This window comes from Actinacidiphila oryziradicis, from assembly GCF_005047355.1.
GTDB classification, from domain to species: Bacteria; Actinomycetota; Actinomycetes; order Streptomycetales; family Streptomycetaceae; genus Actinacidiphila; species Actinacidiphila oryziradicis.
In genome coordinates, this window is the sequence record NZ_SUMC01000010.1 from 113841 (window position 1) to 170546 (window position 56706).

53 protein-coding genes and 5 pseudogenes (2 of these 58 running past the window's edge) are annotated in these 56706 nt (G+C 69.9%); 35 read left to right on the plus strand and 23 right to left on the minus strand.

Annotation, left to right across the window (positions count from 1 at the left end):
• The 5 genes in view from FCI23_RS13925 to FCI23_RS13945 are tightly spaced (at most 46 nt apart) and all read right to left on the minus strand, a layout consistent with a single transcriptional unit that may run on beyond the window.
• Positions 1-1316 carry the 5' portion of an ABC transporter substrate-binding protein gene (locus FCI23_RS13925; RefSeq protein ID WP_136723887.1) on the minus strand. Its footprint begins 298 nt before the window's first position, so 1316 of the gene's 1614 nt are visible here — the first part of the coding sequence; it begins with the start codon at positions 1314-1316; the stop codon falls past the left edge of the window.
• A complete protein-coding gene (locus FCI23_RS13930; RefSeq protein ID WP_136723889.1) occupies positions 1313-1951 on the minus strand; it encodes a cysteine hydrolase family protein in 639 nt (212 codons plus the stop codon). Before FCI23_RS13930 ends, FCI23_RS13925 begins: the two co-directional genes overlap by 4 nt.
• A gap of 46 nt (positions 1952-1997) precedes the next feature.
• Positions 1998-2993 carry an ABC transporter permease gene (locus FCI23_RS13935; RefSeq protein ID WP_211265320.1) on the minus strand — a complete coding sequence of 332 codons (996 nt, stop codon included), beginning with the start codon at positions 2991-2993 and terminating at the stop codon, positions 1998-2000.
• A gap of 41 nt (positions 2994-3034) precedes the next feature.
• Entirely contained in the window at positions 3035-3907 is an 873-nt protein-coding gene (locus tag FCI23_RS13940; RefSeq protein ID WP_136723891.1) for an ABC transporter permease, read from the minus strand.
• Entirely contained in the window at positions 3908-5929 is a 2022-nt protein-coding gene (locus FCI23_RS13945; RefSeq protein ID WP_136723893.1) for a dipeptide ABC transporter ATP-binding protein, read from the minus strand.
• 1487 nt (positions 5930-7416) lie between these two features.
• Between FCI23_RS13945 and FCI23_RS13955 the strand changes: the two genes are divergently transcribed.
• The 3 genes from FCI23_RS13955 (at position 7417) to aroA (ending at position 10206) form a co-directional block, all read left to right on the plus strand.
• Positions 7417-7626, plus strand: a complete 210-nt coding sequence (locus tag FCI23_RS13955) for a ribonuclease domain-containing protein (protein WP_265737744.1) — start codon at positions 7417-7419, stop codon at positions 7624-7626.
• 78 nt (positions 7627-7704) lie between these two features.
• Positions 7705-8898 carry a cytochrome P450 family protein gene (locus FCI23_RS13960; RefSeq protein WP_136723895.1) on the plus strand — a complete coding sequence of 398 codons (1194 nt, stop codon included), beginning with the start codon at positions 7705-7707 and terminating at the stop codon, positions 8896-8898.
• A 69-nt stretch (positions 8899-8967) separates the two neighbouring features.
• On the plus strand, positions 8968-10206 hold the full coding sequence (gene aroA / locus FCI23_RS13965; RefSeq protein WP_136723897.1) for a 3-phosphoshikimate 1-carboxyvinyltransferase: 1239 nt from the start codon (positions 8968-8970) through the stop codon (positions 10204-10206).
• On the opposite strand, the gene FCI23_RS13970 is transcribed toward aroA, so the two are convergent.
• Complete coding sequence (locus FCI23_RS13970; protein WP_136723899.1) at positions 10175-10891, minus strand: hypothetical protein; 717 nt, start codon at positions 10889-10891, stop codon at positions 10175-10177. The genes aroA and FCI23_RS13970 overlap by 32 nt on opposite strands.
• 222 nt (positions 10892-11113) lie before the next feature.
• Here FCI23_RS13970 and FCI23_RS13975 point away from each other — a divergent pair, with 222 nt between their 5' ends.
• Both FCI23_RS13975 and FCI23_RS13980 read left to right on the plus strand, forming a co-directional pair.
• Positions 11114-11641: a hypothetical protein gene (locus FCI23_RS13975; protein ID WP_136723901.1), complete on the plus strand. Its 528-nt coding sequence runs from the start codon at positions 11114-11116 to the stop codon at positions 11639-11641.
• Positions 11638-12399: a hypothetical protein gene (locus FCI23_RS13980; protein WP_136723902.1), complete on the plus strand. Its 762-nt coding sequence runs from the start codon at positions 11638-11640 to the stop codon at positions 12397-12399. The genes FCI23_RS13975 and FCI23_RS13980 overlap by 4 nt, the downstream gene beginning before the upstream one ends.
• Before the next feature lie 76 nt (positions 12400-12475).
• Here FCI23_RS13980 and FCI23_RS13985 read toward each other — a convergent pair whose 3' ends face one another.
• Positions 12476-13000, minus strand: coding sequence for a hypothetical protein (locus FCI23_RS13985; RefSeq protein ID WP_136723904.1), 525 nt, complete (start codon positions 12998-13000; stop codon positions 12476-12478).
• A 255-nt stretch (positions 13001-13255) separates the two neighbouring features.
• On the opposite strand from FCI23_RS13985, the gene FCI23_RS13990 reads away from it, so the two are divergent.
• On the plus strand, positions 13256-13681 hold the full coding sequence (locus FCI23_RS13990; protein ID WP_136723906.1) for a DUF4259 domain-containing protein: 426 nt from the start codon (positions 13256-13258) through the stop codon (positions 13679-13681).
• A 174-nt stretch (positions 13682-13855) separates the two neighbouring features.
• On the opposite strand, the gene FCI23_RS13995 is transcribed toward FCI23_RS13990, so the two are convergent.
• The 8 genes from FCI23_RS13995 to FCI23_RS14030 all read right to left on the minus strand — a co-directional run bounded on the left by FCI23_RS13995 (position 13856) and on the right by FCI23_RS14030 (position 22018).
• Positions 13856-14722, minus strand: a complete 867-nt coding sequence (locus FCI23_RS13995) for a TIM barrel protein (protein WP_136723908.1) — start codon at positions 14720-14722, stop codon at positions 13856-13858.
• Positions 14719-15777, minus strand: a complete 1059-nt coding sequence (locus tag FCI23_RS14000; RefSeq protein ID WP_136723909.1) for a Gfo/Idh/MocA family protein — start codon at positions 15775-15777, stop codon at positions 14719-14721. The genes FCI23_RS13995 and FCI23_RS14000 overlap by 4 nt, the downstream gene beginning before the upstream one ends.
• Positions 15778-15915: 138 nt before the next feature.
• Positions 15916-16770, minus strand: a complete 855-nt coding sequence (locus tag FCI23_RS14005; protein WP_136723911.1) for a sugar phosphate isomerase/epimerase family protein — start codon at positions 16768-16770, stop codon at positions 15916-15918.
• Between the two features lie 42 nt (positions 16771-16812).
• Positions 16813-17832: a Gfo/Idh/MocA family protein gene (locus tag FCI23_RS14010; protein ID WP_136723913.1), complete on the minus strand. Its 1020-nt coding sequence runs from the start codon at positions 17830-17832 to the stop codon at positions 16813-16815.
• A 128-nt stretch (positions 17833-17960) separates the two neighbouring features.
• Positions 17961-18875 (minus strand): sugar phosphate isomerase/epimerase family protein, encoded by a 915-nt coding sequence (locus FCI23_RS14015; RefSeq protein WP_136723916.1) that lies wholly within the window; start codon positions 18873-18875, stop codon positions 17961-17963.
• 163 nt (positions 18876-19038) lie between these two features.
• On the minus strand, positions 19039-19920 hold the full coding sequence (locus FCI23_RS14020; protein WP_136723918.1) for an ATP-binding cassette domain-containing protein: 882 nt from the start codon (positions 19918-19920) through the stop codon (positions 19039-19041).
• A gap of 5 nt (positions 19921-19925) precedes the next feature.
• On the minus strand, positions 19926-21005 hold the full coding sequence (locus tag FCI23_RS14025; protein ID WP_136723919.1) for an ABC transporter permease: 1080 nt from the start codon (positions 21003-21005) through the stop codon (positions 19926-19928).
• On the minus strand, positions 21005-22018 hold the full coding sequence (locus FCI23_RS14030; protein WP_136723921.1) for a substrate-binding domain-containing protein: 1014 nt from the start codon (positions 22016-22018) through the stop codon (positions 21005-21007). Before FCI23_RS14030 ends, FCI23_RS14025 begins: the two co-directional genes overlap by 1 nt.
• Positions 22019-22348: 330 nt before the next feature.
• On the opposite strand from FCI23_RS14030, the gene iolC reads away from it, so the two are divergent.
• The 8 genes from iolC to FCI23_RS14070 all read left to right on the plus strand — a co-directional run bounded on the left by iolC (position 22349) and on the right by FCI23_RS14070 (position 31689).
• On the plus strand, positions 22349-23347 hold the full coding sequence (iolC, locus tag FCI23_RS14035; protein ID WP_211265324.1) for a 5-dehydro-2-deoxygluconokinase: 999 nt from the start codon (positions 22349-22351) through the stop codon (positions 23345-23347).
• 34 nt (positions 23348-23381) lie between these two features.
• Positions 23382-24260, plus strand: a complete 879-nt coding sequence (locus FCI23_RS14040; protein ID WP_136723925.1) for a Cgl0159 family (beta/alpha)8-fold protein — start codon at positions 23382-23384, stop codon at positions 24258-24260.
• A gap of 15 nt (positions 24261-24275) precedes the next feature.
• A complete protein-coding gene (iolB, locus tag FCI23_RS14045) occupies positions 24276-25205 on the plus strand; it encodes a 5-deoxy-glucuronate isomerase (RefSeq protein WP_136723927.1) in 930 nt (309 codons plus the stop codon).
• The gene (gene iolD, locus FCI23_RS14050; protein ID WP_136723929.1) at positions 25202-27076 is read left to right on the plus strand and encodes a 3D-(3,5/4)-trihydroxycyclohexane-1,2-dione acylhydrolase (decyclizing); all 1875 of its coding nucleotides are present in this window, start codon (positions 25202-25204) and stop codon (positions 27074-27076) included. The genes iolB and iolD overlap by 4 nt, the downstream gene beginning before the upstream one ends.
• A 395-nt stretch (positions 27077-27471) precedes the next feature.
• Positions 27472-28968: a CoA-acylating methylmalonate-semialdehyde dehydrogenase gene (locus FCI23_RS14055; RefSeq protein WP_136724051.1), complete on the plus strand. Its 1497-nt coding sequence runs from the start codon at positions 27472-27474 to the stop codon at positions 28966-28968.
• Positions 28969-29011: 43 nt separating this feature from the next.
• Positions 29012-29812, plus strand: a complete 801-nt coding sequence (locus tag FCI23_RS14060) for a GntR family transcriptional regulator (RefSeq protein WP_136723931.1) — start codon at positions 29012-29014, stop codon at positions 29810-29812.
• A gap of 207 nt (positions 29813-30019) precedes the next feature.
• Positions 30020-31156 (plus strand): ROK family glucokinase, encoded by a 1137-nt coding sequence (locus tag FCI23_RS14065; RefSeq protein ID WP_136723932.1) that lies wholly within the window; start codon positions 30020-30022, stop codon positions 31154-31156.
• A complete protein-coding gene (locus FCI23_RS14070; protein WP_136723935.1) occupies positions 31153-31689 on the plus strand; it encodes a hypothetical protein in 537 nt (178 codons plus the stop codon). The genes FCI23_RS14065 and FCI23_RS14070 overlap by 4 nt, the downstream gene beginning before the upstream one ends.
• Before the next feature lie 95 nt (positions 31690-31784).
• Here the strand turns inward: FCI23_RS14070 and FCI23_RS14075 are convergent, their stop codons facing one another.
• Positions 31785-32087, minus strand: a complete 303-nt coding sequence (locus tag FCI23_RS14075) for an immunity 53 family protein (protein WP_136723937.1) — start codon at positions 32085-32087, stop codon at positions 31785-31787.
• A gap of 70 nt (positions 32088-32157) precedes the next feature.
• Between FCI23_RS14075 and FCI23_RS14080 the strand changes: the two are divergent.
• Positions 32158-33266, plus strand: a pseudogene (locus tag FCI23_RS14080) (IS630 family transposase).
• 136 nt (positions 33267-33402) lie between these two features.
• Here FCI23_RS14080 and FCI23_RS14085 read toward each other — a convergent pair.
• Both FCI23_RS14085 and FCI23_RS59520 read right to left on the minus strand, forming a co-directional pair.
• A pseudogene (locus FCI23_RS14085) lies at positions 33403-33710 on the minus strand (VOC family protein); the annotation flags it as partial.
• Between the two features lie 68 nt (positions 33711-33778).
• Positions 33779-34327, minus strand: coding sequence for a hypothetical protein (locus FCI23_RS59520; RefSeq protein WP_246143693.1), 549 nt, complete (start codon positions 34325-34327; stop codon positions 33779-33781).
• Between the two features lie 1178 nt (positions 34328-35505).
• On the opposite strand from FCI23_RS59520, the pseudogene FCI23_RS63720 reads away from it, so the two are divergent.
• The 5 genes and pseudogenes from FCI23_RS63720 to FCI23_RS63725 all read left to right on the plus strand — a co-directional run.
• Positions 35506-35814: pseudogene (locus FCI23_RS63720) on the plus strand (ISAs1 family transposase); the annotation flags it as partial.
• Between the two features lie 251 nt (positions 35815-36065).
• Positions 36066-36269: a hypothetical protein gene (locus FCI23_RS59530; protein ID WP_246143695.1), complete on the plus strand. Its 204-nt coding sequence runs from the start codon at positions 36066-36068 to the stop codon at positions 36267-36269.
• A 134-nt stretch (positions 36270-36403) separates the two neighbouring features.
• Positions 36404-36568 (plus strand): annotated as a pseudogene (locus FCI23_RS14105) (ATP-dependent Clp protease proteolytic subunit); the annotation flags it as partial.
• 66 nt (positions 36569-36634) lie between these two features.
• On the plus strand, positions 36635-36898 hold the full coding sequence (locus FCI23_RS14110; protein WP_246143696.1) for a hypothetical protein: 264 nt from the start codon (positions 36635-36637) through the stop codon (positions 36896-36898).
• Positions 36899-37300: 402 nt separating this feature from the next.
• Positions 37301-37531 (plus strand): zinc-ribbon domain-containing protein, encoded by a 231-nt coding sequence (locus FCI23_RS63725; protein WP_456318831.1) that lies wholly within the window; start codon positions 37301-37303, stop codon positions 37529-37531.
• A 110-nt stretch (positions 37532-37641) separates the two neighbouring features.
• On the opposite strand, the gene FCI23_RS14120 is transcribed toward FCI23_RS63725, so the two are convergent.
• On the minus strand, positions 37642-37947 hold the full coding sequence (locus FCI23_RS14120) for a helix-turn-helix domain-containing protein (RefSeq protein WP_010983415.1): 306 nt from the start codon (positions 37945-37947) through the stop codon (positions 37642-37644).
• A gap of 64 nt (positions 37948-38011) precedes the next feature.
• On the opposite strand from FCI23_RS14120, the gene map reads away from it, so the two are divergent.
• Positions 38012-38779, plus strand: coding sequence for a type I methionyl aminopeptidase (gene map, locus FCI23_RS14125; protein ID WP_136723941.1), 768 nt, complete (start codon positions 38012-38014; stop codon positions 38777-38779).
• Here map and FCI23_RS14130 read toward each other — a convergent pair.
• The 3 genes from FCI23_RS14130 to FCI23_RS14140 all read right to left on the minus strand — a co-directional run bounded on the left by FCI23_RS14130 (position 38766) and on the right by FCI23_RS14140 (position 40831).
• A complete protein-coding gene (locus tag FCI23_RS14130) occupies positions 38766-38960 on the minus strand; it encodes a zinc finger domain-containing protein (protein ID WP_246143698.1) in 195 nt (64 codons plus the stop codon). The genes map and FCI23_RS14130 overlap by 14 nt on opposite strands.
• A gap of 242 nt (positions 38961-39202) precedes the next feature.
• A complete protein-coding gene (locus FCI23_RS14135; protein WP_136723943.1) occupies positions 39203-40192 on the minus strand; it encodes an aldo/keto reductase in 990 nt (329 codons plus the stop codon).
• Between the two features lie 51 nt (positions 40193-40243).
• Positions 40244-40831: a flavodoxin family protein gene (locus tag FCI23_RS14140; RefSeq protein ID WP_136723944.1), complete on the minus strand. Its 588-nt coding sequence runs from the start codon at positions 40829-40831 to the stop codon at positions 40244-40246.
• Between the two features lie 242 nt (positions 40832-41073).
• Between FCI23_RS14140 and FCI23_RS14145 the strand changes: the two genes are divergently transcribed.
• The 8 genes and pseudogenes from FCI23_RS14145 (at position 41074) to FCI23_RS14170 (ending at position 46824) form a co-directional block, all read left to right on the plus strand.
• Complete coding sequence (locus FCI23_RS14145; RefSeq protein ID WP_136723946.1) at positions 41074-41802, plus strand: TetR/AcrR family transcriptional regulator; 729 nt, start codon at positions 41074-41076, stop codon at positions 41800-41802.
• Between the two features lie 661 nt (positions 41803-42463).
• Positions 42464-43285 (plus strand): alpha/beta fold hydrolase, encoded by an 822-nt coding sequence (locus FCI23_RS14150; RefSeq protein ID WP_136723948.1) that lies wholly within the window; start codon positions 42464-42466, stop codon positions 43283-43285.
• Between the two features lie 330 nt (positions 43286-43615).
• Positions 43616-43755: pseudogene (locus FCI23_RS14155) on the plus strand (transposase); the annotation flags it as partial.
• A 217-nt stretch (positions 43756-43972) separates the two neighbouring features.
• Positions 43973-44260, plus strand: a complete 288-nt coding sequence (locus FCI23_RS59540; protein WP_246143699.1) for a hypothetical protein — start codon at positions 43973-43975, stop codon at positions 44258-44260.
• 11 nt (positions 44261-44271) lie between these two features.
• On the plus strand, positions 44272-44691 hold the full coding sequence (locus FCI23_RS59545) for a site-specific integrase (protein WP_246143700.1): 420 nt from the start codon (positions 44272-44274) through the stop codon (positions 44689-44691).
• 156 nt (positions 44692-44847) lie between these two features.
• A complete protein-coding gene (locus FCI23_RS59550) occupies positions 44848-45045 on the plus strand; it encodes a tyrosine-type recombinase/integrase (protein ID WP_322973833.1) in 198 nt (65 codons plus the stop codon).
• Positions 45042-45338 (plus strand): helix-turn-helix domain-containing protein, encoded by a 297-nt coding sequence (locus FCI23_RS14165; protein WP_136723951.1) that lies wholly within the window; start codon positions 45042-45044, stop codon positions 45336-45338. The genes FCI23_RS59550 and FCI23_RS14165 overlap by 4 nt, the downstream gene beginning before the upstream one ends.
• Before the next feature lie 532 nt (positions 45339-45870).
• The gene (locus FCI23_RS14170) at positions 45871-46824 is read left to right on the plus strand and encodes a Ppx/GppA phosphatase family protein (RefSeq protein WP_136723953.1); all 954 of its coding nucleotides are present in this window, start codon (positions 45871-45873) and stop codon (positions 46822-46824) included.
• A gap of 145 nt (positions 46825-46969) precedes the next feature.
• Here the strand turns inward: FCI23_RS14170 and FCI23_RS14175 are convergent, their stop codons facing one another.
• Positions 46970-47938 carry a hypothetical protein gene (locus FCI23_RS14175; RefSeq protein WP_136723955.1) on the minus strand — a complete coding sequence of 323 codons (969 nt, stop codon included), beginning with the start codon at positions 47936-47938 and terminating at the stop codon, positions 46970-46972.
• A gap of 140 nt (positions 47939-48078) precedes the next feature.
• On the opposite strand from FCI23_RS14175, the gene FCI23_RS14180 reads away from it, so the two are divergent.
• The 6 genes from FCI23_RS14180 to FCI23_RS14205 all read left to right on the plus strand — a co-directional run.
• Positions 48079-48486, plus strand: coding sequence for a hypothetical protein (locus FCI23_RS14180; protein WP_136723957.1), 408 nt, complete (start codon positions 48079-48081; stop codon positions 48484-48486).
• Between the two features lie 125 nt (positions 48487-48611).
• On the plus strand, positions 48612-50246 hold the full coding sequence (locus FCI23_RS14185; RefSeq protein ID WP_136723959.1) for a hypothetical protein: 1635 nt from the start codon (positions 48612-48614) through the stop codon (positions 50244-50246).
• Positions 50247-50253: 7 nt separating this feature from the next.
• On the plus strand, positions 50254-52821 hold the full coding sequence (locus FCI23_RS14190) for a TIR domain-containing protein (RefSeq protein WP_136723961.1): 2568 nt from the start codon (positions 50254-50256) through the stop codon (positions 52819-52821).
• Positions 52814-54472 carry a hypothetical protein gene (locus FCI23_RS14195; protein ID WP_136723963.1) on the plus strand — a complete coding sequence of 553 codons (1659 nt, stop codon included), beginning with the start codon at positions 52814-52816 and terminating at the stop codon, positions 54470-54472. Before FCI23_RS14190 ends, FCI23_RS14195 begins: the two co-directional genes overlap by 8 nt.
• On the plus strand, positions 54465-55013 hold the full coding sequence (locus FCI23_RS14200) for a hypothetical protein (RefSeq protein WP_136723965.1): 549 nt from the start codon (positions 54465-54467) through the stop codon (positions 55011-55013). The genes FCI23_RS14195 and FCI23_RS14200 overlap by 8 nt, the downstream gene beginning before the upstream one ends.
• On the plus strand, positions 55010-56706 hold the 5' portion of the coding sequence (locus FCI23_RS14205; RefSeq protein WP_136723967.1) for a tetratricopeptide repeat protein. Its footprint extends 796 nt past the window's final position; the window shows 1697 of its 2493 coding nt (coding positions 1-1697); its start codon is at positions 55010-55012; its stop codon lies off the right edge, out of view. The genes FCI23_RS14200 and FCI23_RS14205 overlap by 4 nt, the downstream gene beginning before the upstream one ends.

The following is a 56706-nucleotide window of genomic DNA, read 5'->3' on the forward strand; positions in this document are numbered from 1 at the left end:
CAGCCGGTCGTCAGGAGCATGTCCGGCGCGCCCCTGAGGTTCGTGACCCAGCCGAAGATCTGCGAAGTCGGGTAGCTCTGCACCTTCACGGTCACGCCGTAGTTGGCCAGCTGCGCAGAGAGCAGGTTCGCCACCACCTGGTTGTCCGACTGGCCGGAGTCGTAGCCGACGGTCAGCGTGCGCTGGGATGCCGGCAGCGACTGCACGATCTTCTGCAGCGCGGAGGGGCTGTAGGGGATGTTCTGCTTGGCCAGGCCCGGTGCCATCACGTTCGCCGGGTATGCCTGGGTCGATTTGGTCGCCCGGCCGGCGAAGACCTGGTTGTATATCTGGTCGACGTTGACGGCCTGCAGGAGCGCCTGCCGGTTGGCCTGGTTGGTGAGCATCGCGCTGTGCGGGTTGACGTAGAGGAAGTCCGACATCATGGTCGGCAGCGAATAGGACTTCAGGGTTGTGTTCTTGCGGTAGGCCTGCACCGCGGACTGCGGCAGATCGTGCATGACGATCGCCAGGTCGCCCTTGTTCAGCAGCAGCTGCTGGGTGGAGGTGTCGGCCTGCACGGGGATGTCCACGGTGGTGAAGTAGGGCTTGGCGCCCCAGTACTTCGCATACGCCTTGAGCTGGTACTGGGAGCCGGTCTTGGCCTCGGTGAGCTGGTAGGGGCCGGTGCCGAGATCGTTGGTGCGCAGATAGGTCTGGGCATGGTCCTTGCCGGCATGCTGGGTCAGCCCGGTCGGGCTCATCATCTTCGGACCGTACGGCGAGGCCATGTAGTCGGGGAACTGAGCGTTGGGCTGCTTGAGCGTGACGGTCACACTGTAGGGGCCCTGGGCGGTCACCGATTTGACGTCTTGGACCATATAGGCCGGCCCTGAGTTGACCGCGAGCCGGCGGGCGAAAGAGGCCTCGACGGCCGCCGAGGTGAAGGGCGTTCCGTCGTGGAAGGTCACCCCGTGGCGCAGCTGGAAGGTGAAGACACTGTTGTTCTTCGATGCCTTCCAGCTTGTCGCGAGGTTGCTGATGATCTTCGGCTGGGCGGTTCCGGGCTGGTACTGCAGCAGCCCCTGGTAGGTGTTGTTGGTGAGCATCAGCCCCTGCCCGGCGTAGTAGATGTCCGGGTCGGGCGGCTGTCCGGGGTCCTGCAGGAAAGCGAGCTTGAGCACGTGGTCGGTGGGTGCGGCGCCACCCGTCGGTTGCGATGAGCTGGACTGCGATGAGCACGCGCTCGCGAGAAGCATGCCCAGACCGGCGACGATGGCACCGGCCGCCCGGATCCGGGACTTGCGCCTGGCCAATGGTGCGTTGCTGGTCGTCATATCAGTGTCTCCGCTGGGGCCGGGCTCCGCTCGGCGGCCAGCCGAGCGAAGGCATCAAGAATCCGCGTAGTTGTCCGGCGCGCGCCCGCCTGCAAGTACTCCATCGCTTCCAGCGCCGCGTCGTGCCGGGCCTGGTTGGAACCGCCGACGCAGTCCTCGACCACGCGGACGTAGTAGTCGCGCTGGTGCGCGTCGGCGAAGGTGTAATGGACGCACACGTCCGTGTACACACCGATGAGCACCAGCGTGGAGACTCCCAGCCCGCGCAGCAGGATCTCGAAGTCGGTGCCGATGAAGCCGGAGTAGCGGCGCTTGACGATATGGGCCTCACCCGGCGCGGGCCGCAGGGTCGGCCACAACTCGGTCGACTCCTCGCCCTCCACGCAGTGCGGCCCCTCGGCACCGTCCAGCTCACGGCCGAAATCCACGCCGCTGCGCCGGTGCACCTCCTGGAAGAAGACCACTGGCACCTGTGCCTGGCGGGCAGCCGCGACGAGCTGTTCGGCCCGTTGGACGCGCTCCTGCCAGCCGGGCATATGCGTGATGCCGGCGATGTCGGGCGGCATCGAGATACCGCGCTGGATGTCGATGACGATCAGCGCGGGATCGCCGACGAACAGGGGTTGCTGGGGCAAGTGATCTCCTTGCGGTCTGGGGTGTGGTGCCGGGTCGCGCGTCTTGTCAGACATCGATCCGCGGATCCGCGGCGGCCTGCAGCAGGTCCACCACCGTGTTGATCAGGACGTAACCGATTCCCAGCACAAGCGTCACGGCGGCGATGGCCGGGAAGTCCGCGACCGGGATGCTCTGGGTCATGTACTGGCCCATGCCGGGCCAGGAGAAGACCTGCTCGATGACGAGTACACCGCCGAACATCAGACCCGCCTGAAGGCCTGTCATGGAAAGTGCGGGGCCGATCGCGTTGCGGATCACATGCCGGATGAGCACCTGCCGCTCCCGCTGCCCCTTCGCCCGAGCGGTGCGCGCGTAGTCGCTGCGGAGCTCGCTGACCAGACTCGACCGCAGCACCCGTCCGATCGACACGGCGGGGCCGATCGCCAGCGCCAGGGCAGGCAACAGCAGGTGGCTCAGCGCGTCGGTGACGACGTTGAATTGGCCGGCGAGGAGCCCGTCGATGGTCAGCAGGCCGGTGGGGCCGGTTGGCGGATTGGGGATGCTGGTCCGCCCTGTCGCTGGTAGCCACCCCAGGTTCACGAAGAACACCAGGATTCCGCCGATCGCAAGCAGGAACGGTGGCGTTGACGCGCCGACGAACAGGATCAGCCGGAACAGCCAGGCGCCCGGCCACCGCAGGGTCGTGGCGACAGCCAGCAGCACGGCAAGGATGAGCGCGAATATCAATCCGTACAGCGTCAGCTCGGCGGTGGCGGGGAAGGCCGTCCCGAGGTCGGAGCTGAGCGGATTGCGCGTGCGGTAGGAAGTGCCGAGATCGCCATGGAACAGCCCGGCCAGGTAGTGCAAGTACTGCGCGGTTATCGGCTGGTCCAGGCCGAGAACGTGCCGCTCCGCGGCGACTGCCTGGGCCGACGCGCTCTGGCCGAGCATGGCGTGGACCGGGTCGAGCGGCGAGATCTTCTGCAGCCCGAACATCACGGCGGTAAGAGCCAATATGATCACGACCATGGCGCCTAGGCGCTTGCCTGCCAGTTGGAGCACAGGGGACTCCTTGGGTAGTGGGAGTGGTGGGACGGCGTGACCTATCGGTCTTCCATGAGGTTGCGGATGGCGTCGCCCGCCAGATTTCCGACCATGGCCAGCACCAGCACGGCCACACCCGGCATCGTCGGAATCCACCACTGCTGCAGCAAGTACGACAGATTGCGCGCGGCGTCGGCGCCGAGCTCCGGGGTAGGGGCCGGCTGCCCCAGCCCGAGGAACGACAGCGCGGCCAGGGTGAGGATGAGGTTGCCCACATCCAGGCTCGCGGTGACCACGGTCGCGGGCACCGCGCCGGGGGCCAGGTGCCGTAGCGCGACGCGGAACGTTCCCGCACCGGCGAGCCGGGCGGCCTCCACATGTGGCCTGGCGGCCAGCGCGCGGACCTCACCACGGACGATGCGGGCATAGAACGGCCACCACACGATGGAGACAGCGAGCAGCGTGTGGACGAACCCGGGGCCGAGCGCGGCCACGATGGCGATCGCCAGCACCGGAGCGGGCAGTGCCAGGAAGCCGTCGGTGATGCGCATCAGTACGTTGTCCACGATGCCGCCGAAGGTCCCGGCGACCAAGCCGATGATCCCGCCGACGATCACGCCGCCGGCTATCACGAGCAGCGCCGCGAACCAGCTGGCCCGCAGACCGTACAGCACTCGGCTGAGCACGTCGCGGCCGATACCGTCGGTGCCGAGGAGAAATCCGCCCTGACCTGGGGCGAGTTGCGGCTGACCCACCGGTTGCAGGGGGTCATGCGGGGCGAGCACGGGTGCGAGGAGGGCGACCAGCGTGACCACGCCCAGCAGCCCCGCGACCGACCAGTTGGCCCATCGGGCGGCGTTCGCGGGCAGCAGCCGGCCGCTTCGCCGCCGGGCAGCGGGCGGAGCGGCAGGATGAGGTTCGGCCACGGCCATTTAAATCAACTCCGGTTTCAGGCAAGCCACAGCGCGATCGTGCGCCGTGCGCAGCCGCACCGGCCGCAGCCTGAGCTCCGAGTCGGCGCAGGCGTCGTCGGCCAGCGGGCAGCGGGGGTGGAAGGCGCAGCCGGACGGGGGCGCCAGCGGGCTGGCCGGCTCGCCGGTCAACACCATGGGGGCGGCCCCTGCCTCGGGCACCGCGCTGAGCAGCGCCTTGGTGTACGGGTGCGCGGGCTTGCTCACCACGCGCTCGGCCGGCCCCAGCTCGACGATATTGCCGAGGTACATCACCGCGATGCGGTCGCCGACGATGCGGGCAACGGACAGATCATGCGTCACAAAGACCACGGCCATGCCCAGTTGGCGCCGCAGTTGGCCGATGAGGTTGAGTACGCCTGCGGCCAGCGACACGTCCAGTGCGCTGGTCGGCTCGTCGCACAGCAGCACTTGAGGAGGGATCACCGTCGCCCTGGCCAGGGCGACGCGCTGTCGCTGGCCGCCGGAGAGCTGGCGGGAGCGCGCCTGTGCCACCTCGGGGGGTAGCCCGACCTGCGCCAGGGCAGCCGCGACGCGCTCCTGGCGCTCGGCGCGGGACAGGCCCTCGCCGCGTAGCCGTTCATCGATCAGCGCGCCCACGGTCATCCACGGGGTCAGGGACGCGCCGGCATCCTGGAACACCATCTGCGGGCGGGTGCTCCCGCCCAGCGCGACCTCTCCGTGGTCGGCGCGCTCCAGCCCGGCCATGACCCGCAGCAGTGTCGACTTGCCCGAGCCGCTCTCCCCGACGATCGCCACCGACTCGCCGGCCGCCACGTCGAGGTCGATCTCGCGCAGGGCTTGCAGGTCCTTGCGCCGGCCGCGCCCGGCTTTGACCCGGAACGTCCTGCGGATCTGCCGCACCCGCACGGCCGACGCCGCGCCCGGGGCTTCCGCAGCGAACGGTGCGGTGGATTCGGGCTCGGCTGCGTCGGGGTCCGGGCGACGCGCCCGGACCACCTCGGCCGGGAGCACACACGCGCTCAGGTGCCCGGGTATGACCGCTACCGGATCGGGCAGGAGCTGGGTGCAATCGTCGGTGGCCAGGTCGCACCGTGGTTGGAAGGGACATCCGGGTGGCGGTGCGGCCGGGTTCGGGACCTCACCGCGAAGGGTCGTCAGCGTCCCGGTCCTGGGCGAGGTCAGTGACAGGCGGGAGCGCATCAGCCCCAGGCTGTACGGGTGTGCTGCGCTGCGCAGCACGGTGTCGGTCGGGCCGAGCTCGGCCAGTCGGCCCGCGTACATCACGGCGATCCGGTCCGCCACCTGTGCGGCCACGCCCAGGTCATGGGTGATGAGCAGGAAGCTGCACCCGATTTCATCGACCAGGGACCGCAGCAGGGTCAGCACCTGGCTCTGCACCATGACGTCCAGGGCTGTGGTGGGCTCGTCGGCAATCACCAGCGATGGGTTGCCGGCCACAGCCATGGCGATCATGACACGTTGCCGGAGCCCGCCGGACAGCTCGTGCGGGAAACTGGATATCCGCCGTTCGGCGTCGGGTATGCCAACGGCGCGCAGCAGCCGTATGGCCTCCTCGGTCGATCCAGCGGCCTCGATGACCTGCCGGCCGACGCGCATCGTCGGATTCAGCGATGTCATCGGGTCCTGGAATACGGAACCGAGATGCTCCTTCCGTACCCGCCTGCGAACGTCCGCTGAGCCATGCAGCATGTCCTTGTCGGCAACCGCGACCCGGCCGGAGGTGTGCTCCAGCGTGTCCTCGGGCAGCAGGCCCAGCAACGACATGCCAAGCACGCTCTTGCCTGAGCCGGACTCGCCGACCAGACCGAGGATCTCCCCGGGCCGGATGTCCAGGCTGACCCCGCGCACGGCGTGGATCCGCCGATTGCCCCGCCGGAAGGTCACCGCGAGGTTTTCGACCTCGGCGACCGTCCCGGGCCGCGCGGGGGAAGAGGACACGTCCGGATGCGACGGCGCCGCACCGGCCTCCTCTTCACCCGAGCTGACTTGACGCGTCATCCTTTGACTCCCTTGCTCCGCCACTGGCGTCCATAGCGACCGCGATGCCGGGCGCCCATTCCGCTTGCGCGGGTATGGGTGCGGCCCGCGGGTCGAGGGGCTGCCGGGAGACAGCACGACCCGTGGCGTCCGCCCGTCCCGTGGGCAGAATTCCGAACAGCAGCAAGGGACTTTGGGGCCATTCGTCCGGCAGTGCCTTACTCGTCGGTCAGATGGAGATCCAACGGCCGTCGTATTACCGGCCGTGATTGGCCAGATTTCAAACAAGTAAATGAGACGGTCTTACCGCATCGATCGCGTTAACTGTCTGCGGCCTGGCTGGCGATGTGCTCTGCTGCGGCACCCGAGCGGCTTGCCCCAACCCCGGACCGTCTACCGCTTTGCCCAGGACTTACGCCGACGCACCGCCGGCCGGGCAAGCAGGCCGCGAGCGGGGAGCCCCGGTCGTCCGCCACGGGGGAGGCGGACGACCGGGGCCGTCATGTGCCGCATCAGGATGCGGCCCCGCCCCAACCGGCATTCCCCCCACGGGAAACGCCAGACCGGGACAGAAACTCGCTCACGGTTCGGGTCCGGGGCGAAGGACGGTCACTGCCTGAACAGCATGTCCACCTACCACAGCGCCGCCGGGCCCAGAAGTGTCACACCTGGCAGCGGCGATTTCTGAGAAATCGCCACGCTCGATGCCCTCGCCGCGCCCGCGAGGGTGACGCGCTCGTGGGTGTCCCGCTTTGGCAAATGAACGCCGTAGGGCCCCGGGCGGTGTGGCCGCGCCCGGGGCCCTGCGGCGGCTGCCGTCGCATTAGCAGCGGTAGCCGGATGGCGGTAGCCCGATCAGGGACGGACGATCACGGGTAGTTGGCGAGGTAGGCGATGAGGGGCCCACCTCCAACACGACCGGCGAGTGTGACCGGAACGCCACTCTCAGCCCGAACACCGGTCACACCCTGACTGCCTATCTCCAGGGCAACTACGCCTACGTCGGCGTCAGCGACGGAGCGACCGCCAGCACGTGGGCATCCGGCACTGGTTGGACAAAGCTGACGGTGCCGTTCACCACCGACTCCACCGGCAAAGTCACCGTCTACATCCACGGCTGGTACTGGACGCCAGGGACTTGGACGTCCGTGCAGGCAAGCACCTGTACCTGCACGTGTCGCCTGATCTGCTGGGGCGGTTGATCACCGTCTCGTGAGTCGCCAGTCTAGGCAGCAGCTACATTAGCTTTCTCCACCAACTGGGAAGAGCAACGTACCGCAATAGGCTCCGTACTCCGGTCTAACTTCCAAGGTACGGAGCCTCGTTGTGTGCTCTCCTACGCGCGCCGTCGGCGGCCGAAGGGCCACCACACCACCCCGTCCGCAAGCAACCGAAAACGGACACGGCGGAAGCCGCTGGGAAGAGGCAGGCAGCGTAAAATGCCAAGCTGTTGCCGGTAGAGGTCGGCTGCCGCATCGAGTCCGAACAGGACGGAGCTCCGATCGCCTCTGCAACCCGTCCTAGCAGGTCACAACCGGTTCGCCCCCGTGGAGACGCAGGTCAGAAAGGCGCGGTCGAAGTACCACGAGTACACCGTCAAGACACCCGGCTCCTCCACCCGCGGCGCGCGCCGCATCATCACGGGGGAAGCCACCGACGAGGACTACTACACCGCCGACCACTACGCGTCGTTCTCCCCGATCGCCTTCGGCTGCTGAAGCACCGTCAGAGCACCCTTTCGCGGGACGGCGGCCCGGTTCCCCGCCGTCCGCCGTCCCGCGGGTTACGTTGGAGACATGGAAACGGTCGATCTGCGTTCATACGGCGGGCAGTTCACCGCCGACCCGTATCCGGTCTACGCCGAACTGCGGGCGCGGGGGCCGGTGCACCGGGTGCACACCCCGGACGCGGGCGACCTGTGGCTGGTCGTCGGGCATGACGAGGCGCGGGCGGCGCTCGCCGATCCGCGGCTGGCGAAGGACCCGCGGGTCATAAACGGCAACTCCTACGACGAGGAGTTCTTCGGACCGCACATGCTCCTGGCGGACCCGCCCCGGCACACCCGGCTCCGCAGGCTCGTCGCGAGGGAGTTCACCCCGCGCAGGGTGGAGGCGCTGCGGCCGCGGATCCAGGAGATCACCGACGGGCTCGTGGACGCCATGGTGTCCTCGAAGGACGGCGGGGCGGACGGCCGGGCCGACCTCGTCGAAGCGCTCGCCTTCCCGCTGCCGATAACGGTGATCTGTGAGCTGCTCGGCGTACCCGACCTGGACCGCGCGTCCTTCCGGGCCTGGTCGAGCGAGGCCGTGGCCCCCACCGGGGCAGAGGCCGAGCTGGCGGCGTTCACGCAGATGAGCGCGTATCTCGACGAGCTGATCGAGGACAAGCGCCGCTCACCGGGCGACGACCTGATGAGCGGGCTCATCCGCACCACCGGCGAGGACGGCGACCGGCTGTCCACCGCCGAACTGCGCGGCATGGCCTACCTGCTGCTGATCGCGGGCCATGAGACGACCGTCAACCTGATCTCGAACGGCGTGCGGGCGCTGCTCTCCCATCCCGGCCAACTCGCCGCACTCCGGGCCGACTTCTCCCTCCTCGATGGCGCGGTCGAGGAGATGCTGCGCTACGACGGCCCGGTCGAGACCTCGACCTTCCGCTTCACCGCCCGGCCCGTCGAGATCGGCGGCACCGTTATCCCCGCCCACGAGCGGGTGCTGGTCGCCCTCGCCTCCGCCGACCGCGACCCGGCGCGCTTCGCCGACCCCGACCGGTTCGACATCCGCCGGGACACCCGCGGCCATGTCGCCTTCGGCCACGGCCCGCATTTCTGCCTGGGCGCGCCGCTGGCCCGTGTGGAGGGCCGGATCGCGGTGCGCACCCTCCTGGAGCGCTGCCCGGACCTGGTCCTGGCCGCCGACCCTGGGGAGCTGGACTGGCTGCCGGGCATGCTCATCCGCGGGGTACGGAGCCTGCCGGTAGGGTTCTGAAAGACCGGCTGTCGCGCACGTAGAATCGGCGCGGTCAGCAACAGCCGCTCCAAGGCCGGGAGGCCCATCGTGTCCGTCGTCGCCGTACCGGGATCGAAGTCCGTGACAGCGCGGGCACTCTTCCTGGCCGCGGCCGCCGACAGCACGACCACCCTGCGGCGTCCGCTGCTCTCCGACGACACCGACGGCTTCGCCCAGGGCCTGACCGCCCTCGGCTACCACGTCCGGCGCACCCCCGACACCTGGCGCGTCACCGGCCGTCCGGCCGGGCCCGCCGTCCCCGAGGCCGACGTGTACTGCCGCGACGCCGCAACCGCCTCCCGTTTCCTCCCCGCCCTCGCCGCAGCCGGCCACGGCACATACCGCTTCGACGCCTCCCCGCAGATGCGCCGCCGCCCCGTCGCCCCGCTCACCACCGCGCTCCGGCAGCTGGGCGTCGACCTCAGCCACGACGAGGCCGACGGCCACCTCCCGCTCACCGTCAACGCCGACGGCATCAAGGGCGGTGAACTGGACCTCGACGCCAGCCTCTCCTCCCAGTTCCTCACCGCACTCCTCCTCACCGGCCCGCTGACTGCCGAGGGGCTGCGCATCAATGTCACCGGGCTCGTCTCGGCCCCGTACGTCGAGATCACCATCGCCATGATGCGGGCCTTCGGCGCCGAGGTCGCCCGCGATGGCAACGCGCTGATCGTCCCGCCCGGTGGATACCGCGCCGCCGACTACGCCATCGAGCCCGACGCCTCCACCGCCAGTTACTTGTTCGCGGCCGCCGCCCTGACCGGCCGCGAGGTCACCGTCCCCGGCCTCGGCACGAACGCCCTCCAGGGCGATCTGGCCTTCGTCGACGTACTAGGCCGCATGGGCGCCCGCGTCGACATCGGCCCCGACGCCACCACCGTCTGCGGCACCGGGCGGCTCGCGGGCGTCACCGCGAACATGCGCGACATCTCCGACACCATGCCCACCCTCGCCGCCATCGCCCCCTTCGCCGACGGCCCGGTCCGTATCGAGGACGTCTACAACACCCGCGTCAAGGAGTGCGACCGCCTCGAAGCCTGCGCAACGAACCTCCGCCGCCAGGGTATCCGCGTCGAGACCGGCCGCGACTGGATCGAGATCCACCCCGGCACCCCGGCTCGCGCCGAGATCGCCTGCCACGGCGACCACCGCATCGCCATGAGCTTCGGCACCGCCGCCCTCCGGATCCCCGGCGGCGTCACCTTCGACGAGCCGGGATGCGTCAAGAAGACCTTCCCCGAATTCCACGAGGTCTTCAGCGCACTGCGCCGCGACTGGAACCTGTGACGGCCTCCCGCCCCGACGCCCGCCGTCGGTGCTCCCCGCTCAGCACCAGCCCCGGCGACTCCTCGTCATACGCTCCACAAGCCGTCGCTGCCCACAGTGACCACTGCTGCGGCACGGAGTAGTACGGCACCAACACCCTCACGGTGCGCCGCTTCGCCTCCTGGACCGGCAGCAACGCGGGCAGCACATCCGGCAGTTGGCCGGCCAGGATCGCGTTGCGGCACGCCTCGCACGCCGGCCTGCGATCCGCGGCAGCCTGACGCGGGCCGGGGCGACGACGCCGCTTCGTACACACCGGCACCGGCCGCGCCGCGCCATGCAGCGGGTTGTAGAAACACCGGACCAGTTGCGCCGGCATCCGCCGCCCCTCACACCGTGCCCGCGCCATCTCCAGCCGCTCCACCGCCCGCTCGGCCAGCACCACGACGGCCGCCAGATCGGGCAGGTCCGCGGCCTCGTCCAGCAGCTTCCCGGCCGCCTGGTAGGCGTCCAGCGCCCATACGTAATCCCGCCGCGCCGCCCCATCGCCCTGGCCCGGCAGCAGTTCCGCGGTACGCACGATGTCGGCCGCGTCGGCCACCCGCGCGGACGCTGCGCGACGCAGCCGGTCGCGCAGCACCTCCCACTCCCGGAGGACCAGCTCCTGCTGCCGTCCGGGAGCACTGTTGTGAAACAGCCTTACCAATACAAACCACCACCGGCGAAACACGCGCCAGACTATCGCTGACCTTCCGCCCAGACCTTCAACGCCGCGAAGTCATCGTCAGTCAGACCGATCCCGGGGTCCACGTAGTGCAGCAGCGCCGGCCCGGCGTGGTTCGCGGCGACCCACGCCCTCGCCGCCCTCACCCAGGCCAACGACTGGACCCGGGCGGTGCTCTGCACCCTCGCCCGCCGAGGGGCCGCGATGCGCCGCGACGAACCCGAACGGGCCCGGGTACTGCTGGACATCCTCGGTCCCTGGCCCCTGTTCAAGGCCGCCCAGTTCCTCTTCGACCTCATGGAGTGGGAGGACTTCATGGTCGACGGCGAACCGCCACCCCTGCTCCCCCTCGACCGCACCGCCGTACTCGACCTCCCACTGAGCCTGGTGCGCGCCGTCGCCAGGGCCTCACTTGACGGCCTGCCAGGGGGCTGGGAGCCCGTCAAGCACGCTGCGAGCTCGCACCCAACAACGACACCAGCGCGGCCACCCCCGAACTCCCCGAGCTGGAATCGGGCTTCTACCTCTGTCGCGATGTCGTCCTCGGTGCCCTCGGCGCCGCCGGTCCTCTTCTGCCCGCACGTCTCACGTCAGGCCGACCCCCCGCCCCCGACGATCCGGCGCCGACGCAGGACGCGTCGCACACTCCGTCGACCGAACAACCGGCGCTCACCCTCACCTGTTCCGGCGGCCCCGCTGCTGCCGTCGCCGGCTCGGAATTCCCCGCCATGAGCGTCGCCGCCCGGGACACTGCCGGAAACCCCTTTGCCGGTCTGCTCGTTCGCTTCGACATCACTGGCTCCACCGGCTCGGCCTTCTCCGACGGCGCCGTCTCGTCCACCGCGACCACGGGGCCTGACGGCCTCGCATCCACGCCCCGCATCACCGCCGGCCCGACGCCGGGAGACTTCACCGTCCAGGCCACCGCCCCCGGTGACAGCTTTGTCGCCGGCGACTTCACCGTCCGGGCCGCTCCCGCGGCGCCCCAGTCCGAATCCGGCAACGTACTGCGGGACGCCAATCAGCTATACGTGTTCCAGGTGACGCAAGGGGCTCTGTTCACGCCTAGCGCCGCGGCGTGGCCGCAGGCAGAACCCGGCGGGGACAGTCTCATCTGCCTCGGTATCTGCTCGAAGCAGAACCTGCCGGTGCACATCGCGGATCTGCGGCAACGGATCACAGCCCCATCCGGCTTCGTATTCACCCACGTAGCGCAGTACGCGTGCTTCATGGAATTCGCGGGATGGGATCAGGTGCGGCCCAAGACGAGTCTCTCCTTCCGGCTGGAGGAAGGCGGCACCGTCTTGGTGGTGACCGGCGGCCTCAAGGTGCCCGCCTCGGGGCCCGACAAGCCGTTTCTGGGCTGGGGCCTGCACGTCAAGGCCACCATGGACGCCGTCCCCGGGCCGTCATCACCGGGGAAGGCGGAATTCGGTCAAACCGACCCCGTTACCCTCAGCGGCGAAATTCTTCCGACGAAGAACGTGTGACCCGGTGAGGAGGTGCCCCGCCGGTGCGGCGGCGGGGCGCTGTTGTGCATGTGGGGGGGGTATTTCAGGTGCTGGTTCAGCTGAGGCCGAGGTCGGCCAGGGCCGTGGTCCAGTCGTCGATGATGTGGGTCCGGGCCTGGGCGAGGGTGATGGTGCCCGCGCAGACGGCCTTCTTGAGCTTGTTCTCGACGGTGTCCTTGTTGGAGGCGGTCACGCTGCCGTACTGGGGCTCGGGCCAGAGGTTGAGCGCGCTCTTGGGTGAGCCGCCGAGTTCGAGGGGGACGAAGTGGTCCTCCTCGTAGTCCGAGGTGGAAGTGTCGGTGTAGCCGTACTCGACGATCTGCACCTTCTTCAGTGCCGTGGTGTACGAGCTGGAGGGCCGCACGGTGGCGGTCCAGCCGGAGACGCAGATGGTGGTGTCGATCGTCGACTGGGTGACGTCCGAGTTGAAGGCGCCGGGCTGGCAGCTCGGGTCCGGCAGTGGGAGGTAGGCCTGGCTGCAGGTGGCAGCGTGGGCGGTGCCGGTGCCGGCGGTGAGGCCGGCGGCGGCAAGGGCGACGGTGGAAACGGAGACGGCCAGAGGCCGGCGTATTCGGGACATGGTGGGGGTCTCCCGAGTGGATGCCCGGCAGAGTTCCGGGCGGTTGTGTGCATGACAGCACCTCCCGTATCTATGCGGGTAGACCCTTTACTTCGAGCGGACCTGTCTTGGTGAAAACTTTGTGCCGGGCATGACATATCAGGATGAGGCCATGGGCAACGCTTGGTTGGCCGGGCCTGCCGGGATTATCCGTCTGTCAGTGCCTGCTGGCAGGATGGGATCAGGCGAACAACTTCGGGGGGCTGGAGGCGGCACGTGGGTACCTGGGACGTAGGACCGTTCGACAACGACCGCGCGGCGGATTTCGTCGGGGATCTGGACGAGCTGCCCGAGCAGGAGCGTATCGGGGTCCTCCGCTCGGCTCTGGCGACGGCCGCGGGTGAGGCGGCGTACCTTGCGGACGACGAGGCGGTCATCGCGATCGCGGCGGCGGCCATCGTCTCCGCAGCGATGCCGGGCGGCACCCCGATCGACTGGTCGTACGGCCCCGAGCAGCCGATACCGCAGCTTCCGCACGATTTCGCGGCGCTGGCCGTCCAGGCCCTGGACCGGGTCCTCGGCGACGAATGCGAGACCAAGGACCTCTGGGAGCATTCGGGGGCCGGGCAGGAGTGGCTCGAAGGAGTCGACGGCATTCGCCAGACGCTGCGCTCCGCCGCCGAAGCAGGCCTCCCGGGCTGACCCGCCCTCGCCGGGCCGGCCGGAGCGGTACCGGGTGCCCCCGGCGCGGGTTCCGCGCCCTCTGCACCTCCCGGCCGAAGGTTGGGGGAGAGAGTCAGCCCGGAGGCGACCCCGACCCACCCACCGAACAAGGCGCCCCGCGCAACGGCGCAGGGCGCCTAAAACCCGGCCTAGCTAGACCGCTGCCAGCCACGCCAGTGAATCGCGGACGTCAGCGATCGGGCCGCCGCCCGGCGCGGGCTCGGCGTCGAGGACGGTGTCCTGCTCCATGACGTACCAGCCGCCGTAGCCGGCGCCTTCAAGGGCGCCGATCAGCGAGGCGAGGTCGATGCCGCCCTGCCCGAGGGGGCGGTACATGCCGCCCGAGACGGCGCCTGTGTAGGTCGCGCGGCCTTCGCGCACCGCAGAGGCGGCGCTGGGGTCGACGTCCTTGAGGTGGACGTGGACGATGCGTTCGGCGGCGCGCCGGGCGAGGGCGACGGGGTCGGTGCCGCCGACGAGCAGGTGGCCGGTGTCGAGGCAGAGCCCGACAGCGGAGCCGTCGAGGACGCGGTCGACTTCGCCGGGGCCTTCGACCATCGTGCCGACGTGGGGGTGCAACGACCCGGTGATGCCGACCGAGGCGGCAAGCTCGGCGAGCCGGTCGAGGTTGGAGAGCAAGGTCTTCCAGCCGAAGGCGTCAAGCTCGGGCCGGGCGTCGTAGCCGTCGAGCCCGGTGGCTGCGGCGAGCACAAGCGTGCCGGCGCCGGCGGCGGTGAAGCCCTCCAGGGCGGTACGGACTTCCGGCACCGGGTCGTGGGAGGGATCGTGCAGGACGACGGGCACGAACCCGCCGACGGCGGACATGCCGTGCGAGGCCAGCACGGCGGCCTTCTCGGCGGGGGCGTCGGGAAGGAAGCCGTCGGGTCCGAACTCGGTGGCCGCGAGGCCGAGCTCGGCCATCTCACGCAGCACCCGCTCAGGGGTCAGCTGGTGGCCCCAGCCCGGCACCTCGCAGACGCCCCAGGAAATGGGGGCCGCTGCCACACGGTCGAGCTTCACTGAACTACTCCTCGTGATGTCGTTCCGGCCGCGAGTTTGGCGGCCTGTTCCTCGATTTCGGCGACCGCGACCGGTCGCCGGTCCCGCCGGGAGACCTCGCAGGCCTCGGCGACAAACAGGGCCCGCAGGGCATCGCGCCCGTCGCAGGGGTTCGCGATCCCCTCAGTGACCACGCGGATGAAAGCCGCGAGCTCAGCGCGGTAAGCAGGGGCGAAGCGGTCCAGGAAGCCGGTCCAGGGGTTGGGGACGCCGGTCGCGCAGCCCCGTTCGACCGAGGTGACCGGGGTCCGGGCGTCCACGCCGACGGCGATGGTGTCGGCGGTGCCGCACAGTTCGAGGCGGATGTCGTGGCCGGCGCCGTTGTAGCGGGTGGAGGTGGCGGTGGCCAGCGCGCCACCGTCCAGGGTCAGCAGTACGGCGGCGGTGTCGACGTCGCCGGCCTCGCGGAAGAAGTCCGCGCCGCCGTTGGCGCCGATGGCGTAGACCTCGGTGATCTCCTGGCCGGTGACCCAGTGCAGGATGTCGAAGTCGTGGATCAGGCAGTCCCGGTACAGGCCGCCGGACAGCGGGATGAACTGCGGCGGTGGTGGGGACATGTCGGACGTCAGGGCCCTGGCGGTGTGCAGCCGGCCGATGCGCCCGCCGTGTACGGCTTCGCGGGCGGCGTGGTACCCGGCGTCGAAGCGGCGGTGGAAGCCCATCTGGAGGATCGTGCCGGCGGCCTCGACCTCGTGGAGGGCGGCCATCGTATCCGCCAGGTCGATGGCGATCGGCTTCTCGCAGAAGGTGGGCAGCCCGGCTCGGGCGGCGCGCTTGATCAGCTCGGCGTGGGATGCGGTGGCGGAGGTGATGACGACGGCGTCGACGGCCCCGGGCTCGAACACCTCGTCGACCGTTGCGACGGCCCGCGTCCCGGCTCCGAGCCGGGCGGCAGCTTCGGCCGCCCGCGTGGGATCGGCGTCGGCGATCAGCAGCTCGCGGACGTCGGCATGGGCGTGCAGGGTCGCCGCGTGGAAGGTTCCGATGCGGCCGACGCCGAGCTGGGCTACTCGCATGGGGTGCAGCCTTTCTGCCGGGCAGGGCATGGTGCGGGAGGGGGCGGCGGGGGGGGGGGGGGGGGGGGGGGGGGGGGGGGGGGGGGCCGGGGGGGGGGGCCCCCCCCCCCCCCACGCCAGGGACGTACGCCGCAGGTGTTACCAGCCTGCGACGTACTCGTTGATCTTGTCGCGCATGAAGAGCGACGACTCGCGGGCGCGCTCCTCCCACGCGAAGACGCACGCCGTGAGCGTCCCGTCGAAGCCGCCCGCGCGCAGCTCGCGGAAGAGCTCGTCGAAGTCCACCTCACCCTGGCCGATGTCGAGGTGCTGGTGGATCCGGACGGGGGAACCCGGCGGGTTGACGATGTAGCGCAGCCCGCTGGAGCCGTTGTGGTTGAAGGAGTCGGCGAGATGCACATGCGTCAGCAGGGAGCCGGCGTGCTTGATGATGCCGGGCGCGTCGTCGCCCTGGTGGAAGGTGTGCGGGGCGCAGTAGAGGAAGGACACCAGCGGCGAGTTGATGCCGCGGATGAAGTCCACCGCCGCGTGCCCGTCCTCGATGAAGTCGTCCGGGTGCGGCTCCAGGACGAGCTTGATGCCCTCCCGTTCGAAGACCGGCAGCAGCTCTTCCATCGACCGCCAGAACTGGCTCTCGGCCTTGTCCGCGGCCTCCGGGCGGCCGTTGAACTCGGAGTTCATCACATCCACCCCGAGGTCCGAGGTGATCTGGATGGCCCGCTTCCAGTAGCGTACGGCGGCCTGCCGCTCGTCCTCGTCGGCCGACGACCACTTGTAGAGGGGGAGTACGGAGGAGACCCCGACGCCCGCCGCGCTGAGCGCCTTGCGGAACTCCTGGACCGTGCCGTCGTCGACGCGCGGGTGCAGGAAGAAGGGGGTGAAGTCCTCGCGCGGCGAGAGTTCCAGCCACTCGTAGCCCAGCTCGGCGACGAGCGCGGGGAGTTCGAGCAGCGGGACGTTGCGGAACATGTACGGGTCGAGTGCGATCTTCATGGCGGAAGGCCTCTCAGGCGATCAGCGATCAGCGATAAGCGGTCAGCGGTAGAAGGCGGGGCGCTCGATCATCTCGACCTCGACACGCCCCCCCTCGGCCTGGGCGCGTACGCCTGCCTCGCAGACGGCCGCCGCCGCGTAGCCGTCCCAGGCGCTCGGGCCGGAGATCTCGCCGCGGCGGGTGGCGTCGACCCACTGCTGCACCTCGCGGTCGTACGCCTCCTCGAAGCGGGCCACGAAGTCCGGGGCGATCCCGCCGCCCCAGCGGCCGGCGGTGTTGACCAGTAGGCCGTGCTGGTCGCCGATTCGCGCAGTGCCCTTCTCACAGACGGCTTCTGCCTGTACCTGGTAGCCGTAACCGCAGCTGACGAAGATCTCCACGTCGACGAGCGAGCCACCGTCGGTCTCGAAGACGACGAACTGCGGGTCGTGCAGGCCCTCGGGAGCGTTGGAGGACGGGTTCGGGTGGTGGACGGTGACGGCGGTGATCTCCTGTTCGAGCAGCCAGCGGGTGACGTCCATCTCGTGCACGACCGAGTCGTTGATCAGCATCGCGTCGGTGAAACCGGGCGGGCAGTAGGCGTTGCGGTGCCGGTTGTGCAGCATCAGCGTCCGGCCCAGTTCGCCGCTCGACAGCACCCGCTTGAGCTCGATGTACTCGGCGTCGAACCGTCGCATGAAGCCGACCTGAACCCGCCGGTGGCCCAGCTTCTGCTCCGCCTCCAGCACTCGCAGCGCGGACACGGCGTCCGGGGTGAGCGGCTTCTCGCACAGCACCGGCAGATCGTGCCGGAAGGCCTCCAGCAGGGCGGCCTCGTGCGCCGGGCCGGGGGAGGCGATGAGTACGGCGTCGACTCCGGGGTCGGCCAGCGCCTCGGCCGGGTCGGTGTACGCCGCACAGCCCTTGATGCCGTCGGCGATGGCCTTGACGCGCTCGGCGTCGATGTCGACGACAGCGGCCACCCGCGCGCCGCTGATCACATCGGTGATACGGCGGACGTGGTCTGCGCCCATCTTGCCGGTGCCGATGACGGCTACGCCGAGTGTTCCGTGCTGAGTCATGTCGTCCCTCGAAATACTGGTGCTGACGGAGGTTGCAGCGGCCGGGTCCGGAGGCAGCCGGCGTCCCGGCGGCAGGCGCGGGTGTGGTGCTACTGGTGTTACGGGTGCTACGTGCCTGCCGGGACGGCCTACGCGCCGCAGCTGCTCAGGAAGCGGCGGGTGCGCTGGGCGATCGGCAGCGGCTGGTCGGGCGGGCAGGGGTACATGTCCTGCTCGACGATGGCGAAGATGTCGGTGCCGAGCTTCTGGGCGGCGGCCAGTACGGGGCCGAGCTCGGGCACTCCGGACGGCGGCTCGCACATCACGCCGCGCTTGACGGCCGGCCCGAACGGCACTTCGTTGGCTATGACATCGGCGAGGATCTCGGGGTCGACCTGCTTGAGGTGCAGATAGCCGATGCGCTCGCCGAAGGTCTCGATCAGCTTGACGTTGTCGCCGCCGCAGTAGGCGTAGTGACCGGTGTCGAGGCAGAGGTTGACCAGCGCCGAGTCGGTGCCGTGGAGGAAGCGCGTGACATTTTCCTCCGTGTCGATGTGGGTGTCGGCGTGCGGATGGACGACGATGTCGAGACCGAAGGTCTCGCGCACCTGACGCCCGAGCCGCTCCATGCCGGAGCAGAGATCCGAGAACTGCCCGGCGTTCAGCGTGTCGCTCTCGGTGCGCTCGCCGCTCGTCGGGTCGCGCCAGAACTCGGGGATGACGACGAGATGCCGGGCGCCCATCGCCTTCGTCAGCTCGGCGACCTGGCTGACATGCTCCCAGGTGGCGTCCCAGACGGCGGAGCCGCGATGAAGGGCCGTGAAGACCGTGCCGGCGGAGACGGTGAGCCCCCGGCGGGCGGTTTCGTCGGTGAGTCGGGCCGGGTCGGTCGGCAGGTAGCCGTACGGGCCCAGTTCGATCCACTGGTAACCCGACTGCGCGACCTCGTCGAGGAAACGCTGCCACGGCACCTGCTGCGGGTCGTCCGGGAACCAGACGCCCCACGAGTCGGGGGCCGACCCGATCCGGATCCGGTCGAGGACGGGGGAGGGGGCGGCGGTCATGAGGAGCGCTCCTCTCGTAGGTGCGGGTGGTCGGGCGCCCGCGAAGCTCCGTCGTGTGGAAGCTTCGCCGTCCGGAGGGCGGCCGTCAATACTTGGTCATGACATTCGGACGTCATGTCAGAAAGACCTTCGTGGGAGTGTCCGTGGACGGGCCTGGCCGCGGTCAGGACGCGGCACTCTGCTTGAGGTCCCCGACCTCGGGCAGCTCGTCCACCGCGACCCCTTGGACCTGCGCCAGCTCGTGCTTGAGCGCGGCGAGCTCGGCGCCGCCCGCCATGTGGTTGGTGAGCTCCTCCAGACTCACCTCACTGCGTCCGGCGCTCAGCTCCAGGGTGCCGAGCCGCAGCACCGTGAAGTGGTCGCCGACCATGTAGGCGTGGTGCGGATTGTGGGTGATGAAGATGACACCCAGGCCCCGGTCGCGGGCTGCGGCGATGTACTTGAGCACCACGCCGGACTGCTTGACGCCGAGTGCGGCCGTCGGCTCGTCCAGGATGAGCACCCGGGCGCCGAAGTAGACGGCGCGGGCGATGGCCACGGACTGGCGCTGGCCGCCGGAGAGGGTGCCGATGGGCTGCTCGAGGTCGTCGAGGACGATGCCCATGTTTCGCAGCTCATCGTTGGCGGTCTTCTTCATGGTGGCGATGTCGAGGCGGCGCACCGGCCAGGGGCCGCGGGTCACTTCGGAGCCGAGGAAGAAGTTCCGCCAGACCGGCATCAGGGGCACGGTGGCCAGGTCCTGGTAGACGGTCGCGATACCGAGGTCGAGGGCCTCACGAGGGCTGCCCAGTTTCACGGGCTTGCCGTCGATGAGGTATTCGCCCTCGCTGTGCTGGTGCAGACCCGAGATGATCTTGATGAGGGTGGACTTGCCGGCGCCGTTGTCGCCGAGGACGCAGGTCACCTTCCCGGGCGGGACGGCCAGGCTGACCCCGTGCAGGGCGCGGACGTTGCCGTAGGACTTGCCCGCGCCGCGGAGCTCCACGATCGGCTGCCCGTCCGCTGCCACGCCGTTCGTCTCGTCGGTTGTCACATCGGTTGTCATGGGGTTCACCTCCGGGTCGCCTGGCGGCGGACCCACAGATTGACGAGCGTCGCCACGAGGAGCATCACGCCGAGGAAGAACTTGAACCAGTCGGGGTTCCAGTTGGCGTACACGATGCCCTGGGTCACCATGCCGAAGATGAAGGCGCCGATGACGGAACCGATCGCCGATCCGTAGCCGCCGGTGAGCAGGCAGCCGCCGATGACCGCAGCGATGATGTAGAGGAACTCATTGCCGACGCCCTCGCCGGACTGCACGGTATTGAAGGAGAACAGCAGGTGCATGCCGACGAACCAGGCGCCGAACCCAACTGTCATAAACAGTATGATTTTGGTGAATTTCACCGGGACGCCGACAGCACGGGCGCTTTCGCTGTGGCCGCCGACCGCGAAGATCCAGTTGCCGAACTTGGTGCGGAGCAGCACCCAGGTCGCCAGAGCGGCGAAGACCAGCCACCACAGGACGGTGATCTTCAGTGAGACCCCGCCGAAATCGATCTCGGAGGCGAAGACCTTCTTCGCTTGGTTGAAGCCGTCCATGTTGCTGATGTCGTCGGTGGCGACATTGCCCGTGAGCAGCTTGGTGACGGCCAGGTTGAGCCCCTGCAGCATCAGGAAGCTGGCCAGGGTGATCAGGAAGCTTGGCAGCCCGGTCTTCACGAGCATGTAGCCGTTGAGCGCGCCGACCGCGAGCGACACGATCAGTGCGACGATCACGCCGACCCAGACGTTCGTGGTCAGCTGGAAACTCAGCATGGCCGCGGTGAGCGCCGAGGTGGTCACCGCGACACCGGCGGACAGGTCGAACTCGCCGCCGATCATCAGCAGTGCCACCGGCAGCGCCATGATGCCCATGGTCGAGGCCTGGTAGAGCACGGTGGCCAGGGAGTCGGCCTGCCGGAAGGACGGTGCTACCGCGAAGAAGAAGGCGTAGACGCCAATGGCGGCGATCAGCGCGCCGATCTCCGGGCGGCCGAGCAGCCTGCGCAGCAGGGAGCGCTGGGCCGTGCGGCCGTCCTGGGCGGCAGGGGCTGTCGGCGACGGCGGCCCGCCCACTGCCGGGGCCTCTGTGTGAGCCGTTGCCATCACCGAGTGCCGTTCGCCGCGAACTTGGCGATGGTGGCGACGTTGTCCTTCGTGACGAAGGCCGGGCCGGTCAGCACCGGTTGCGCGCTACCACCGCTGAAGTTGCCGTTGAACTTGTAGAGCCACAGGGAGTCCACCGCGAGGTAGCCCTGCAAGTACGGCTGCTGGTCGACGGCGAACTGCACGGTGCCGGCCTGGATCGCCTTGACCACGTCCTGGTTGAGGTCGAAGGTCGCGACCTTCGCCTTGCTGTTCGCGTCGGACACCGACTGGACGGCTGTGAGCGCGAACGGACCGCCGAGCGTGACTATCTCGTCGATCGAGGAGTCCTGCCGCAGCTTGGCCGTGATGGTCGACTTCACAGACGGCATGTCGGTGCCGTTGACGTAGAGGTTCTGGACCTTGCCCTTGAAAGTCTTCTTCAGACCCGCGCACCGGGTTTCGAGGGCGACGTTCCCCTGCTCCTGCACCACACAGAGCGCGCTCTTGGCCCCGATGCTGTTCAGCTTGGTGCCGAAGGCCTGGCCCGCGATGTCCTCGTCCTGGCCGAAGTATTCCAGCAGCTTCTGCGACTTCCAGGCACTGAGACCGGCGTTGAAGCCGACGACCGGGATGCCGGCCGCCTCTGCCTTGGCCACTGCGGCCTTCATGGCGTCGGGCTTGGCGAGGGTGATCGCGATGCCGTCGACCTTCTGGTCGATCGCGTTCTGGACCAGGTTGGCCTGGTTGGCGGCGTTGGGGTCGCTGGAGTAGACGAGGTTGATGTTGTCCTTGGCGGCCGCGGCTTGGGCGCCCTTGCGGATGAGGTCCCAGAAGGTGTCGCCGGGGGCGGCATGGGTGATCATCGCGATCTTGATGCGGGCGGTGGTGGCCTTGCCTGCCGAGATGTTGTTGGCGGCAGTCTGGGCCTTCTTGCCGCCTGAGCTGCTGGAGCAGCCGGCCGCGAGCAGGACGCCGGCCGCGCATGCTGCGGCTATGGCGGTGGCCTTGCGGGTTCTGGTCTTACGGTCCATCGGTCCTGCACCTCACTGCGGTGGGAGGGAGTCATGAAGGGGGGCGCGGGGAGGAAGCTGTACGGCCCGGCGGCTGTCCCAATATCGCTGCCGTTAACGCGGCCGTCGCAGAACGGGAGCCAACCCCTTGCCAGAGCGCCTGTCAAGGGTTTGTTATGACATCAATTCATTTTGACGTAACGACGCGGTAACGTTCTCCAGGTTGGCGGTCGTTACGTTCGAATGTAAGGACAAACCGTTGACATCGGTCCGCCCCCGGGCTAGACCTGAGGAGCTCGCAGCGCTCCCCACCTGCCGGACGACGAGGAGTCCCCGCCCATGACCCCCCCAGTGTCAACGCCGTACGACCTGATCACGATGGGCCGTATCGGAGTGGACATCTACCCCCTGCAGACCGGCGTGCCGTTGCCACAGGTCGAGACCTTCGGCAAGTACCTGGGCGGCTCGGCGACCAATGTCGCGGTCGCGGCGGCCCGCCTCGGGCGGAGCGTCGCGTTGATCAGCCGCACCGGGCGCGACCCGTTCGGCGAGTACTGCCACCAGGCGCTGAAGGGCTTCGGCGTCGATGACCGCTTCGTGACACCGGTCGACCAGTACCCGACGCCGGTCACCTTCTGCGAGATCTTCCCGCCGGACGACTTCCCGCTCTACTTCTACCGCCGGCCCAAGGCCCCCGACCTGGAGATCTACCCCGGTGAGCTGGATCTCGAAGCGATCCGCGCCGCCCGGGTCTTCTGGATGACGGGGACCGGGATGTCCGAGGAGCCCAGCCGCACCGCGACGCTCGCCGCGATGGAGGCCCGTGCCGGTGCCGGGGCTGGTACGACGGTTTTCGACCTCGATTGGCGCCCCATGTTCTGGGGCGGCGAAGGCGGCGCGTCCTCCGCCGGCGGCGCCACCGGTCACGCCGCCATGGCCGAGGCCCGGCCGTACTACCGGCGCGCCCTCGCGCACGCCACGGTCGCGGTCGGCAATCTCGACGAATGCGAAGTCGCCACCGGCGAACGCGAACCGCACGCCGCCGCCGAGGCACTGCTCGCCGCGGGCGTCACTCTCGCCGTCGTCAAGCAGGGCCCCAAGGGCGTGCTCGCCGTGCACCGCGACGGCACCACCGCCGAGGTTCCGCCGGTCCCCGTCGAGGTGGTCAACGGCCTCGGCGCCGGGGACGCGTTCGGCGGCTCGCTCGTCCACGGCCTGCTCGCCGGCTGGGACCTGGAGCGGACCATGCGGTACGCCAACGCCGCCGGCGCCCTCGTCGCCACCCGCCTCGCCTGCTCCTCCGCGATGCCCACCGAGTCCGAGGTCGAAGACCTCCTCGCGCGCGGCTGACCGGCAGGACCCCCTTCACAGAAGAGAGCACCCCTTGAGCATCAGCATCTCCGACCTCGTCAAAGTGCGGACACGGCACCCGGAGGCCATCGCGGAGGCGGCCGGCCGCCGCGCCCGCCGCCCCCTGCTCGGTGAGAGCGGCCGGCTGATGATCGTGGCCGCCGACCACCCGGCCCGCGGCGCACTGGCCGTCGGCGACCGCAAGTTCGCCATGGCCAACCGCGCCGACCTGCTGGAACGGCTCTGCACCGCGCTGTCCCGCCCCGGTGTCGACGGAGTGCTCGCCACCGCCGACATCCTCGAGGACCTGCTGCTGCTCGGCGCCCTCGAAGACAAGGTTGTCATGGGTTCGATGAACCGCGGCGGCCTCGCCGGAGCCGCCTTCGAGCTCGACGACCGCTTCACCGGCTACCGCCCCCAGGACATCGCCCGGCTTTGCTTCGACGCCGGAAAGCTGCTGCTCCGTATCGACTACGAGGACTCCGGCTCGCTGTCCACCATGCTCTCCACCGCCCGCGCCATCGACGAGATGGCCGAGCACAGACTCCCGGTCTTCGTCGAACCGTTCATCTCGCGCCGCATAGGCGGCAAGGTGACCAACGACCTCAGCGCCGAAGCCGTCACCAAGTCCATAGCCATCGCCTCCGGACTCGCCGGCACCTCCGCGTACACCTGGCTGAAGCTCCCGGTCACCAATGATGTCGACGACATGGCCGCCGTTATGGAGACCTCGACCCTGCCCGCCGTACTGCTCGGCGGCGAGGTCGGCAAGGACCAGGAGGCGGCGTACGAGAAGTGGCGCAAGGCGCTGCAACTGCCCACCGTCCAGGGGCTTGTCGTCGGCCGCTCCCTGCTCTACCCCTCCGAGGGCAGCGTAGAGACAGCCGTGGACACCGCCGTCGGCCTGCTCTGAGAAGGGACTCCCGCCATGACTGCCACCGGACCTGCCGGACCCGCCGGCAACACCGAGTTCCACCTGTCCGCGGGGAAGGCCGCAGCCGGCCCCTACGCCGTTGACATCGACCCGGCGCGGGCCGGCTGGGGCTACTCCAGCCTGCGCGTCATCGAACTGCCGCCCGGCGGCTGGCACGCCTTCGACACCGGTGACAGCGAATGGATCGTGCTGCCGCTCTCCGGCGCCTGCTCGGTCGCCACCGAGGGCGAGACCTTCCAGCTCACCGGCCGTCCCGACGTCTTCTCGGGCGTGTCGGACTTCGCATATGTGCCGCGCGACGCCCAGGTCTCCATCGCCTCACGCGACGGCGGCCGTTTCGCCCTCACCGGCGCCCGCTGCAGCCGTCGTCTTCCCGCCCGCTACGGGCCCGCCTCCGGCGTGCCGGTCGAGCTGCGCGGTGCCGGGAACTGCTCACGCCAGGTCAACAACTTCGGCGCCGCCGGGGTCTTCGAGTGCGACAAGCTCATCGCCGTAGAGGTCATCACCCCCGGCGGCAACTGGTCTTCGTACCCCGCCCACAAGCACGACGAGTGCCGCCCCGGCGAGGAGTCCGAGCTGGAGGAGATCTACTACTTCGAGATCGCCGAGGCACACGGCGCGCCCGGACTCGGCTACCAGCGCGTCTCGCCCTCCGGCCACGGCCGGGGCACCGACGTTCTCGCCGAGGTGCGCAGCGGTGACACCGTCCTGATCCCCGACGGATGGCACGGCCCGTCGATCGCCGCGCCCGGCCACCACATGTACTACCTCAATGTCATGGCGGGACCGGACGACAACCGGGCGTGGCTCATCTGCGACCACCCCGACCAGACCTGGATCCGCGGTACCTGGCCCGACCAGACCACCGACCCCCGCCTTCCGCTGTACACCGCACCGACCACTCAAGGGGAGAGGGCTCGATGAGCAGCTCCACTCGCAGACTGACCGTCGCCCAGGCTCTGGTGGAGTTCCTCTCCCACCAGTACACCGAACGCGATGGGCAGCGCCGCCGCCTGATCAACGCCACCTGGGGCATCTTCGGCCACGGCAACGTCGCCGGACTCGGCCAGGCGCTGCTCGAAGCCGGGCAGGAGAAGATGCCCTATCTCCAGGGCCGCAACGAGCAGGCCATGGTGCACGCCGCCGTCGGCTACGCCCGGCAGTCCAACCGGCTCGCCGCCCACGCAGTCACCACCTCCATCGGCCCCGGCGCCACCAACCTCGTCACCGGCGCCGCACTCGCCACCGTCAACCGGCTGCCGGTGCTCCTGCTGCCCGGCGACAGCTTCGCCACCCGGCCCGCCGACCCCGTACTCCAGCAGCTGGAGCACCCCGTCTCCGGGGACATCTCCGTCAACGACGCACTGCGGCCGGTCTCGCGCTACTTCGACCGGGTGACCCGGCCCGAGGCGCTGATCCCCGCCGCCCTGCAGGCCATGCGGGTCCTCGCCGACCCCGTCGAGACCGGCGCCGTCACCCTCGCCCTTCCGCAGGACGTCCAGGCCGAGGCCCACGACTGGCCCGAGGAGTTCTTCGCCGACCGCGTCTGGCACGTCCGCCGCCCGGTGCCCGAGCCGGCCGAACTCGCCGCCGCCGTCCAGGCCGTACGCGACGCCCGGCGCCCGCTGATCATCGCGGGCGGCGGCATCCACCACAGCGAGGCCGAGGACGCGCTCAAGGCGCTGGCCGACGCCACCGGCATCCCCGTCGCCTCCACCCAGGCAGGCAAGGGGTCGCTGCGCTACGACCACCCGGCCGACCTCGGCGGCATCGGCCACACCGGCACCGCCGTCGCCGATGACCTCGCCCGTACAGCCGACCTCATCATCGGAGTCGGCACCCGCTACAGCGACTTCACGACCGCCTCCAGCACCCTCTTCGCCACGCCCGGGGTCCGCTTCATCAACCTCAATGTGGCGGCTTTCGACGCCCACAAGATGAGCGCCCTGCCGCTGGTCGCCGACGCCCGCTCCGGCCTGCTGGCTCTCGCCGAGGAGTTGGCCGGGCACCGCGTCGACGAGACCTTTGAGGCCGAGTACCGCACCGGCAAGACACGCTGGGAACGCCTCGTGGACGTCGCATATGGCGCCGACGACGAGGACGCCCGACCCACCCAGACCCAGGTCCTCGGCGCCCTGGACTCCGTCGTCGGCGACAACGACGTCATCATCAACGCGGCCGGCTCGCTCCCCGGCGACCTGCACAAGCTCTGGCGCGCCCGTTCCCCGCGCCAATACCACCTCGAATACGGCTACTCCTGCATGGGCTACGAGATCCCGGCCGGCATCGGCGTCCGCCTCGCCGCCCCCGACCGCCCGGTCTGGTCCCTCGTCGGGGACGGTACGTACCTGATGATGCCCACCGAGATCGTCACCGCCGTCCAGGAGGGCATCAACGTCAACCTCCTCCTCATCCAGAACCACGGCTACGCCTCCATCGGCGGCCTCTCCGAGGAAACCGGCGCCGAACGCTTCGGCACCGCCTACCGCTTCCGCGCCCCCGACGGCACCTACACGGGCGACCCGCTGCCCGTCGACCTCGCCGCCAATGTCGCCAGCCTCGGCATGGACGTCATCCGCGCCGCCACCGTCCGCGAACTGCGCTCCGCGCTGGCCACCGCCCGCGCCTCCGACCGCCCCACCTGCGTCTACGTGGAAACGGATCCCGCGCCAACGGCCCCCGCCGCCCAGGCCTGGTGGGACGTGCCCGTCGCCGAGACCGCCACCCGGCCCGCCGCCGTCAAAGCCCGTGAGGAGTACGACCGCCGTGCGGCGCAGCGCAGGCGCCACCTATGAGTCCGCTCTCGCCGCCGGACGGGTCGCGGCGGTCTCGGTCCGGCCGCGTCGCACATGCCGCGACCCGGCGGGGCGCTCCTGCGCCGGAGCTGCGGTCGCGGTCCGCCCGATACCGCCGTACCGCGCCGTTGTGGTTGCTCGCCGCTGCGGCAACATCTCCATCCGCCGCAACGGCGCGAGGTACGGCGGTGCGGCTCGGCGGTGTCGGACCGGCCGTAACCCGGTGGTGCGCCGGTGCGCCGGAGAAGTCCGGTCTGCAGCCTGCCGCGCAGGCGGCGAGGCCGAAAAACCCAGCCCGTCCGGCGTTTGAGGGCGAAGGCCTCAGCAACCCCAGCCCGTCCGGCGTTTGAGGACACCTCAATCCATCCCTCCACGGAAGGCTCCGCACCATGAGCATCACCACCATCGATCACTGGATCGGCGGCAAGCCCGCCGAAGGCACCTCCGGCAACTACGGCCCCGTCTACAACCCCGCCACCGGCGCCGAGGCCAAGCGGGTCGCGCTCGCCTCGGTAGAAGAGGTGGACGCGGCGGTCGCCGCCGCGCTGGCCGCGTATCAGACCTGGTCCACCGCTTCGCTCTCCAAGCGCAGCGCCGTTTTGTTCAAATACCGCGAGCTGCTTGACGCGCACCGCGACGAGATCGCCGCCCTGATCACGGCCGAGCACGGCAAGGTGCACTCCGACGCGCTCGGCGAGGTCGCCCGCGGCCTGGAGATCGTCGAACTGGCGACCAGCGCCCCGCTGCTGCTCAAGGGCGAGCTGTCCACGCAGGTCAGCACCCGCGTCGATGTGAGTGCCATCCGGCAGCCGGTCGGTGTGGTGGCGGGCATCACGCCGTTCAACTTCCCGGCCATGGTGCCGATGTGGATGTTCCCGCTCGCCATCGCCTGCGGCAACACCTTCGTGCTCAAGCCCAGCGAGAAGGTGCCGTCCGCCGCCTACCGCCTCGCCGAGCTCGCGGCGGAGGCGGGCCTGCCGGACGGCGTACTGAACGTGGTCAACGGCGACCGCGTCGCGGTGGAGCGGCTGCTCGACCACCCCGACGTCTCCGCGATCAGCTTTGTCGGCTCGACCCCGATCGCCCGTCATATCTTCACCACCGGCACCGCCAACGGCAAGCGCGTCCAGGCCCTCGGCGGCGCCAAGAACCACATGCTGGTCCTGCCCGACGCCGACCTGGACCTCGCCGCCGACTCCGCCGTCAACGCCGCCTATGGTTCGGCGGGGGAGCGCTGCATGGCGGTCTCCGTGGTCGTCGCCGTGGGCGCCGAAACCGGTGACGCGCTCGTCGAGAAGATCGCCTCCCGTGCCGCCGGGCTACGGATCGGCCCGGGCGACGACCCGGCCTCCGAGATGGGACCGCTGATCACCAAGCAGCACCGCGACAAGGTCGCCTCCTATGTGCACAGCGCCCGCGAACAGGGTGCGGAGGTTGTCGTGGACGGCACCGGCTACACCGTCGAGGGTTACGAGAACGGCCACTTCGTCGGGGTCTCCCTGCTCGACAAGGTCTCCACCGACATGGACGCCTACCGCGACGAGATCTTCGGCCCGGTGCTCTGTGTCGTCCGCGCCGAGACCTACGACGAGGCGATCCGACTGATCAACAGCTCCCGCTGGGGCAACGGCACCGCCATCTTCACCCGCGACGGCGGCGCCGCCCGACGCTTCCAACTGGAGGTGCAGGCGGGCATGGTCGGCGTCAACGTGCCGATCCCGGTGCCGGTCGGCTACCACTCCTTCGGCGGCTGGAAGGAGTCGCTCTTCGGCGACCACCACATCTACGGCAACGACGGCGTGCACTTCTACACCCGGGGCAAGGTCGTCACCACCCGCTGGCCGGATCCCTCCGACAGTGGAATCAACCTCGGCTTCCCCAGTAACAGCTGATGCCATATAGAGGGCGGACTGATGCAAATGTTCGGACAATCTGATGTCAGACTTTCCTGACCCCCGGACGGGCGGCTACTCTCCCCGTGTGTCCAAGCCTGAGTCCGCCCTCCTCGACTTCGCCGTGGACCGGTCCAGCCCGGTACCGCTCTACTACCAGCTCGCTCAACAGCTGGAAGGCGCTATCGAGCACGGCCGGCTCGCCCCGGGAAGCCTCCTCGGCAACGAGATCGAGCTCGCCGGACGGCTCGGGCTCTCCCGCCCCACCGTCCGGCAGGCCATCCAGTCCCTGGTCGACAAGGGGCTCCTGGTCCGCCGCCGAGGCGTCGGCACTCAGGTCGTGCACAGCCAGGTCAAACGCCCCCTGGAACTGAGCAGCCTCTACGACGACCTGCAGGCCGCCGGCCAGAGCCCCGCCACCCAGGTGCGGCGCAACGAGATCCAGGCCGCCTCCGCCGAGGTCGCCGCCGCCCTGGGGGTCGCCGAAGGCAGCGAGGTCGTCCTCCTGGAACGGCTGCGCTCCACATATGGCGAGCCCATGGCCTACCTCAGCAACTACATCCCGCCCGACCTCCTCAACCTCGACACCGCCAAATTGGAGGCCACCGGCCTGTACCGCCTCATGCGAGCCGCCGGCGTCACCCTGCACAGCGCCCAGCAGACCGTCGGCGCCCGCAGCGCCACCCCCGACGAGGGCAAGCTGCTCGCCGAGGACCCGGGCGCGGCCCTGCTGACGATGCGGCGCACCACGTACGACGACAAGGGCCGCGCCGTCGAGTACGGCACGCACATATACCGCGCCTCGCGTTACGCGTTCGAGTTCCAGCTGCTCGTACGCTCCTGACCCCCGGCGCCGCCCCCGGTGACCCCCCGGGCGGCGCGCTGCCGGCCGCCCGGCGCCACCGCCGCACGCCCGGGCAAGCGGGCTGCCCGAGGCGGCCACCTGCCGCTTCCGGGCGGGACCGGTGGGACGCAAGTGCCCACAGACGTGCACCGCCCCGCAGGATTGAGGCAGAATCGCCACGTACAGCCGCCGAGCCGGGGAATAACCTTGTCATCATCCGCCAGTAGTGACCGAGCCGCCCGCTATCGCACGGGCGCCGCCAGAGCGACCGTCCTGCAGACGGTCGGCCGCCGGGAACGGCGGTCGCACCTCACCGCGCCCCGGGTGCCGACCGTGGGGATCGACATCGGCGGCACAAAGGTGATGGCGGGCGTCGTGGACGCCGACGGCAACATCCTGGAGAAGCTCCGGATGGAGACGCCGGACAAGTCCAAGAGCCCCAAGGTCGTCGAGGACACGATCGTCGAGCTCGTCCTGGATCTGTCGGAACGGCACGATGTGCACGCCGTGGGCATCGGCGCCGCGGGCTGGGTGGACGCGGACCGCTCCCGCGTACTCTTCGCGCCGCATCTGTCCTGGCGGGACGAACCCCTCAAGGAACGCCTCTCGGAGAGGCTTCTCGTCCCGGTGATGGTGGACAACGACGCGAATACCGCCGCATGGGCGGAGTGGCGGTTCGGGGCCGGGCGCGGCGAGAGCGACCTGGTCATGATCACCCTGGGCACGGGGATCGGCGGCGCCATATTGGAGGAGGGCCACGTCAAGCGCGGTCGCTACGGTGTGGCGGGCGAGTTCGGCCATATGCAGGTGGTGCCCGGAGGGCACCGCTGCGCGTGCGGCAACCGTGGTTGCTGGGAGCAGTACAGCTCGGGCAACGCGCTGGTGCGCGAGGCCCGCGAGCTGGCGGCGGCCGAGTCTCCGGTGGCGTACGGGATCATCGACCGGGTCGGCGGCAGTGTCGGCGAGATCACCGGCCCGCTGATCACGGAGCTGGCCCGCGAGGGCGATGCGATGTGCATCGAGCTCTTCCAGGACATCGGCCAGTGGCTCGGCGTCGGCATCGCCAACCTCGCCGCGGCCCTCGACCCGTCGTGCTTTGTGATCGGCGGCGGGGTGAGCGCGGCGGACGATCTGCTGATCGGCCCGGCGCGGGAGGCGTTCCGCCGCAATCTGACCGGCCGCGGCTATCGTCCGGAGGCCCGTATCGCCAAGGCGGAGCTGGGACCGGAGGCCGGGATGGTCGGCGCGGCCGACCTCGCGCGGCTGGTCGCGCGCCGCTTCCGCCGGGCGAACCGCCGCAGGGTCGAGCGGTACGAGCGGCTGACCCGGGCGGTCGGACTATGACAAGCGCTCAACCCCTGAGGAAGCCGCCGCGCTGGGTCCGGTGGACGGTCGTACCGCTGCTTGTCCTGGCCCCGGTCGGATACGTGATCATCTCAGCGGAACAGAGCCGCGACAGCGGCATTGACAAGCAGAACCAGGCGGCCGCTACGCGGCTCACGCATTACTGGCCGAGCAAGGTGCAGCGCCGTATCTACCAGGTGCCGATCCCGCTGGGGGGAGTCGCGTCAGGCGTCGCGTACCTGGAGACGAATTCCTGGACGACCAGCACCCTCTATGTACAGTTCCGGACCAACGCCGGAGCCCTCGACTCCTTCCTCGCGCAGCTCGGCACCAGCCGGGCGGCCCTGAAGACGGGCGATATCACCATTACCGCGCAGCAGCGGAAAATGGTCCGGTGGAACTTCCGCCCCGCGCACCAGTGGGCCGGAGCGTCGCTCACCGAGCACGGCGACAAGCCGGATCACAACCTCGTCGTCGACCTCACCAACCCGGACCTGCCCGTGATCTATGTCGCGTCCACGATGAATTTCTGAGGGGGCCGGTCGGTGGATCCCCAGGTTTCATCGCTAGTGCTCTGACCGCATAGGTTCACCGGGTTGGTATCTCCGGCTCTGCACCGGACGGGAGTTCAAGGAGCGGTCGCCCAGGTACGGAACAGCGTGAGGGCCTCGGTGAGGTTTTTGGGGCCGCACGCGGCGTGGAAGGTTTTCTCAGCGGTCCAGGTCCGAACCCAGTCCTGCGTGCTGCGGTTGACGTCCTGACGGGGGTACTCGCGTTCTTCCAGGTCCGTCTCTTCCAGATCGATCTCGACGGTCCAACCGGGATTGTCGAGCGTGGCGATCCTCACGCCCCACACATGCTCCCAGTCGCCGTCGCACTGCCGCGCGTACCAGCTCTGCAGCCAGCCAAGAAGAGGCTCCGAATCGCTCATGGCAGGAGATGCTAAGCCAGACGCGCGCCGGGCTCGGGCGTGTGCTGGTCCAACCGGCAGGGGAGAAGCGATGGCGGAACCGGTACGAGTAGGCAGGCTGACCGACCAGGAGGGGCAACGACTGCAGCAGATCGTGCGCCGGGGCAGCACCAGCTCAGTGCGCTACCGCCGCGCGATGATGTTGCTGGCGTCAGCCGGCGGGAACCGGGTGCCGGTCGTCGCCCAACTCGTGGCGGCCGATGAGGACACCGTGCGCGATCTCATCCACCGCTTCAACGAGATCGGCCTGGCCTGCTTGGACCCCAAGTGGGCGGGAGGCCGTCCCCGCCTGCTCAGCGCTGATGACGAGGACTTCGTCGTCGCGACGGCCACCACTCGCCCGGTCAGACTCGGCCAGCCCTTCACCCGCTGGTCGATCCGCAAACTCGCCGCCTACCTGCGCAAAGTCCACGGGCGAGTCATCCGCATCGGCCGCGAGGCCCTGCGCTGCCTCCTGTCGCGACGCGGCGTCACTTTCCAGCGCACCAAGACCTGGAAGGAGTCCACCGACCCGCAGCGAGACGCCAAGCTGGGGCGAATCGAGCACGTCCTGGAGCACTTACCCGACCGTACTTTCGCGTTCGACGAGTTCGGGCCGCTCGGCATCCGCCCCACCGCAGGATCCTTCTGGGCTCCGCAGAACCGACCCCAGCGAATCCCAGCGACCTACCATCGCACCCACGGCGTCACCTACTTCCACGGCTGCTACTCGATCGGTGACGACACCCTGTGGGGCGTCAACCGCCGCCACAAGGGCGCCGCGCAGTCCCTGGCCGCGCTGAAGTCGATCCGCGCCGCCCGTCCCGACGGCGCCCCCATCTACGTGATCATGGATAAGCTTTCCGCTCACAAGGGCGCCAAGATCCGGGCCTGGGCGAAGAAGCACCGGGTCGAGCTGTGCTTCACCCCGACCAACGCCTCCTGGGCGAACCCCATCGAGGCCCACTTCGGGCCACTGCGGCAGTTCACCCTGGCGAACTCCCACCACCCCAACCACACCGTCCAGACCCGCGCACTCCACACATATCTGCGCTGGCGCAACGCCAACACCCGCCACTCACAGCCCAGCGACGAGAACGCGCCCGAATCCGCAGCGAGAAAGGCATGCGCTGGGGAGGACGCCCCCTCGCTGCGGCGTGACCGATCCGGCCGGTCCGCCTCGTCACGATCCGCCGGCAGCCGCCTCGGGGACGCCGCTCCGGTCCGGCTGGATCAAGTCCCAGCGGTTTCCGTACAGGTCCCGGAAGACGGCGACCGTGCCATAGGGCTCACGCCTGGGTCCCTCTTCGAAAGCGACACCGGCCGCGCGCATGCGCTGGTAGTCGCGGTCGAACGCGTCAGTGTTTAAGAACCAGCCGACGCGGCCACCGGTCTGGTCCCCGACCCGGGCCGCCTGCTCAGAGACCGCGGCTCTGGCCAAGAGCACACCCGTTTCCCGCGCCCCAGGCGGGGCGACGACCACCCAGCGCTTCGCGTCTTCCATAGTGTGTCTTCCAGTAGCTCGAAGCCGACAGCGCCAACGTAGAAGGCGATGGCCTCGTCGTAGTCACGCACGACAACAGTCACCAGTCCGATATGAGGCATCCAGCGATCCTGCCCGTCGGCTGACGAGATGCACCACCCCAACCCGGTGAACCATCTCGCTCAGAGCGTTAGCGGACTGCCCACTCCGTGGTCGGGACGCAGTCGTGCACCGTGTAGGCCCAGTCATCGAACTTCGCGAGGAACGCGCGGGACAGGAGGACGTCTCCCGCCCGCTGCGCGCGCAGCATGAAGCCGAGCTCGTCCGATGCTGCGTCGCCTTCGACGGACAGCGCGGGGCTCATGTCGCGCTCGGTCACGTAGTCGAAGACCTGCTCGATGAGCTCGGACGGCACCTGCCCGACCAGCCGTAGGGTGTCCAGCCAGACCTGCGGACCGCACAGGGCGTCGACGGCCACGCAGGCGAGGTTGTCGGAGTCCCGGAAGTAGGCCGTGCCAGCGGTCGACCATCCCGGTGCGGTCGTCGCCCGGAAGTCGGCCCGCCCGGTCAGGACGCCGCTCCGCGTCTCAGTCTGGAGCGCGGGGCAGGTGAACCCCTGGGCCTTCATGGCCGCGACCGCCTGCTGGTGGCCCATGCCGAAGCGCAGCGGCCCTACGCTCACGAACGGGGTGTAGACCCACCGCGCCCGCTCGGCCTCCTCGACAACCGGCCACACCACCCGGCACCAGCCCCCTTCGCCTCAAGCCCCTCGCTGTACCGAGGCCTCAGCACCCTACAGGCGCAACGCGATGCGCTGCAGAAGCTGTGACCTCACCAACCCGGCGAACCTTCCCGGTCAGAGCACTAGCGTGGCCGACATGAGCGACGAGAACCCCCTCCAGCACCGTTTCGACGGCCCGGATGAAGCCCCGGTGCTTGTGCTCGGTCCCTCGCTGGGCACCACCTGGCACAGGTTGTAGGGACCGTCCACGGGCGTCCGGCAAGTCCAAGACAGGTGCTTATTGCCAGGTCAGGGCCTCATTGTTCGGGGGAGTCCGCACAGTCGGTGAGACCTGTGTGAGAGCGCGTGAGACGGCGAAGCCCCGCCGGGATGCCCTGGCGGGGCTTCTGCGAGCAGCGGGCTACGATGGCGTGTTTCGTCCGGCGCGGCCACCGTTGTACTCCGGCTCACCGCTTTTGTCGCCGACGGGTGAAATGAGATTCACCCGACGCCGACACCCGTCTGCCCCGGAGATCCTGGCACCCAGCGGAAAGGAGTTCCTTATCGGGGACGCGCTGGCCCGAGGCCGTCGCCTCCGGGTGGAACTGGAATGCGGCATCAACGACCGCTCAACCACGGCACCGCCCGTTCAGCTCGAAATTTCAGAAGCCGACTAACGACACCAACGCCCCTTAGGCATTCCGGATACTCGTCTGTCCGGCGAAAGAGTGGCCGCTCACCTCACACCACCTGAGGCCACCGGAGACACCGAGATAGCCCCTCGCACCGTGCGTGCTCCCTGGCGACCACTCCGAGGAGGTAGCCGCGGCGGCCGCGCGCAGTGAGTCGCTGGCGGCGTGCGCGACGCTGGTGGTGGGCGGCGACTTGGTGGCGGCGATCTGGCAGTGGGCGGCACGCTCGCCGCAGGACAAGCTCGCCCGCATCGGTGCCCGCCTCGATCCGTTGACCGGCCGGTTCGAGGTTCCCAGCGAGCGCACCTTCCGCCGGGTGCTCGCGGATCTGGACACCGACGCCCTGGTCGCCGCCACCTGCGGCTACGCGGTGGACGTCGTACGCGGACGGCTCCGCTCCCTGAGGTCCCGCGCACTCCTGGCCCTGTGGAGCGCGAGGAGCGGCGCGCCGCCCAGCACACGGCCGAGCATCCGGCGCCGTTTGGCCGGCTGCCCGCGGCGGCCGTGGACAGTAAGGCCCTGCGCGGCGCACGCACCGAGCAGGGCAGGGTCTTCCTGGTCGGGGCGATCGGCCACGAGACCGGCGTGGTGCTGGGCCAGCGGCAGGTCGCCGACAAGCGCGGCGAAGGCTCCGCCGTCCGCGAGCTGCTGGCCTCGCTGGAGGTGTCCGGCATGGTGCTGACCCTGGACGCGCTGCACACCACCAAGAAGACCGCCCGCCTGATCACCGATGAGCTGCACGCCCGCTACGTCCTGATCTTGAAGGGGAACCAGCCGCTGGCCCGCGCCGCGGCCCAGGCCCTGCTGGCCGGCCCCGACGCCGACTGGGTGCAGACCACCCACGTCGACGAGGACCGCGGCCACGGCCGCGCCGCACGATCCGCACCGCCCCCGCCGACGACACGATCTTCCCCGGCGCGGCCCAGGCCTTCCGCCTGCGCCGCGACAGCGGCGACCTCGACGGCGCCTGGACGGGCAAGGAGATCGTCTTCGGTGTCACCAGCCTGCCCACCGCGCTCGCCGGCCCCGAGCACCTCAACCACTGCGAGAGGCCGCACTGGTCGGTGGAGAACCGGCTCCACTGGGTCCGCGACGTCACCTTCCACGAGGACAACTCCCAGGTCAGGACCGGTACCGCGTCCCGAGCCCTGGCCGGCTTCCGCAACCTGGCCATCAGCACGTTCCGCCTGGCCGGACGAGCCAACATCGCCCACGCCCGCCGCGATCTCCTCAACCACAACGACGCCTTCGCCGTCTACGGCATCTGATCAACTACCACGAAGTCAGACGCAACGGAACAACGCCGGGGCCGTGCCATTCGGCCATCATAGTTCTGTACGTCCTGTACATTTCTTTCCCGGAGGAGTCACCGCGGGGAATCCACCGCAGAAAAGAGGCAGCCATGAACCGGCCGTCGGGCCGCTACGTCCTGCCCGAGTTCACCGAGCGGACGAGCTACGGAAGCCGGACGCTCGGCCCCTACTCCAAGCTCCTCGAAGGGCGCATCGTCTTCCTGGGCACGGCGATCGACGAGACCGCGGCCAACGACGCGATTGCGCAACTCCTGCCCGGTTCGCCGACTACCCGTTCGTCGAGTTCGAGCTGATCGACATCAGCAACGAAAGCCCTCGACATGCCGGGCAAGGTCGCCGACTTCCTACTCGCGGCCGAACTGGACGACGCCGAGCGCGCCGCGCTCGACCAAGGCGTGACTGTACGGCGAGGTCAGGGCTACACGTTGCGCGTCAGCGCCGTGCCCTCGGTACACCGGGCACTGCTCGCCCACTGCCAGCCTCTCGACGGCGCCCCCAGCACTCCGGCGATCCCGGCGCAGCGCAAGGCCCGCCGCGAGTACGAGAACCGCGTCAACTCCCTCGTAGCCGACGCTCGGCGCTGATAGACCCCCGTGACTGCAGCCCAGAACGCTACACAGGGCTACTCGCCACCTGGCCGTAGCTATACGAGGACAGGGCCCAGGAGGAGGGCTACGCCATCGACCCCGAGGACCTGGCCCACATCTCGCCGTAGCTGACCGAGCACATCAAGCGGTTCGGCGAGTACAGCACCCGTGAGCTCGGCATCCAGCCGGAGGCGTACGACCCGAAGCTGAATGTGGATTTCACACGGCTGCGGGAGGAGAACCTCACCAGCGAGGGCTTCGGTCAGGCGGCCTGACCGAGCAGAGGAAGGGGGCCGTGGCGCGTTAGGGGTCTCGCTGGTCGAAGCGTATCCGCAGGTCGCCGCGATGTGGCTTCAGGAGCGCAACGGCGGGCTGACGCCGCAGAAGGCGACGCCGAAGATGCAGGTCGCGGTGTGGTGGCGGTGTGCGGCCGGGCACGAGTGGGAGGAGCGGATCTCCAACCGCACCGCGATGCCGAAGTGGAGAACGGCGATGTCGCCGCCTGCCGCGAGTGCGTCGACTACCGGGTCTCCCACACCTTCCCCATGTGCGGGCACACGGCGAGGGTGCGGGCGCTCGCGCCCTTCGGGCAGGAAGCGACGGAGCCGACAGGCGGCCAGGTCGGTGTAGCCGCCGAGGTCCGCTAGGCGGTGCTCGGGCTGGTCGACGAGGTGATCAGCGTGCGCGCAGGCGTACCGGCACAGCGCGGTCAGTGAACCGCTGACTCTCTGAGTGCGGCGTTACGAAACCAGCGATGGATGCCGTGTGACAGGCAGGACCGACTGATCCTCGACGGTTCGCTCTGCCTGGCTAATCTCGGCCCAGACGGCGTCGAGAGACAGGCCGAGGGTGTCGGCGATCGCTGCGATGGTCGGGAAGGCGGGGGTAGCCACACGGCCGGATTCGATCTTCCGCAGAGTTTCCGGCGAGATGTGCGAAGCAAGCGCCACGTCCAGCATCGAGCGGCAGCCCCGGGCTCGGCGGAGCAGGGCGCCAAGGCGTTGTCCGCGTTCTACCTCGGCGGGGGTGAGCGGCAACCTGACCATGACCCCATTCTAATACCGGTACAGTTAGACCGGGATAGTTATTGGACGCACATGAGAGGCCCCCATGATTGAGCTCCTGAACTCCGCGCGGCTTGAGCGGGCGAGGGACACCGGCGCCCTGGTCGGAAACATCCTGCACACGCTGAAGCAGCGCAGCACGGTCGGGACGAACCTGCTGGACATCGACCAGTGGGCCAAGGAGATGATCACCGAGGCGGGAGCGCAGTCCTGCTACGTCGACTACGCGCCTTCCTTCGGGCGCGGCCCGTTCGGGCACTACATCTGCACGGCCGTCAACGACGGAGTGCTCCATGGGCGGCCTCACAACTACACGCTGGCAGACGGGGATCTGCTGACTCTCGACCTCGCCGTAGCCAGGGGCGGGGTGGCCGCGGACGCCGCGATCAGCTTTCTGGTGGGCAAGGCCAGGCCAGCGGAGAGCGTCGCGATGATCGAGACGACCGAACGTGCACTCGCCGCCGGCATCGCCGCCGCCAAGCCTGGGGCGCGCATCGGCGACCTCTCCCACGCCATCGGCACGGTCCTCAGCAAGGCGGGCTACCCGATCAACACCGAGTTCGGAGGCCATGGCATCGGCTCGACCATGCACCAGGACCCACACGTCGCGAACACCGGACGGCCCGGCCGCGGATACAAGCTGCGCCCCGGACTGCTGCTCGCCCTGGAGCCCTGGGTCATGGCCGACACTGCCACACTCGTCACCGACGCCGACGGTTGGACGCTGCGCAGCGCGACAGGCTGCCGGACCGCGCACAGCGAGCACACCATCGCCATCACCGACAGCGGAGCCGAAATTCTCACCCGACCGTAAGGGGGGTAGCGCCGAGGTAAGCCCAAAAGCCGCCAGTTGTTGATCTTGGGGGCCGGAAGCGGGCGGTGTGGTACTGGATGGCCACCTTGCCCTTGCCGGTCCGACAGGGCGAGCCCGCCGGGGCGGCGCAGGTGAACATCGGGCAGACGTGCGATTCCACGCGCTTGAAGTCGTCGCTCACGCCCCAGATCGTTTCATCATGATCACCCCAGGTGGGCCTCCGGGTAGCGGGGTGTTTCATGAGCGACCACCTATGAAACATCGATGCCCGGCCCATCGGTGGGACCGAGGGCGCCTTCCGTGCACGTCTCAGCCCATACGCGTCCGAACGCGCTCACACGACACCGTCCGCCTCGCCCCCCCGCGGCCCTGCGCTGGTCTCGCCGGAGCCGACCTGAGTGGCATCTGTCCCGGGGTGGATCATCAGATCCAGGTGGGCACGTGCCCCTCGGTGTAGCGGGCGCCGAAGCCCCCCAGAGGCAGGATCTCGTCGATGGCCTTGACGTCGGCATCGGTGAGGGTGAGGTTGGCGGCGCCGGCGTTTTCCTCGATGCGATTCGGGCTGCGGGTGCCGGGGATCGGCACGATGTGCTCGCCCCGGGTCAGGAGCCAGGCCAGGGCTAGCTGGGAGACGGTGGCACCCTTGGCCGCCGCGAGCTCGGTGAGCCGGTCGACGGCTTCGACGTTCTTCTCGAAGTTGCCCGGCTGCCAGCGCGGGTCGACGTTGCGCATGTCGGTGGCTTCGTACTGGCCAGCGGGCTTGGCGGTGCCGGTGATGAACCCGCGGCCGAGGGGGGAGTAGGCGACGAAGCCGATACCGAGTTCGTCCAGGACAGCGAAGATTTGCTCGACGTCCCGTTCGAACAGGGAGTACTCGGTCTGCAGGACGGAGACCGGCTGCACGGCGTGCGCCTTGCGGATCGTCTCGGGTCCGGCCTCGCTGAGGCCGAAGTACTTCACCTTGCCCGCGTCGATCAGCTCCTTGACGGTGCCCGCGACCTCCTCGATGGGCACCTCGGGGTCGACTCGATGCTGGTAGAAGACGTCGATGTGATCCACGCCGAGGTAGCGCAGGCTGTTGTCGGCGACCTTGCGGATGTTGTCGGGTCGGCTGTTGAGAGCGCCGCCGATCTGCTCCGGAGGCACGGACATGTCGACACCGAACTTGGTGGCCAGGACCACGTCGTCGCGGAAGTCCCTGACCGCCTTGCCGACCAGGATCTCGTTGGATCCGGTGCCCCAGCCGTACATCTCGGCGGTGTCGAAGAAGGTGACGCCCAGGTCGTGGGCGCGGCGGAGGGCGGCGACGCCGGCCTCCTCGTCGGTGGGTCCGTAGGCCATCGTCAGGCCCATCGAGCCGTAGCCGATCGCCGAGACCTCAAGGCCCTGGCTTCCGAGCGTCCGGTTCTGCATGGTGCACTCCTCTGAAAGAAGCTGAAAGGTGATTTTTGGCGGACCGTTGTGTCAGTGCGTTGCGGCGGTCAGTCCGGCGCGGTGGATGCGGGTGTGCTCGGCGACGCGTCGGCCGAGGTGGCGGGCGGTGTTCAGGTCTGCGTCGTGGACCGCGGGTGTGTCGTTGAAGCTTTGTGCGCCGGCGCCGAGGTAGAAGCCGAGGCGGTTGTCGTCCTGGGGGCTGGAGGTGGTGGTGTTCCAGCCCGGCAGGAGGTTCAGGCTCACCCAGAGCATTCCGTGCTGGGCCGCCAGGAGCGAGAGGTACTGCAGGGTGTGCAGCTTGTCGCCGCTCATGGAGCCGGAGTTGGTGAATCCCGCCGCGAGCTTGTCGCTCCAGGCGCGGGTCATCCACCGCTTGCTGCTGGCCTCGGCGAAGGCATGGAACGCCCCCGACGCGGTGCCCATGTAGGTGGGGGTACCGAAGATGATGGCGTCCGCAGCGTCCATCAGTTCCCAGTGGGCGTCGCTGAGGGAGGCGACGTCCACGCGGTGGACCTGCGCCCCGGCGATGGAGCGCGCGCCGTCCTCGACGGCCGCGGCGATCTGCGCGGTGTGGCCGTAGCCGGAATGCGACGCGATGACGATCGAGATATCGGACATGGATGTTCCTCTCCTGCCGCGATGGCGGCGTGTTCGATGGTGGTGCCGGCGGACGACGAGCTGCCCGCCGCGGCGGGCAGCCGCACTGCTCCACGCGTGGGGGACCGACGGCCCCGGCCGAGGTACGGCGCATGCCCAGGTGGCGCGGGCCGGCATCGACCACCATCGGCATGGATCGTCGCTCCGCTTTCAACCGTAACACTGGAAAGGCGGCGATACGCAAGATGTGATATCGTTGTTCCATGAACGAGGGACGACGTGCCGCGCGGCGCCAGGTGCTGCAGGTGGCCGCCAAGCTTTTGGAGGAGGGTGGCAGCGAGGCGGTCTCCACGCGCGCTGTCGCTGCAGCCGCGGGCATCACGGCTCCCGCGCTGTACCGAATGTTCGACGACAAGGACGGGCTCCTGGCCGAGCTGGCCGCCTACGGGTTCGAGATGTACCTGGCCGAGAAGCGGGAGGCACTGGCGCTGACCCCCGACGACCCGGTGGCCGACCTCTACCGCGGCTGGGACCTGCACGTCGACTTCGGACTGCGGCACCCCGCGTTCTACATGCTCATGTACGGCACTGTGCAGCCCGGGCGGCGGCCCCCGGCCGCGGACGAGGCGCACGCCCTGCTGGTGAGACTGCTGGGCCGGGCGGCCGACGCCGGGCGCCTTCGGGTTCCGGTGGAGCAGGCGACCCGCGTCATCCACGCGGCGACAACGGGTGCCACGCTGGCGCTGATCGGCGAAGAGTCCTCGGAGCGGGACCTGGCCACTTCGGCACGGCTGCGGGACACCGTCATTGCCTCGATCACCACGGACTCGCCCGCCTCATCCGGGTCGGACCTGGCCTCGCGCGCACTCGCCCTCGATGCCGCACTGGAAACCGCGCTCACCACGGAGCCCCCGGCTGCGGGCGCCGGGGTACCTCTGCGAGACACGGAGGCGGCTCTGCTGCGCGAATGGCTCCAACAGCTGGCAGGCTGAACCGGCCGCGTGCACCGCAGCAGGTGGGCGCAGTCGGTTACGCCACCCGCGCGGTGGGCGTCCAGTCGCAGGGGCAGGCTGCAAGGGGCCTTGGGCGTGTTGGTACCCCCGGCTATCCGAAGATGCGCAAGGGCGTCAAGATCGGCAGGTTCCCTGGGCCGTGGGCGCTTCGGCTTCGGCGGATCCAGCCAGCCCCCGAGGCCCCAGCGCGTTTGCCGGTGACTTTCTGGGGGTTCGTCGGTGAGCTTGCGAAGATGGGGGCGCGCCGAGCAGGTCGCAAGGCTGCGGTTCAACTGGCCCGCGGTGGGAATGTGCCGCCACGCTGAGCACCCGCCTGGAGCAGAACGCGTCCGGTCTCCATCGGAACCCGGGATCGCCCTCCCCATGTATTCGCCTGCCCCGACAGCGCTGCGGAGCGCCTTACCCGGGCAGGCCCCGCACCAGCTGGCCGGATGGTCATGACAGCCATCGCGACAGTGGCCCTCGGCTCCCGCACGTTCCTCGGAGCTTTCACCCTTGCTCGCAGAAGGCTCGCCCTCTTCGGGGCAAGGGTGATGCCGGTGAGCCTGGGACCACAGATGCGGGAGCTTCTTGCTGATGAGGCATCGAGGCATGCTCTCAGTGGAAGGTGTTGTTCATGAGGCAAGAGAGGAGGCCAGTGATGGGCTGGACGCTTGGTGAGGAATTTGAGACGCCTGAAGGGGTGGTGCGGTGGGGGACCTTGGGTCGCGGAGACCCGATCGTACTGGTGCACGGCACGCCGTATTCTTCCTTTCTTTGGCGGGACATCGCTCCGGCCCTCGCCCGCACCCGCAAGGTCTTCTTTTTCGACCATCTCGGCTTCGGCCAGTCGGACCAACGCGAGGGCCAGGACCTCAGCCTGGCGGCTCACGCGAGGAACTTTGCCCGGCTCCTCGACCACTGGGAGCTATCCGACCCCAGTGTGGTCGCCCACGACATCGGCGGGGCAGTGGCGCTTCGGACATTGCTGCTGGAGGAGAGGAGCTACCAGGATCTGACCCTCTTCGACGCGGTGAGCGGTGGCGAGTGGGAGCGAGGGCTCTTCCAGCTCTTCCTGGAGCACGAGGAGGTCTTCCAGAAGCTTCCGGGTTACGCGCACGAAGCGCTGGTCGCCAGCCACCTGCGGCACGCCACGCACGTCGGCTTCCGGCCGGGAGTTCTCGATGCGTTCCTCGCGCCGTGGCGAGGGGACTCAGGGCAAGCGGCGTTCTACCGTCAGTACAGCCAGATCAGGCAGGCGGACACGGTCACGTACGAGCACTTGCTGGGCGGTATGTCGCTTCCGGTGCGGCTCGTCTGGGGCCGCGAGGACCGCATTCTTCCTCCGCCGTACGCCGAGTGGTTGCACGAACGCGTTCCGCACGCGGAGCTGCACTGGATCGAGGGCGCCGGCCACCTTCTCCAGGAAGACGCGCCGGGCCAGCTGTTGGCCTGCCTGACAGCCGGTTTCCCCTCGGCCTGAGCCGCGGTGCGCGCGGCGGTCCTCGGCTGAGCGCTCCGGCCCGAAGGCACACGCGAGTCCAGTGCACTGTTTTCCCTCGTGCGGGGGCGGGCTGCGGTACTCACTGCCCGGCGGACCCAGACGGGGCCCCGGATTCGTCAACAGAGCCAGTCCTCCCTTCAGCAGGAGAACGCCCACCTGTTGGGCCGCTCCAGCGGGCGGGAGCGGGGCAAGGCTGGTCGCCCGAAGGGCTCGCACTGTCCCGCAGAACACCGTAGTCAACCTTGAGGTGACCCCTGTGGTGTGGACACTCTGACAATGGATCTTGCAGATCCAAGGGAAGGTGTCCTGGTGGGACGTAAGTCTCCGTATCAGGCGGAGTTCAGGAACGATGCCGTCGCGCTGACCGAGCGGCTGGCGGGAAGCGCACGTACGCGGCGATCGCGGCCGATGTCGGGGTGACCGGCGAGACTCTGCGGAGCTGGGTGCGCCCGGCCGACGAGCACGCGGGCCGCGATCACAGCCGCCCCGGCCAGGTGTGCGACATCCCGTGAGTTCCCCTGAGCCCCGCCGAGTCCCCGGGCCCGTGGCCGGGGGCTCTTCCTCCTTCGTGTGCTCTGTGTGCCTGTGACGTAACTTCGGGATTCCTGAAGCGTTCTCATCTCGTCCGACCGATCCGCAGTCGGGCCGAAGGTGAGGAGGCTCGGGTTGGCGGCGCTGGCGGTCGTACGGGACCTGAGTGAGCACTGGGCGCCCGCGTCGGCGGAGGAACTGGAGCGGTTCGAGACCGACGTGCTGTCAGGGTTCGTCCTCGCACGGGCCTCGGCAGGGCTGGCGGACGGCACCATCCGCGGGGACGTCGGTCACCTGGATCAGATCAGGTCCTGGTTCGGCCGGCCGCTGTGGGGCATAAAGCCCGCCGACGCTGACGTGTACTTCGGGAAGGTGTTGCGGCACTCGCCCAGCGGCACTCGGCTGGCCGGTCACAGGCGCTGAGTACGTACTTCATGTTCTTGGAGCTGCGGCACAAGGTCGAAATCCACCGGATGGCCGGCCGGGTGGTCGAGTGCCCGATCGACGAGATGAACCGGCCGCGCGGGGCCAAGGACGCCCAGTTGCGGATCCCACCGAGTGAGCCGGAGATCGGGACGCTGTTCACGGGCTGGGGCGGCGAGCTGGCGACCTGCCGCAAGTTCGCCCCGACCGCCCGGAACTACACCGCCTCGAAGCTGATGTCCCAGGTCGGCCTGCGGGTGAGCGAGGCATGCGGACTCGACCTGGACGACACCAAGTGGGACCTGGGCCGCTTCGGCAAGCTCCACGTCCGCCACGGCAAGGGCGCCCGCGGCTCGGGGCCGCGCGAGCGGATGGTGCCGCTGATCAACGGCGCCGACCGGACGCTGAGGTGGTTCATCGAGGACGTGTGAGGCCAGTTCGACGACGACCACACCCGGCCCGGCGCCCCGCTGTTCCTGAGCGAGCGGAAGAACACCGACGGTTCCGCCCGCCGGGTCGGCGACGACGCCCTGCGCAACGGTCTCGACAACGCCGTCGAGGCTCATCTGCCGGGCTGGACGGACAAGTTGACGCCGCACGTCCTGCGGCACTTCTGCGCGTCCCAACTCTACGGAAATGGGCTGCTCGCAATCCAGGAGGTCTTGGGACATTCCTGGATCGCCACCACCATGCGGTATATCCACGTGCAGCAGACCCGGGTCGAGGACGCCTGGGTCGCCGGGATGGAACGGGCCGCGAAGCGGCTGGAAGGACTGGCCCGATGAGGTGGAACCTGCGGCTGACCGCCGCGAACAAGGGTATCTGGAAGGCGTCCGAGCTCCAGCGGAGCCTGGCCGAGCACGGCCTGGTGATCTCGGCCGGGAAGATGTCCGGGCTGTGGTCCGGCCAGCCGGTCTCCCTCAAGCTGGACGACCTGGACGTCATCTGCGTCGTGCTCGGCTGCGAGATCGGCGACCTGCTGATCCCGGAACCGCAGAAGGTCACCCGCCCCGGCGAGGAGGACGTCACCCAGACCGCTGTCGGCGCCGCCGCACCGGCGCCGACGGTGGTGGTCTGACCTGCGGGTTTGGGTGATGTGCGGTATGTGCTTTGTGTGCGCTACGGGCGATATCTTGACGCTGAAATGACGCTCTCGGAGGTGTCTTGACGCTCATTTGACGCTTGTTCTGATAGGGCGTCAGGCTGCCGTGACCTGCTCTGATGCCATGCGCCTGGCTCGAGAGAATCCCCGCCCGCCGACCCGCTGCAGGTCGCCAGTACGACCACCACGGCACCCACCCACCACCGCATCCCAGCGCCTCCCGGCCCGATCCGCTCATGCGATTACCAGCAATGCCCCGCCTTCCAGGAACCGCGCTGGTGCGGGCCTGGGATACGGTCTGCGACGGCTTCCGCGCCGACGGCGCGAACCGCCGCGCCATGGCGGACGGTAGCGATCCGGACCGCCGGAGTGCACCAACTGTGACAGCCTAGTCACGCGATGGGCCGTATTTATGTCGCGCCGTCATGAGGTTGCCGGGAGGATGGGGCAGGGAGTCGGACCGGTCCGGTGCGGACCGGGGTGAGTTCGGGGTCGTGGAGGGGGTTGGATGCGGCAGGCCGGTGTGCTTGACGTCGGGTGCCACAGCGCTCTGCTCACTGTGGTGCGGTGGCGGGCGGGTGCGGCACTGGAGCCGGTGTTCTCCCGCAAGGTGCGGCTGCGGCTGCAGGAGACCCTTGACCGGAAGGGACGGCTGGGCGAGGCCGGGGTGGAGAGCGTGGAGCGGGCGGTGGCCGAGGCGGTGGCCGCTGATCCGGATCTGCGCCTGCCGGAGGTGTTCGCGTTCGCCACTTCCATCATCCGGGACGCGCCCAACCGCGATGAGGTGATCGCGCGGGTGGCACGGGCCACCGGCACCCGGCTGCGGGTGCTGCCGGGTGAGGAGGAGGCGCGGCTGGCCTATGTGGCCGCCCGCCAGTGGGCGGGCCCTGCGGCCGGCCCGTTGTTGGTCCTGGACATCGGCGGCGGCACCGTGGAGATTGCCTCGGGCACGGGGGAACAACCGAGCGCCGTGTGCTCGCTCCCGCTGGGCGCCCGCAGGATCACCCGGGACTGGCTGCCCGGCGGCTCCATCCCTTCCAAGCGGCGCCTGGCCGAGGTACGGCAGCATCTGCGCCGGTCCCTGAACGCGGCAACCGGCCTGCCGCAGGCCGAGCCGGGCTGGCCCGTGCTGGCATGTTCCAAAACCTTCGAGCAGCTCGCCCGGCTCGCCGGCACCCGGGGCACGGCACCACGAGCGCGGCGGCGGCTGAGCCTGCCCCAGCTGCGGGCGGCGGTCCCGCTGCTGGCCGGCGTGGGTCCGGCCCGCCGTGCCAAGCTGCCGGGCATCTCCCGGCACCGCGCCGAGCAGGCCCTCGCGGGGGCTCTGATCGCCGAGGCCCTCATGGAAGCGTGCGGGGTCAGGACCGTCGAGATCTGTCCCTGGTCCACCCGGGAAGGATTGCTGCTCGAACGCCTCGGCGTGCCCCTCACCACATCCCCCCGTCCACGCCTGGCCGGCTGAAGGACCCGGCAGACTGGGGCGTCGGGCCACCGGCTGACGCCGTGAGGCCGCGCCCGCAGCCGATCCCGCCGTCGAGGCCCTGCCCAGCGGTGGCTCAGGGCCCAGGCCACGTCCCTCGCCAACCGGGCGGGGACACGGAACGGGATCAGGGGCAACAAGTAGCCGCAGGGGCCCTGTGGGTCTCGGTGGAGCCGGTCAGTACCCACGGGTCAGGGAGTGGCAGCGGCGGGGCTTGGGACGCAGGGGTGGGGGCGCAGGCACAGGGCATCGTCTGCAGGTACCAGTCCCCGTGTCGTGGGCAGCCCTGCCCGCCGGGGTCGGGTTGCCCTGCCTCCGCGGGGGCCTCGTTGGAGCCGTAGCAGTAGGTGCGCAGCGGCGGCTGGGAGTCGTGCGGGGCCAGGGTGCCGTCCCGGAGGGGCACGACGCGGTTGCAGCGGGCGCAGCGGCCGTACGGGATCTCTGCGGTGTCGCTCACGTGGTTCCTCGGGGCCTTGGGCTTGTACTGGGCGATCGGGCGCAGGTCCACAGCGGCGGGCCGGAGCCCGGCCAGGCTGCTGAGCTGGCCGGTTCTGCTCTTCGGGTTGGGGAACCGCTCGACCAGGTGCGCGAGGTGGACCTCGACCACCTCGCGGGTCAGGGCCTCGGGCCCGTTCCGCAGGGAGGGGAACGACTGGGCGAACAACGTGATCGCGCGGATGTCGGCGCCGACGGTGGCAAGGGCGACGCCGGTGGACATTCGCCAACGGGCCCAGCGTTTGGTCAACTGCCGCAGCCAGAGCGGCTCGATGCCGGTGAACCGGAACCGGGCATCGCGGCCGGGGAAACCCAGACGGCGCAGAAGCCAGACGTCGCGGGGGAACTCCGCGTCCCAGCCGACGCCTTCTTCGACGTCGCGCAGATAGCCGATGGCGTCCAACAGAAAGCGGCGCTCGATGTGGCCGCGCTCGTTGGAGAAGCCCAGATATGTCATCCAGGCTTCGGGGCTGCGGTCCAGGAGTGAGGTGGCGCCGGCCGCGGGCAGCGCCCGCAGCAGTCGTCGGATGGAGTGGGGCCGGGTGATGGTGCGGCGTTCGTCGACTCGGCACTGGATCGCGAAGGCGACCCCGCAGATCAACTCAACGGCCGGATCCTATATTTGAGCCCCACAGGGTCAGGGCACGGGCAGCGCGGCGGGATGGCGAGGTCCCGCAGCCGTGTGTCGCGATGCCAGGTACTCTGTTGGTCACGGAGCGCGTGAGTGGCGAAGGGGGCCGTATGGATGCGGAGTTGGCCGCGCTGGCCGCGTCGGGGGCCACTACGGTCGTGCAGTTGATGGCTCAGGACGCCTGGACGACCGTCAGGGAGCGGGTGTTGGCGCTCTTTGGCCGTGGGGCGGCGGACAGGACGGAGTCGGTCAGGGCCGCGCTCGACGAGGCGCGGATCATCGTCGCGTCGAGCGGCGGGCGCGACGACGATCCGCGCCTGGTCGCGCTCACCTCCGACTGGCGGGAGCGGTTGCTCGTGCTGCTGCAACAGGAACCGGCGCTGGCCGAGGAGTTGCGGGCACTGGTGGCGCACGCGACCGATCAGCCGGGCTCCGTGCACAACGTCATCACCGGCGCCAAGGTGCGAGGCCCAGTGATCCAGGCCCACACCATCACCGGTGACCTGCGCTTCGGCTGATCGCCACAACGGGCCACGCGGCACACGCTGTTGACGGGAACACGGGCACGAGGGGGCGGGTCGTGGAGCAGCGGCGATCGGAGCATCCGGCAGCGGACGGTCAGGCAGCGGGTCACCTGGCGAGGTTGTTCCTCGGTCCGACCCATGGGGGCAGTCGTGGGGCGTATCTGCCGGGTGGCTTCGACCTCTATCTGCGCGGCCGGGGCGACGACGCCGAACGACTGGTCCATCATCACGAAGCGCAGCACGTCCTGTTGACCGACACCACCGCGTGGGGTGCCGCTCTCGTCCTCACGTCGCAGGTGCCTCAATGGGCTCAGTTGTTCAACCAGTTGCTGGAGCTGTGTCGCACCACGCACGAGTCGTTCGCGACGTACATGAGTTGCAGCGTGGTCGCGGCGAGCACCGGTTCGCCCGAGGCGGCGCTCGCCTCGTACCCGGACTACGTGGGTCTGGTGGATCGGCTCGACCGCCATCTCGCCGCGATTCCGGGAGAACACCGGCGCTCCCTCGCGGCGACGGCCCTGGCGCGGGCCTGTATGCAGACGCCGGTGATCGGACAGATGGCCGCGGCCTGGCCGCAGGCGTTGACACCCGGCGAGCTGCGCGAGATCGACGTACCGGACGGGCGTCTTCGCACCCTGTACCGGGACCCGGCCGGGCTGCCCGTCGACGTGGTGGCGGCGGCCGACGAAGCGGTGGTGGCCGAGTTCGGGCCGCAGCCCCTGTCCGCCGACCTCCCCGGTGCCGGGGCGGCCGCGCTCGACGACCGCTTCGACGAGGCATGGGCCCGGTGGGAGGACACCGTGTTCGCAGGGCTCGCGGCCCGGCTGACCGAGGCGGGAGCAACGGTGCTCGGCAGTCACGAACATCTGCCCGCCGCAGCCGAGTTGGTGGCACGGGTCGCCGTGACCGTTCCCGGACTGCGGCTGACCGTCGACCTCGATCCGGACCCGCCGGACAGGCGCATGGTCGCCCAAGTGCTGCGCCAGGCCCGCCTGTGGCTGACGACGGAGCCGCGGCCTGCGCGTCTGATCACGTTCGGGCAGGACGTCGATCCGGAAGAGGTGGTGCGGGTCGTGGACGCGACCACCCGGGTGGCCGGGCGTCCGAACGTCGTGTTCGGGGCGCGCCTGCCGACCCGGCTGCTGGACGGTTACGCCTTCCCGGAGAGCGACCGCGCGCGACTCGCCGGTCTCGACGGGCCGGTACTCGCGATCCGGACCCTCGCCGACGACGGCACCGACCGCGACACCGACGCCGTCTGGCACGTCCGGCTCAGCGATCCGGCGGACGTCGCGGAGCTCATCGCCGCCTGGGACGGCGGCGCGGACGTGACGTGCTGCGTGGCCGCGAGCTGTCTCTCCGACGAGCGGTGGCGCACACGGTGGCTGCCCGTCCTCCAGGACGCGGCACCCGTGATCTGGCTGATCGACGTCCCCGTGGCGTCCCTGGCCGGTGAGTTCACCGGGGGCCGGACCGTGCACGGCATCTACCTGGATCTCGGGGCCAACCCGACCGGTGCGCGACGGGCGGTGGCCTTCAAGGTGTCCGGGCAGACGGGGGCGTGGCTCGCGGTGGCCGACGACGTCGGCATCCAGTTGCTGACCGGGCAGTTGGCGGACCTGCCGGGCATCGATCTGCGGATGACGGGCGCCAACTGGACGGGCGCGGTGCCCGCCCTCCGGCTGGTCCTGCTCGACCTGCTGCGGACCGAGTCGTACGTCGATCTGCGCGCCCTGGTGGACCACGGGAACTGACGGGATCATGCCGGGAATCTTCCTCAGTTACCGCAACATCGAGCGGTCGTACGCGCCGATGCTCGTCGATCGTGAACTCTCCCGCCGGTTCGGCCCGGAGAACGTGTTCCAGGCCGGTCGGTCCAATCTGCCGGCCGTCCACTTCCCGACCGAGATCGACCGGCGGGTCGACGAGTGCGACCTGCTCATCGCCCTCATCGACCGGCCGTGGGTGGGCGAGGACCTGCATCTGCTGCGGGAGCCCGGCGACTGGGTCCGGCGGGAGATCGCCCGCGCGCTGGGGCAGGGCAAGCGGGTGCTGCCCGTGCTGCTGGACGGGGCGGAGATGCCCAGGACGGCAGAGCTGCCCGCCGACATCGCGCCCCTGACGCGGAACATCGCCCTGCGGATGCGTCCGCGTACCGTCGACACCGATCTGCTGCGGCTGATCGGTGAGGTGGAGCGGCTGGTACCCGAACTCGTCCTGGTGACGCTCATGGACTCGGCCCCGCCCAAGAACGTCGGCGGGCCCGCTCTGCTCCGCGCCGAGCACCAGGTCCTCCCGTTCCGGCACCGCGGCGAACTCGACCTCCTGGCCGAGTGGTGCTCGGCGCCGGCCGGGCCACCGGTCAAGCTGGTCGTGGGTGCCCTGGGCGCGGGCAAGACCCGGCTCGGGCTCCGGCTGGCCGCACAGGTGCGCGGGTCGGGCCGGCCCGGCGGGCTGCTGTCGGTGACCGCTCCGGCGGAGTGTCTCGATCGGCTGGGAGAGATCGGCAGTCCCTGCCTGGTCGTCCTCGACGACGCCGAGGCGCGTCCGGTACAGGTCCGCGCGGCGCTGCGCTCGCTCGCCGTCGCGCCCGAAGCCCCGGCCCGGCTGCTCCTGTTGGCGCGCTCCGGCGGTGACTGGTTGGACGACCTGCGCGACGACGCCGACGACGCGGTCGCGGACCTCGTGGACAGCATCGTGCCGCTGTCGCTGGCACCGCTGCGGCCGGCCGAGGGGGACTTCGCCACGGCGTGCGGCGCGTTCGCCCGGCATCTCGGACTGCCCCTCCCGTCCCTCCCCTCCGATCGGCCGGAGACACCCACCCTGCTCGAACTGCAGGCCGCCGCTCTCACCCATGTCCTGTCCCCCGACACGCCGTTGGACCGACCCCTGCGCCGGATTCTGGGGTTGGAGCGGGCGTACTGGCGCAAGGCGGGGACAGCGTTCGGGCTGCCGGTGTCGAGCGATCGCGTCCTGGCGGAGGTCATGGCGACGGTGACGCTGTTCGGTGCGGCCTCCGAGCCGGAGGCGGATGGCCTGCTGACCTCCCTGCGGGCGTTCCGGGGCGGGCCGGTGCATGCCATCGACTCCTGCCGCGACCTCCTGCGCACCGTGCTGCCGGGGCCGGCTCCGCTGAATCCGCTGCAACCGGAGCAGTTGGCGCAGGAGTTCGTGGCGGAGTTCCTGGACTCCGACTACCGGCTCGCGGACCTCCTGGACGGTGTCTCCGACGAGCAGGCACGGCGGGCCCTGCGGAACCTGGGCCGGTGTCTGGAGCGTCATCCCCGGATCAGTGGTCCCGTCGAGGACTTCCTCGCCGCGGCCCCGGGCCGACTGCTGCCCCTGGCGTTGACGGTGCTGCCCTCCGTACCTCAACCCCGGCTCCTGGTCTCGGCCATGTCCGGCGCCCTGGGCCGCACCCCCCAGGGCGAACTCCCCGCCGTAGTCGATGCGTTGCCACTGCGCAGCGACGCCCTGGCCCGGTTTGCCGTGGACGCGACCGAGCGCGCCCTCGGCGCACGAGACGCCGACGCGGGTGACTTCACCACGGCCCGGCTGGCCCGTCGGCTCTCGGTGCGGCTGACCTACCTCGGGGAGCGTCCCTCGGACGCCGTGGAAGCGGCTCGTTCGGCCGTAAGAGCCCTGACCGCGCTGACGGTCAGGGAGTCGGCACACGTGGAGTCCGTGGCCGCGGGCTCGGGCCCGGGCTCGGTCAACGCCGAACTGGCCGAGGCGCACGCCGCGTTGGCACTGGCGCTCGACCTCGATCCGTCGTCCAGGGACGAGGCTGTCGCGGTCGGTGAGACGGCCGTTACCCAGTACCGCGCTCTGCCGGGCGGGGACCGGCACGGCGCGGCGCTGGCAACAGCCCTGCACAACCAGTCGATCCGGCTCCGCCGGGTCCGCGCGATGCCGGCGGCCCTCGCGGCCGCGACCGAGGCCCGCCAGCTCGTCGAGCCCCTGCACGCGGAGCGGCCGACGCGATTCCGGTCGCTGTACGCGGACGTCCTAGACAACCTGTCGATCGTCACCCATCTGACGGGCCACCCCGAAGAGGCCGAACGGCTCGGTCGCGAAACCCTCGCCCTGCGCCGCGCGTTGGCCGCCGCCCGACCGGACGCCTACCGATCACAGTTGGCGGGCACGCTGTTCAATCTCGGTCTTCTCTTCACCGAGAACGAGCGAAAAGGGGCGGAGGCGAGGCAACTGTGGGACGAGTCGCTCTCGATCTACGATGCTCTGTCCGTTCGTCGGCCGGGGCACTACGACGAGCCGCGTGACCGTGTCCGCGCCCACCTCGACCGTCGGAAGGCGGACCACGATGACTGACCATCTGGCCCGGCTGTGCTTCGAGGGGCTGGGCAGCACCGGCCGCTACACCCCGCACGCTTACACCCTGCGGCTCCAGGGCGTCGAGCAGTCCACCGACCACGTGGTCTACTTGCACGAGGTGCATCACGCGACGCTGAACGACGTCACCGCCTGGGGCAGCGCGTTACACGTCTACGCACGCCTCCCCGCAGCCGCGGGCCAGGCCTTCGTCCACCTGCTGGACGCCTGCCGCACCACCCATGAATCGCTGGCCACGTTCGCGAGTGTGCGGCTCGCCGCCGCCCGGCACGGCGTGCTGGACGGCGTGCTCGCCGCCTATCCGGACTACGTGGGGCTGTACGACACGGCCACGCGGCTGGTCCAGGAGATTCCGGGGCCCGGTCGCAAGCAACTGGCGGTGAGCGCCCTGGCGCGGCTGTGCATGCAGACCCCGGTCCTCGACACCGTCGACGAGGTCGGTCTCGAAGCGTTCCGCCTTGCCGACGTGCCCGACGCGGACCGGCCCGACAGCCGCTGGAGATGGTTCGTCCGCCAGGGCCCGGCCGCGCTCGCCGCCGCGGCCGAGGCCGCCGATCGCATGCTTGCCGAGCGCTTCGGCCCGGCCGCGCTGGCCACCGACGGGCCCGACGGCGACCTGTACGAGTCGACGGCAAGCGTCCACGATGCCACGTGGGACGCCTGGGAGGAAGCGGCGTACGAACATCTGCGGTCCCTGATCGGCGCGACGGGGGCCCGCACGCTGGACCTGAACGGCCATCGGGAGAGCTCCGAGGCACTGATCAGCTCGGTCGAGGCGGTCCACGGCGACATCGGGCTGCGCGTCCCGATGAGCGACGAACAACGGCAGGACGACGCCGCCGTGGCCAGTTCGGTGCTCCAACAGGTACGGCACGACCTCGCCGCGGGAGACCGGCACCGGGCGCGGCTGCTGGAACGGACGCCGGCCGACCTGGTGGACGTACTCGCGCGGCGGGCCGTGCACGGCGACCGGCCGGCGCTGATCGTGGACGCCCGACCGGTCCGGCGGCTCGCGGCTCTCTACCGGTGGCCGGACGACACCCTGCCGGAGCCCTCGGGCGAGCCTCTGGTCGCCGTACGCGCTGTCGTCGACCACACAGAAAACGACACAGAGGACGGCACAGATCCGGACAAGGTCGTCGGACACGCGCTCGTGCCGGAGCCGGACGCGCTGCCCGAACTGGCCGAGCGATGGGGTGGCCGCGGCCCGCTCGCCGCCTGTGTGAGCGCGAGCTGTCTGGTCGACACCGCTTGGACGCGGCGCTGGCTGGAGCCGCTCGGCGCCCTCGGGCCGCTGTTCGTGCTGGCCGACGTGGAGCCCGACCGGTTCGTCCCGGCCTGGGTCAGGGACGACAGACAGGTCAACGCCCTCACGATCACCGTGGAGGAGACCGGCCGCCGCCGCGCCGCACTCCTGTTCACCGCGGGCACCGCCTGGTGGCTGGTGCTGGCCGAGGACGTCACCGTGGCGCTCATGGTCGAGTACCTGGGCAGGCGGCTCGGCCCCCGGCTGAGCAGCGACCTCGCACCGTTCGAGCCGGTTCGTGACGCCGCCACGGCGGTGATCGGCCATCTGCTCGCCACCGAATCGTTCGTGAGCTTCGACGCGCTGGGGAGCGGCCATGTCTGATCCGCTCGACCCGGTCCTCAAGGGTGCGGACGTCGACGCGCAACTGCTGCGGCGCGCCGAGCTGGAAGCGGTCGGGCGAACCGTCAGCGGCCTCGACCCGGACGAGTTCATCGACGCCGTCACCCAGGTCTGCGCCCGGTCCTGGGACGACGAACGCACCAGGCCCCCGGGCTACTTCGAGATCCACGGCCAGAACTGGTGGATCGACACGTCCGGGACCGAGAACCGGCGCGGACTGCTCCACGCCGTGACGGCGGCCGCGCTGGTGGACGCCATCGGACTCCCCCGCAGCACCGCCTGGGTGGCCCGCGTCCTCGCCGGCGTACTAACCGTCCAATCGATCAGCGGGAGCGCGTCGACCGGGCTGTGCTTCGTCCTCGAACGGCACGACGCGAGCCCGCTGCCGGACCATCTGGCCCATGACGTCCACCCCGGCGACTACGCCGAGTTCGCCACCGCGGTCGCGACCGCCGCCGAGGTGCTGTCCCTGTCCGTCGGCGGCTCGATCCGGTTCACCGACCCGCCCCGGCCCGCGCCATGACCATCTCGTCGCCGGACGCCGGCGAACCGCCGTACGACATCTTCATCTGTTACGCCTGGGACGACTCCAAGCAGTTGGCCGACGAGCTTCACCAGGCGCTGACCGAGGTCGGTCTGAACGTCTTCCAGGACGAACCGAGCATGGACGACTGGGACGAGATGGCCCCCGAGATCCGGGCAGCGCTCCTCTCGTCGCGCACGCTGCTCCCGTTGGTCAGCCCGGGTTTTCCGCGCAGCCCGCACTGCCGGCAGGAAGTGCACCTCGCGCTGGACTGCGCCTTCCGGCTGGGGCGCACGGACCGGGTCATGGCTGTGACGTCCGGGGTGCGGCCGGACGACATCCGGCCCAGCGAGCTCAGCCGGTACCGCACCCCGCGCCAGGGCAGGAGCGCCCGGGAGCTGGCCGTCGGCATCGCCGAGCGGGTGCGCGCGCTGGCGGCCGAGGACGACCGCACCTTCGGCGACGCTCCCCTGCCGTCGTCCCCCGACTGGTTCCCCGAACATCTGCCGGGCGGTCGGCACTTCCACGGCCGGCACGCCGAACTGTGGGAGATCCACGAGGGGCTGCGGGCCATGGACAAGGCCCGGAACATGGGACATCCCGTGGTGTCGGTGAGCGGTGTGGGCGGGCAGGGCAAGACCGCGCTGTGCGCCCAGTACGCCCGGCTGTTCGCCCTGGACCACTCTGGCGGTGTGTTCCTCGTCCGGCTCTCCGGCAGCGACCGGCGCGTCCGGGCCTCGCCGGACGCGGTGCGCGCCCAGTTCACGGAAGGGCTTCGTGCCATCGGGCTCAAGCTCGAGCTGACCGCCGACGAACTGGGGTCGGACCGTCTCCCCGGGGCGCTGCGAACCAGGTTGAAGAACCTCGCGCAGCCGTATCTGTGGATCGTGGACGACATCCCCTCCGGCTTCGACGCGGAACTGCTCCCCGAGTTGTGCGCGCCGACCGGGAACGGCAGGACGCTGCTGACCACCCGCGGACGGTTCACGAAGGGGGTGTCGGCGGAGATCGTGCTCGGCGGCCTCGATCCGCACGACGGACTGTCCTTGCTGACCGGTCACCGTCCGCCGGCGGCACGTGCGGAGACGAGGGCCGCGAGGCTCCTGACCGAACTCCTGCACGGCCACCCCCTCGGCCTGACCCTGGCGGCGGGGCTGACGACCCAGGACGACTTCGAGGGATACGCCGAGCTGTACCGACAGCTCGCGACGCCGGATCCGGAGGACGACCTGCTGGAGCTCGTCCAGTACCTGAGGGCGGAACTCCCCGCCGGGTACGCGCGGCCGTTCGCGGCGACCATGCTGCGCAGTTTCCGGGGGCTCACCGACGCGGGCCGCGACGTGCTGTCCGCCGTCGGTGTCCTGGCGGCCGAACCGGTGCCGCTTACGCTGCTCGACGAGATCATCGCCGGGTCCGGCGCTCCCGGCGGACCGGCGCGCGTGGCGGACGGCCTCGCACACGCGGTGCGCCACGGACTGGCAGAACTGACGGAATCGACGGATCTGACGGAACTGACGGACGGTCCGGACGACACACCGGACTCCCGTGCCTGCGCGGTGCACCCGCTGGTCGCCCGCGCGACCCGTGTGCTGAATCCACCGCCGACACGGCGAAAGCTCCGCGACGCGGCCGTGGTCGCGCTGACGCAGGCCCTCAGTGCCACGCGGCACTCGTTCACCCACCGTGCGGTCGC

Excerpts from the sequence above, each read along its gene's own strand:
- FCI23_RS14060 (WP_136723931.1), top strand. The coding sequence starts at position 29,012 with ATGTCAGACTTTCCTGACCCCCGGACGGGCGGCTACTCTCCCCGTGTG.
- FCI23_RS13980 (WP_136723902.1), top strand. The coding sequence starts at position 11,638 with ATGAGCGTCGCCGCCCGGGACACTGCCGGAAACCCCTTTGCCGGTCTG.
- FCI23_RS14195 (WP_136723963.1), top strand. The coding sequence starts at position 52,814 with ATGACTGACCATCTGGCCCGGCTGTGCTTCGAGGGGCTGGGCAGCACC.
- FCI23_RS14015 (WP_136723916.1), bottom strand. The coding sequence starts at position 18,875 with ATGACCGCCGCCCCCTCCCCCGTCCTCGACCGGATCCGGATCGGGTCG.
- FCI23_RS59545 (WP_246143700.1), top strand. The coding sequence starts at position 44,272 with ATGTTCTTGGAGCTGCGGCACAAGGTCGAAATCCACCGGATGGCCGGC.
- FCI23_RS14170 (WP_136723953.1), top strand. The coding sequence starts at position 45,871 with ATGCGGCAGGCCGGTGTGCTTGACGTCGGGTGCCACAGCGCTCTGCTC.
- FCI23_RS13975 (WP_136723901.1), top strand. The coding sequence starts at position 11,114 with ATGCGCCGCGACGAACCCGAACGGGCCCGGGTACTGCTGGACATCCTC.
- FCI23_RS14140 (WP_136723944.1), bottom strand. The coding sequence starts at position 40,831 with ATGTCCGATATCTCGATCGTCATCGCGTCGCATTCCGGCTACGGCCAC.
- FCI23_RS13960 (WP_136723895.1), top strand. The coding sequence starts at position 7,705 with ATGGAAACGGTCGATCTGCGTTCATACGGCGGGCAGTTCACCGCCGAC.
- iolB (WP_136723927.1), top strand. The coding sequence starts at position 24,276 with ATGACTGCCACCGGACCTGCCGGACCCGCCGGCAACACCGAGTTCCAC.
- FCI23_RS14150 (WP_136723948.1), top strand. The coding sequence starts at position 42,464 with ATGGGCTGGACGCTTGGTGAGGAATTTGAGACGCCTGAAGGGGTGGTG.
- FCI23_RS14030 (WP_136723921.1), bottom strand. The coding sequence starts at position 22,018 with ATGGACCGTAAGACCAGAACCCGCAAGGCCACCGCCATAGCCGCAGCA.
- FCI23_RS14165 (WP_136723951.1), top strand. The coding sequence starts at position 45,042 with ATGAGGTGGAACCTGCGGCTGACCGCCGCGAACAAGGGTATCTGGAAG.
- FCI23_RS14005 (WP_136723911.1), bottom strand. The coding sequence starts at position 16,770 with ATGAAGATCGCACTCGACCCGTACATGTTCCGCAACGTCCCGCTGCTC.
- FCI23_RS13945 (WP_136723893.1), bottom strand. The coding sequence starts at position 5,929 with ATGACGCGTCAAGTCAGCTCGGGTGAAGAGGAGGCCGGTGCGGCGCCG.
- FCI23_RS14190 (WP_136723961.1), top strand. The coding sequence starts at position 50,254 with ATGCCGGGAATCTTCCTCAGTTACCGCAACATCGAGCGGTCGTACGCG.
- FCI23_RS14020 (WP_136723918.1), bottom strand. The coding sequence starts at position 19,920 with ATGACAACCGATGTGACAACCGACGAGACGAACGGCGTGGCAGCGGAC.
- FCI23_RS14135 (WP_136723943.1), bottom strand. The coding sequence starts at position 40,192 with ATGCAGAACCGGACGCTCGGAAGCCAGGGCCTTGAGGTCTCGGCGATC.
- FCI23_RS13985 (WP_136723904.1), bottom strand. The coding sequence starts at position 13,000 with ATGTCCCGAATACGCCGGCCTCTGGCCGTCTCCGTTTCCACCGTCGCC.
- FCI23_RS14025 (WP_136723919.1), bottom strand. The coding sequence starts at position 21,005 with ATGGCAACGGCTCACACAGAGGCCCCGGCAGTGGGCGGGCCGCCGTCG.
- FCI23_RS14010 (WP_136723913.1), bottom strand. The coding sequence starts at position 17,832 with ATGACTCAGCACGGAACACTCGGCGTAGCCGTCATCGGCACCGGCAAG.
- map (WP_136723941.1), top strand. The coding sequence starts at position 38,012 with ATGATTGAGCTCCTGAACTCCGCGCGGCTTGAGCGGGCGAGGGACACC.
- FCI23_RS13940 (WP_136723891.1), bottom strand. The coding sequence starts at position 3,907 with ATGGCCGTGGCCGAACCTCATCCTGCCGCTCCGCCCGCTGCCCGGCGG.
- FCI23_RS14000 (WP_136723909.1), bottom strand. The coding sequence starts at position 15,777 with ATGCGAGTAGCCCAGCTCGGCGTCGGCCGCATCGGAACCTTCCACGCG.
- iolD (WP_136723929.1), top strand. The coding sequence starts at position 25,202 with ATGAGCAGCTCCACTCGCAGACTGACCGTCGCCCAGGCTCTGGTGGAG.
- FCI23_RS14145 (WP_136723946.1), top strand. The coding sequence starts at position 41,074 with ATGAACGAGGGACGACGTGCCGCGCGGCGCCAGGTGCTGCAGGTGGCC.
- FCI23_RS14110 (WP_246143696.1), top strand. The coding sequence starts at position 36,635 with ATGCCGGGCAAGGTCGCCGACTTCCTACTCGCGGCCGAACTGGACGAC.
- FCI23_RS14070 (WP_136723935.1), top strand. The coding sequence starts at position 31,153 with ATGACAAGCGCTCAACCCCTGAGGAAGCCGCCGCGCTGGGTCCGGTGG.
- FCI23_RS14120 (WP_010983415.1), bottom strand. The coding sequence starts at position 37,947 with ATGGTCAGGTTGCCGCTCACCCCCGCCGAGGTAGAACGCGGACAACGC.
- FCI23_RS14200 (WP_136723965.1), top strand. The coding sequence starts at position 54,465 with ATGTCTGATCCGCTCGACCCGGTCCTCAAGGGTGCGGACGTCGACGCG.
- FCI23_RS14180 (WP_136723957.1), top strand. The coding sequence starts at position 48,079 with ATGGATGCGGAGTTGGCCGCGCTGGCCGCGTCGGGGGCCACTACGGTC.
- FCI23_RS63725 (WP_456318831.1), top strand. The coding sequence starts at position 37,301 with ATGCAGGTCGCGGTGTGGTGGCGGTGTGCGGCCGGGCACGAGTGGGAG.
- FCI23_RS14075 (WP_136723937.1), bottom strand. The coding sequence starts at position 32,087 with ATGAGCGATTCGGAGCCTCTTCTTGGCTGGCTGCAGAGCTGGTACGCG.